The 54,267-nt window shown below is 71.7% G+C and carries 61 protein-coding genes, 1 tRNA gene and 1 pseudogene (2 of these 63 running past the window's edge); 31 read left to right on the top strand and 32 right to left on the bottom strand.

Features of this window, described 5'->3' with window-relative positions; all coding sequences use genetic code 11:
• A protein-coding gene (locus tag BFV98_RS15950) for an SDR family NAD(P)-dependent oxidoreductase (protein WP_013283883.1) crosses the window boundary here: on the bottom strand, nucleotides 1-759 show its 5' portion. 132 nt of this gene lie to the left of the window's left edge; only the first 759 of its 891 coding nucleotides appear in the window; its start codon is at nucleotides 757-759; the stop codon falls past the left edge of the window.
• Between the two features lie 116 nt (nucleotides 760-875).
• Here BFV98_RS15950 and BFV98_RS15955 point away from each other — a divergent pair, with 116 nt between their 5' ends.
• Entirely contained in the window at nucleotides 876-1,430 is a 555-nt protein-coding gene (locus BFV98_RS15955) for a DUF4190 domain-containing protein (protein WP_013283882.1), read from the top strand.
• A 42-nt stretch (nucleotides 1,431-1,472) separates the two neighbouring features.
• Here BFV98_RS15955 and BFV98_RS15960 read toward each other — a convergent pair whose 3' ends face one another.
• Nucleotides 1,473-2,429, bottom strand: coding sequence for a CoA ester lyase (locus tag BFV98_RS15960; protein ID WP_013283881.1), 957 nt, complete (start codon nucleotides 2,427-2,429; stop codon nucleotides 1,473-1,475).
• Between the two features lie 124 nt (nucleotides 2,430-2,553).
• On the opposite strand from BFV98_RS15960, the gene BFV98_RS15965 reads away from it, so the two are divergent.
• From BFV98_RS15965 to BFV98_RS32705, 3 genes are all read left to right on the top strand, one after another.
• Nucleotides 2,554-3,378, top strand: a complete 825-nt coding sequence (locus BFV98_RS15965; protein ID WP_176921704.1) for an SDR family NAD(P)-dependent oxidoreductase — start codon at nucleotides 2,554-2,556, stop codon at nucleotides 3,376-3,378.
• An 18-nt stretch (nucleotides 3,379-3,396) separates the two neighbouring features.
• The gene (locus BFV98_RS15970) at nucleotides 3,397-3,684 is read left to right on the top strand and encodes a hypothetical protein (protein ID WP_071096908.1); all 288 of its coding nucleotides are present in this window, start codon (nucleotides 3,397-3,399) and stop codon (nucleotides 3,682-3,684) included.
• Between the two features lie 84 nt (nucleotides 3,685-3,768).
• On the top strand, nucleotides 3,769-4,413 hold the full coding sequence (locus tag BFV98_RS32705; RefSeq protein WP_071096910.1) for a hypothetical protein: 645 nt from the start codon (nucleotides 3,769-3,771) through the stop codon (nucleotides 4,411-4,413).
• Nucleotides 4,414-4,416: 3 nt separating this feature from the next.
• Here BFV98_RS32705 and BFV98_RS15980 read toward each other — a convergent pair whose 3' ends face one another.
• Both BFV98_RS15980 and BFV98_RS15985 read right to left on the bottom strand, forming a co-directional pair.
• Nucleotides 4,417-6,552 (bottom strand): APC family permease, encoded by a 2,136-nt coding sequence (locus BFV98_RS15980; RefSeq protein ID WP_255368132.1) that lies wholly within the window; start codon nucleotides 6,550-6,552, stop codon nucleotides 4,417-4,419.
• Nucleotides 6,553-6,618: 66 nt separating this feature from the next.
• Nucleotides 6,619-7,575, bottom strand: a complete 957-nt coding sequence (locus BFV98_RS15985; RefSeq protein ID WP_071096914.1) for a DMT family transporter — start codon at nucleotides 7,573-7,575, stop codon at nucleotides 6,619-6,621.
• Nucleotides 7,576-7,681: 106 nt separating this feature from the next.
• Here BFV98_RS15985 and BFV98_RS15990 point away from each other — a divergent pair, with 106 nt between their 5' ends.
• Complete coding sequence (locus BFV98_RS15990; protein ID WP_071096916.1) at nucleotides 7,682-8,377, top strand: HAD family hydrolase; 696 nt, start codon at nucleotides 7,682-7,684, stop codon at nucleotides 8,375-8,377.
• Nucleotides 8,378-8,402: 25 nt separating this feature from the next.
• On the opposite strand, the gene BFV98_RS15995 is transcribed toward BFV98_RS15990, so the two are convergent.
• Together BFV98_RS15995 and BFV98_RS16000 are read right to left on the bottom strand one after the other, a co-directional pair.
• Nucleotides 8,403-8,936, bottom strand: coding sequence for a hypothetical protein (locus tag BFV98_RS15995; protein WP_176921705.1), 534 nt, complete (start codon nucleotides 8,934-8,936; stop codon nucleotides 8,403-8,405).
• Nucleotides 8,937-8,978: 42 nt separating this feature from the next.
• Nucleotides 8,979-9,848, bottom strand: a complete 870-nt coding sequence (locus BFV98_RS16000; protein WP_013283874.1) for a PhzF family phenazine biosynthesis protein — start codon at nucleotides 9,846-9,848, stop codon at nucleotides 8,979-8,981.
• A gap of 33 nt (nucleotides 9,849-9,881) precedes the next feature.
• On the opposite strand from BFV98_RS16000, the gene BFV98_RS16005 reads away from it, so the two are divergent.
• From BFV98_RS16005 to BFV98_RS16015, 3 genes are all read left to right on the top strand, one after another.
• A complete protein-coding gene (locus BFV98_RS16005; protein ID WP_013283873.1) occupies nucleotides 9,882-11,168 on the top strand; it encodes a magnesium transporter MgtE N-terminal domain-containing protein in 1,287 nt (428 codons plus the stop codon).
• The gene (locus BFV98_RS16010; RefSeq protein ID WP_013283872.1) at nucleotides 11,161-11,769 is read left to right on the top strand and encodes a DUF1003 domain-containing protein; all 609 of its coding nucleotides are present in this window, start codon (nucleotides 11,161-11,163) and stop codon (nucleotides 11,767-11,769) included. Before BFV98_RS16005 ends, BFV98_RS16010 begins: the two co-directional genes overlap by 8 nt.
• Nucleotides 11,770-11,841: 72 nt before the next feature.
• A complete protein-coding gene (locus BFV98_RS16015; protein ID WP_071096918.1) occupies nucleotides 11,842-12,990 on the top strand; it encodes an Mrp/NBP35 family ATP-binding protein in 1,149 nt (382 codons plus the stop codon).
• A gap of 59 nt (nucleotides 12,991-13,049) precedes the next feature.
• Here BFV98_RS16015 and BFV98_RS16020 read toward each other — a convergent pair whose 3' ends face one another.
• Nucleotides 13,050-13,466 (bottom strand): Sec-independent protein translocase TatB, encoded by a 417-nt coding sequence (locus tag BFV98_RS16020; protein WP_013283870.1) that lies wholly within the window; start codon nucleotides 13,464-13,466, stop codon nucleotides 13,050-13,052.
• Between the two features lie 72 nt (nucleotides 13,467-13,538).
• Nucleotides 13,539-14,843: a S1C family serine protease gene (locus tag BFV98_RS16025; protein ID WP_176739741.1), complete on the bottom strand. Its 1,305-nt coding sequence runs from the start codon at nucleotides 14,841-14,843 to the stop codon at nucleotides 13,539-13,541.
• Between the two features lie 212 nt (nucleotides 14,844-15,055).
• Between BFV98_RS16025 and BFV98_RS16030 the strand changes: the two genes are divergently transcribed.
• Nucleotides 15,056-15,706, top strand: coding sequence for an O-methyltransferase (locus tag BFV98_RS16030; protein ID WP_083395284.1), 651 nt, complete (start codon nucleotides 15,056-15,058; stop codon nucleotides 15,704-15,706).
• Nucleotides 15,707-15,738: 32 nt separating this feature from the next.
• On the opposite strand, the gene BFV98_RS16035 is transcribed toward BFV98_RS16030, so the two are convergent.
• Entirely contained in the window at nucleotides 15,739-17,244 is a 1,506-nt protein-coding gene (locus BFV98_RS16035) for a M17 family metallopeptidase (protein ID WP_013473891.1), read from the bottom strand.
• Nucleotides 17,245-17,389: 145 nt separating this feature from the next.
• Nucleotides 17,390-17,557, bottom strand: coding sequence for a DUF3117 domain-containing protein (locus tag BFV98_RS16040; protein WP_013283866.1), 168 nt, complete (start codon nucleotides 17,555-17,557; stop codon nucleotides 17,390-17,392).
• A gap of 190 nt (nucleotides 17,558-17,747) precedes the next feature.
• Here BFV98_RS16040 and BFV98_RS16045 point away from each other — a divergent pair, with 190 nt between their 5' ends.
• Both BFV98_RS16045 and BFV98_RS16050 read left to right on the top strand, forming a co-directional pair.
• Nucleotides 17,748-18,566 carry a PaaX family transcriptional regulator C-terminal domain-containing protein gene (locus BFV98_RS16045; RefSeq protein WP_013283865.1) on the top strand — a complete coding sequence of 273 codons (819 nt, stop codon included), beginning with the start codon at nucleotides 17,748-17,750 and terminating at the stop codon, nucleotides 18,564-18,566.
• 3 nt (nucleotides 18,567-18,569) lie between these two features.
• Nucleotides 18,570-19,361 (top strand): enoyl-CoA hydratase/isomerase family protein, encoded by a 792-nt coding sequence (locus BFV98_RS16050; protein WP_013283864.1) that lies wholly within the window; start codon nucleotides 18,570-18,572, stop codon nucleotides 19,359-19,361.
• A gap of 22 nt (nucleotides 19,362-19,383) precedes the next feature.
• Here BFV98_RS16050 and BFV98_RS16055 read toward each other — a convergent pair whose 3' ends face one another.
• The 5 genes and pseudogenes from BFV98_RS16055 to BFV98_RS32715 all read right to left on the bottom strand — a co-directional run.
• Complete coding sequence (locus tag BFV98_RS16055; protein ID WP_013283863.1) at nucleotides 19,384-20,007, bottom strand: hypothetical protein; 624 nt, start codon at nucleotides 20,005-20,007, stop codon at nucleotides 19,384-19,386.
• Nucleotides 20,008-20,043: 36 nt separating this feature from the next.
• On the bottom strand, nucleotides 20,044-20,628 hold the full coding sequence (locus tag BFV98_RS16060; protein ID WP_041784439.1) for a DNA-3-methyladenine glycosylase I: 585 nt from the start codon (nucleotides 20,626-20,628) through the stop codon (nucleotides 20,044-20,046).
• A gap of 54 nt (nucleotides 20,629-20,682) precedes the next feature.
• Nucleotides 20,683-21,183: an SRPBCC family protein gene (locus BFV98_RS16065; protein WP_030273661.1), complete on the bottom strand. Its 501-nt coding sequence runs from the start codon at nucleotides 21,181-21,183 to the stop codon at nucleotides 20,683-20,685.
• The gene (locus BFV98_RS32710) at nucleotides 21,180-21,413 is read right to left on the bottom strand and encodes a hypothetical protein (protein WP_255368133.1); all 234 of its coding nucleotides are present in this window, start codon (nucleotides 21,411-21,413) and stop codon (nucleotides 21,180-21,182) included. The genes BFV98_RS16065 and BFV98_RS32710 overlap by 4 nt, the downstream gene beginning before the upstream one ends.
• A 38-nt stretch (nucleotides 21,414-21,451) precedes the next feature.
• A pseudogene (locus tag BFV98_RS32715) lies at nucleotides 21,452-21,820 on the bottom strand (DivIVA domain-containing protein); the annotation flags it as partial.
• 152 nt (nucleotides 21,821-21,972) lie between these two features.
• Here BFV98_RS32715 and folP point away from each other — a divergent pair.
• On the top strand, nucleotides 21,973-22,842 hold the full coding sequence (gene folP / locus BFV98_RS16075; protein ID WP_013283859.1) for a dihydropteroate synthase: 870 nt from the start codon (nucleotides 21,973-21,975) through the stop codon (nucleotides 22,840-22,842).
• Between the two features lie 18 nt (nucleotides 22,843-22,860).
• On the opposite strand, the gene BFV98_RS16080 is transcribed toward folP, so the two are convergent.
• Nucleotides 22,861-23,238 (bottom strand): NADH-quinone oxidoreductase subunit A, encoded by a 378-nt coding sequence (locus tag BFV98_RS16080; protein WP_030273665.1) that lies wholly within the window; start codon nucleotides 23,236-23,238, stop codon nucleotides 22,861-22,863.
• A 125-nt stretch (nucleotides 23,239-23,363) separates the two neighbouring features.
• Here BFV98_RS16080 and BFV98_RS16085 point away from each other — a divergent pair, with 125 nt between their 5' ends.
• From BFV98_RS16085 to BFV98_RS16095, 3 genes are all read left to right on the top strand, one after another.
• A complete protein-coding gene (locus BFV98_RS16085) occupies nucleotides 23,364-24,788 on the top strand; it encodes a hypothetical protein (protein ID WP_071096919.1) in 1,425 nt (474 codons plus the stop codon).
• 196 nt (nucleotides 24,789-24,984) lie between these two features.
• Nucleotides 24,985-26,832, top strand: coding sequence for a 2-oxoacid:acceptor oxidoreductase subunit alpha (locus BFV98_RS16090; RefSeq protein WP_013283856.1), 1,848 nt, complete (start codon nucleotides 24,985-24,987; stop codon nucleotides 26,830-26,832).
• Entirely contained in the window at nucleotides 26,825-27,859 is a 1,035-nt protein-coding gene (locus BFV98_RS16095; RefSeq protein ID WP_013473885.1) for a 2-oxoacid:ferredoxin oxidoreductase subunit beta, read from the top strand. Before BFV98_RS16090 ends, BFV98_RS16095 begins: the two co-directional genes overlap by 8 nt.
• A 79-nt stretch (nucleotides 27,860-27,938) precedes the next feature.
• On the opposite strand, the gene BFV98_RS16100 is transcribed toward BFV98_RS16095, so the two are convergent.
• A complete protein-coding gene (locus BFV98_RS16100) occupies nucleotides 27,939-28,586 on the bottom strand; it encodes an FMN-dependent NADH-azoreductase (protein ID WP_071096921.1) in 648 nt (215 codons plus the stop codon).
• 83 nt (nucleotides 28,587-28,669) lie between these two features.
• Here BFV98_RS16100 and BFV98_RS16105 point away from each other — a divergent pair, with 83 nt between their 5' ends.
• Entirely contained in the window at nucleotides 28,670-29,152 is a 483-nt protein-coding gene (locus BFV98_RS16105; protein ID WP_174361689.1) for a MarR family winged helix-turn-helix transcriptional regulator, read from the top strand.
• A gap of 24 nt (nucleotides 29,153-29,176) precedes the next feature.
• Here BFV98_RS16105 and BFV98_RS16110 read toward each other — a convergent pair whose 3' ends face one another.
• Entirely contained in the window at nucleotides 29,177-30,190 is a 1,014-nt protein-coding gene (locus BFV98_RS16110; protein ID WP_013473883.1) for a TrkA family potassium uptake protein, read from the bottom strand.
• Nucleotides 30,191-30,349: 159 nt separating this feature from the next.
• On the opposite strand from BFV98_RS16110, the gene BFV98_RS16115 reads away from it, so the two are divergent.
• Nucleotides 30,350-30,991, top strand: a complete 642-nt coding sequence (locus tag BFV98_RS16115) for a helix-turn-helix domain-containing protein (RefSeq protein ID WP_030273673.1) — start codon at nucleotides 30,350-30,352, stop codon at nucleotides 30,989-30,991.
• Between the two features lie 125 nt (nucleotides 30,992-31,116).
• Complete coding sequence (locus tag BFV98_RS16120) at nucleotides 31,117-31,707, top strand: ATP-dependent Clp protease proteolytic subunit (protein WP_013283850.1); 591 nt, start codon at nucleotides 31,117-31,119, stop codon at nucleotides 31,705-31,707.
• A gap of 47 nt (nucleotides 31,708-31,754) precedes the next feature.
• On the opposite strand, the gene BFV98_RS16125 is transcribed toward BFV98_RS16120, so the two are convergent.
• Nucleotides 31,755-33,554 (bottom strand): adenylyl cyclase, encoded by a 1,800-nt coding sequence (locus tag BFV98_RS16125; protein ID WP_071096923.1) that lies wholly within the window; start codon nucleotides 33,552-33,554, stop codon nucleotides 31,755-31,757.
• Between the two features lie 120 nt (nucleotides 33,555-33,674).
• Nucleotides 33,675-34,451, bottom strand: a complete 777-nt coding sequence (locus BFV98_RS16130) for an HAD-IIB family hydrolase (RefSeq protein ID WP_013283848.1) — start codon at nucleotides 34,449-34,451, stop codon at nucleotides 33,675-33,677.
• A 163-nt stretch (nucleotides 34,452-34,614) separates the two neighbouring features.
• Between BFV98_RS16130 and BFV98_RS16135 the strand changes: the two genes are divergently transcribed.
• From BFV98_RS16135 to BFV98_RS16145, 5 genes are all read left to right on the top strand, one after another.
• The gene (locus BFV98_RS16135; protein WP_218128564.1) at nucleotides 34,615-35,019 is read left to right on the top strand and encodes a hypothetical protein; all 405 of its coding nucleotides are present in this window, start codon (nucleotides 34,615-34,617) and stop codon (nucleotides 35,017-35,019) included.
• A 316-nt stretch (nucleotides 35,020-35,335) separates the two neighbouring features.
• Entirely contained in the window at nucleotides 35,336-35,509 is a 174-nt protein-coding gene (locus tag BFV98_RS32290; protein ID WP_013283846.1) for a hypothetical protein, read from the top strand.
• A 74-nt stretch (nucleotides 35,510-35,583) separates the two neighbouring features.
• On the top strand, nucleotides 35,584-36,246 hold the full coding sequence (locus BFV98_RS16140) for a DUF6882 domain-containing protein (protein ID WP_071096927.1): 663 nt from the start codon (nucleotides 35,584-35,586) through the stop codon (nucleotides 36,244-36,246).
• A 212-nt stretch (nucleotides 36,247-36,458) separates the two neighbouring features.
• The gene (locus BFV98_RS31505; RefSeq protein ID WP_236619359.1) at nucleotides 36,459-36,869 is read left to right on the top strand and encodes a hypothetical protein; all 411 of its coding nucleotides are present in this window, start codon (nucleotides 36,459-36,461) and stop codon (nucleotides 36,867-36,869) included.
• Between the two features lie 378 nt (nucleotides 36,870-37,247).
• A complete protein-coding gene (locus BFV98_RS16145; protein WP_071096929.1) occupies nucleotides 37,248-37,571 on the top strand; it encodes a hypothetical protein in 324 nt (107 codons plus the stop codon).
• A gap of 169 nt (nucleotides 37,572-37,740) precedes the next feature.
• Here the strand turns inward: BFV98_RS16145 and BFV98_RS16150 are convergent, their stop codons facing one another.
• The 3 genes from BFV98_RS16150 to BFV98_RS16155 all read right to left on the bottom strand — a co-directional run bounded on the left by BFV98_RS16150 (nucleotide 37,741) and on the right by BFV98_RS16155 (nucleotide 39,271).
• A complete protein-coding gene (locus BFV98_RS16150) occupies nucleotides 37,741-38,232 on the bottom strand; it encodes a hypothetical protein (protein WP_071096931.1) in 492 nt (163 codons plus the stop codon).
• On the bottom strand, nucleotides 38,174-38,881 hold the full coding sequence (locus BFV98_RS33085; RefSeq protein ID WP_083395285.1) for a 2'-5' RNA ligase family protein: 708 nt from the start codon (nucleotides 38,879-38,881) through the stop codon (nucleotides 38,174-38,176). Before BFV98_RS33085 ends, BFV98_RS16150 begins: the two co-directional genes overlap by 59 nt.
• A 314-nt stretch (nucleotides 38,882-39,195) precedes the next feature.
• Nucleotides 39,196-39,271: transfer RNA gene (locus BFV98_RS16155), tRNA-Arg, on the bottom strand.
• Between the two features lie 294 nt (nucleotides 39,272-39,565).
• On the opposite strand from BFV98_RS16155, the gene BFV98_RS16160 reads away from it, so the two are divergent.
• The gene (locus BFV98_RS16160) at nucleotides 39,566-39,850 is read left to right on the top strand and encodes a hypothetical protein (protein ID WP_013283842.1); all 285 of its coding nucleotides are present in this window, start codon (nucleotides 39,566-39,568) and stop codon (nucleotides 39,848-39,850) included.
• A 253-nt stretch (nucleotides 39,851-40,103) separates the two neighbouring features.
• Here the strand turns inward: BFV98_RS16160 and BFV98_RS16165 are convergent, their stop codons facing one another.
• Nucleotides 40,104-40,712, bottom strand: a complete 609-nt coding sequence (locus tag BFV98_RS16165) for a TetR/AcrR family transcriptional regulator (protein WP_071096932.1) — start codon at nucleotides 40,710-40,712, stop codon at nucleotides 40,104-40,106.
• Between the two features lie 98 nt (nucleotides 40,713-40,810).
• Here BFV98_RS16165 and BFV98_RS16170 point away from each other — a divergent pair, with 98 nt between their 5' ends.
• The 3 genes from BFV98_RS16170 to BFV98_RS16180 are packed head-to-tail and all read left to right on the top strand — an operon-like array spanning nucleotide 40,811 to nucleotide 42,851.
• On the top strand, nucleotides 40,811-41,461 hold the full coding sequence (locus tag BFV98_RS16170) for a hypothetical protein (RefSeq protein WP_013473824.1): 651 nt from the start codon (nucleotides 40,811-40,813) through the stop codon (nucleotides 41,459-41,461).
• A gap of 21 nt (nucleotides 41,462-41,482) precedes the next feature.
• Nucleotides 41,483-42,460 (top strand): CPBP family intramembrane glutamic endopeptidase, encoded by a 978-nt coding sequence (locus BFV98_RS16175; RefSeq protein ID WP_071096934.1) that lies wholly within the window; start codon nucleotides 41,483-41,485, stop codon nucleotides 42,458-42,460.
• A gap of 19 nt (nucleotides 42,461-42,479) precedes the next feature.
• Nucleotides 42,480-42,851 (top strand): hypothetical protein, encoded by a 372-nt coding sequence (locus BFV98_RS16180; protein WP_071096936.1) that lies wholly within the window; start codon nucleotides 42,480-42,482, stop codon nucleotides 42,849-42,851.
• 164 nt (nucleotides 42,852-43,015) lie between these two features.
• Here BFV98_RS16180 and BFV98_RS32720 read toward each other — a convergent pair whose 3' ends face one another.
• Both BFV98_RS32720 and BFV98_RS32725 read right to left on the bottom strand, forming a co-directional pair.
• Nucleotides 43,016-43,324: a hypothetical protein gene (locus tag BFV98_RS32720; RefSeq protein ID WP_071096938.1), complete on the bottom strand. Its 309-nt coding sequence runs from the start codon at nucleotides 43,322-43,324 to the stop codon at nucleotides 43,016-43,018.
• Between the two features lie 9 nt (nucleotides 43,325-43,333).
• The gene (locus tag BFV98_RS32725) at nucleotides 43,334-43,582 is read right to left on the bottom strand and encodes a hypothetical protein (protein WP_071096939.1); all 249 of its coding nucleotides are present in this window, start codon (nucleotides 43,580-43,582) and stop codon (nucleotides 43,334-43,336) included.
• 258 nt (nucleotides 43,583-43,840) lie between these two features.
• On the opposite strand from BFV98_RS32725, the gene BFV98_RS16195 reads away from it, so the two are divergent.
• Together BFV98_RS16195 and BFV98_RS16200 are read left to right on the top strand one after the other, a co-directional pair.
• The gene (locus BFV98_RS16195; RefSeq protein WP_071096941.1) at nucleotides 43,841-45,340 is read left to right on the top strand and encodes a SulP family inorganic anion transporter; all 1,500 of its coding nucleotides are present in this window, start codon (nucleotides 43,841-43,843) and stop codon (nucleotides 45,338-45,340) included.
• Entirely contained in the window at nucleotides 45,340-45,792 is a 453-nt protein-coding gene (locus BFV98_RS16200; protein ID WP_013473821.1) for a MerR family transcriptional regulator, read from the top strand. Before BFV98_RS16195 ends, BFV98_RS16200 begins: the two co-directional genes overlap by 1 nt.
• A gap of 218 nt (nucleotides 45,793-46,010) precedes the next feature.
• On the opposite strand, the gene BFV98_RS16205 is transcribed toward BFV98_RS16200, so the two are convergent.
• Nucleotides 46,011-46,214, bottom strand: a complete 204-nt coding sequence (locus tag BFV98_RS16205; RefSeq protein ID WP_013283833.1) for a cold-shock protein — start codon at nucleotides 46,212-46,214, stop codon at nucleotides 46,011-46,013.
• 435 nt (nucleotides 46,215-46,649) lie between these two features.
• On the opposite strand from BFV98_RS16205, the gene BFV98_RS16210 reads away from it, so the two are divergent.
• On the top strand, nucleotides 46,650-47,843 hold the full coding sequence (locus BFV98_RS16210; protein WP_071096943.1) for a PP2C family protein-serine/threonine phosphatase: 1,194 nt from the start codon (nucleotides 46,650-46,652) through the stop codon (nucleotides 47,841-47,843).
• A gap of 71 nt (nucleotides 47,844-47,914) precedes the next feature.
• Here BFV98_RS16210 and BFV98_RS16215 read toward each other — a convergent pair whose 3' ends face one another.
• The 5 genes from BFV98_RS16215 to BFV98_RS16235 all read right to left on the bottom strand — a co-directional run bounded on the left by BFV98_RS16215 (nucleotide 47,915) and on the right by BFV98_RS16235 (nucleotide 53,359).
• Nucleotides 47,915-48,262, bottom strand: a complete 348-nt coding sequence (locus BFV98_RS16215) for an STAS domain-containing protein (RefSeq protein WP_255368135.1) — start codon at nucleotides 48,260-48,262, stop codon at nucleotides 47,915-47,917.
• Nucleotides 48,259-48,723, bottom strand: a complete 465-nt coding sequence (locus BFV98_RS16220) for an ATP-binding protein (protein WP_013283830.1) — start codon at nucleotides 48,721-48,723, stop codon at nucleotides 48,259-48,261. Before BFV98_RS16220 ends, BFV98_RS16215 begins: the two co-directional genes overlap by 4 nt.
• A gap of 248 nt (nucleotides 48,724-48,971) precedes the next feature.
• The gene (locus tag BFV98_RS16225) at nucleotides 48,972-49,268 is read right to left on the bottom strand and encodes a helix-turn-helix domain-containing protein (protein ID WP_013283829.1); all 297 of its coding nucleotides are present in this window, start codon (nucleotides 49,266-49,268) and stop codon (nucleotides 48,972-48,974) included.
• A 1,272-nt stretch (nucleotides 49,269-50,540) separates the two neighbouring features.
• Nucleotides 50,541-51,572, bottom strand: a complete 1,032-nt coding sequence (locus BFV98_RS16230) for a sporulation protein (RefSeq protein WP_071096947.1) — start codon at nucleotides 51,570-51,572, stop codon at nucleotides 50,541-50,543.
• 401 nt (nucleotides 51,573-51,973) lie between these two features.
• Nucleotides 51,974-53,359: a glycoside hydrolase family 6 protein gene (locus tag BFV98_RS16235; protein WP_013283826.1), complete on the bottom strand. Its 1,386-nt coding sequence runs from the start codon at nucleotides 53,357-53,359 to the stop codon at nucleotides 51,974-51,976.
• Between the two features lie 156 nt (nucleotides 53,360-53,515).
• On the opposite strand from BFV98_RS16235, the gene BFV98_RS16240 reads away from it, so the two are divergent.
• Nucleotides 53,516-54,267: the 5' portion of a GAF domain-containing protein gene (locus BFV98_RS16240; protein WP_071096949.1), read on the top strand. Its footprint extends 541 nt past the window's final position; only the first 752 of its 1,293 coding nucleotides appear in the window; it begins with the start codon at nucleotides 53,516-53,518; its stop codon lies beyond the right edge, outside the window.

Raw genomic sequence — 54,267 nt, forward strand, 5'->3', positions numbered from 1 at the left:
GACCGGCGTACCCAGGCCCTGCTTGATCTCGGCCATGGTGGACGCCGCGGTGTGGATGATTCCGGGCGCCACCGCGTTCACCGTCACCCCGTCGGCGATCATCTCCATCGCCAGCGCCCGGGTCAGCCCGACCACACCGGCCTTGGCCGCCGCGTAGGCCGCCTCGGTGGGCAGCGCGTTGACCGGCCCGGCGGTGGCGGCCAGGTTGACGATCCGGCCCCAGCCCCGCTCGGCCATGCCGCCGATGAACGCGCGGCTGCACAGGAACGCGGTGGTCAGGTTGCGGTCGATCTCGCCGCGCCACTCGTCGTACGTCAGCTGGGCCACCGGCCGCAGCACCTCCGGGCTGGCCCGGCTCGCCAGGCCCGCGTTGTTCACCAGCACCTCGACGTCGCCGAGCTGCTCGGCCACCGCGTCGGCGAGCGCGCCCACCTCCGACTCGTCGGTGAGGTCGGCGACGAAACCGGTGACGCCCAGCTCGCCCGCGCGTTCGTGGATGCGCCTCGTGGTGGACACGATCGCCACCCGGGCGCCCAGGTCGGACAGCCGGCGCGCGGTCGCGTACCCGATGCCGTCCGGGCTGCCCGCGCCGGTCACCAGCGCGACCCGGCCGTCCAGGCGCATGGTGGCCGGTTCCGGCAGCGGCGCCGGCCGTTCGGAGTCCGCGGCGCCGGCCGGCTCGCCGGCGCGCGGGCGCCGCACCGACCCCGGCCGGCTCATGTCCCGTCGCGACCGACCCCCACGCGCGTCAAGTGCCATGCCGAGGATCCTGCCCCGTGCCGACCCCACGGGCAACGCGGTGGCCGGAAAGGGGACGTCCGTGTCGCGCGCAAGGTGGCTACCCTGAGCGCGACCACGTACCTGGAGATGATCAGATGACCTATCCCCCACCGTCCGGTGGCTGGCAGGACCCCTCGGCGGCCGGGCCGCAGTCGAGCCCACCGGCCGATCCGATGGCCGGCAATCCCATCCCGGCCCAGCCCACCTCGGCGGACCCGTACGCGTCCGCCGACCCGTACGCCGGCATGAAGTCCGCCGACCCGTACGCGGCGGCCGGTTACCCGCCGGGCGCCTATCCGCAGCCGGGCGCTTACCCGCCCCCGGGTGGTTATCCCGGATACGGGTACCCCTCCGGACCGAAGCAGAACGGCCTGGCCATCGCCGCGATGGTCATTTCGATCGTCGGCGCGCTCGGCCTCTGCGGTTACGGCCTCGGCGGCTACATCGGCGTGGTGGGCGCGATCCTCGGCCACGTGTCCCGTAAGCAGATCAGGGAGCGCGGCGAGGGCGGCGAGGGCTTCGCCACCGCAGGCATCATCGTCGGCTGGATCGCCACCGTGCTGGCCGTGCTGGCCACCGCCGCCATCGTGATCTTCATTGTCTGGGCGGCGAACCAGGACTCGTCCGGCTACGACAGCACGACCTACTGAACTCGGCGGGCCGCCCCGCGAACTCGGGGCGGCCCGGGCCGGTCACTCCGAGGGCGGGGTGAACGAGGAGGTACGGGACATGCCGGCGGCGCGTCCCTTGGCGGCGATCACCAGCGCCATCTTGCGGGACGCCTCGTCGATCATCTCGTCGCCGAGCATCACCGCGCCGAGCTTCCCGCCCGCCTCCGAGGTGTAGTAGTCGTACGCGTCGAGGATCAGCTCGGCGTGGTCGTAGTCGGCCTGCGCCGGGGAGTAGACCTCGTTCGCGGCGTCGATCTGGCCGGGGTGCAGCACCCACTTGCCGTCGAAGCCCAGCGCCGCCGAGCGCTTCGCCACCTCACGGAACGCGTCCACGTCCCGGATCTGCAGGAACGGGCCGTCGATGGCCTGCTTGTCGTGCATCCGCGCGGCCATCAGGATGCGCATGAGGATGTAGTGGTACGGGTCGCCCGGGTAGTCCGGGATCAGCGCGCCGACCACCAGCGACTTCATGTTGATCGAGGCCATGAAGTCGGCCGGGCCGAAGATGATCGTCTCGACCCGGGGCGAGGCGCCGGCGATGGCGTCCACGTTCACCAGCCCGGCCGCGTTCTCGATCTGCGCCTCGATGCCGATCCGGCCCACCTCCAGGCCGAGCGTCTTCTCGATCTGGGTGAGCAGCAGGTCCAGCCAGTGCACCTGCTCGGCGTTCTGCACCTTCGGCAGCATGATGCAGTCCAGGTTCGCCCCGGCGCCCTCGACCACCTCGATGACGTCCCGGTAGGTCCACGGCGTGGTCAAGTCGTTGACCCGGACCACGCGGGTCTTGCCCGCCCAGTCGCCCTCGTTCAGCGCGGCCACGATGTTCTTGCGCGCGTCCGGCTTGGCCAGCGGGGCGACCGCGTCCTCCAGGTCCAGGAAGACCTGGTCGGCGGGGAGGCCCTGGGCCTTGCCGAGCATTTTGACGCTGGAGCCGGGTACCGCCAGGCAGGATCGGCGGGGACGACCGACAGCGGTCATGGATGCGCTCCTTCCAGCGTCCGGCGCGAGTGCCGGCGCAGCGGTGGATTTCGAGAACTTAACGATCCCAAAGGGCGTGGTGACGCCACGGTAACCTCGTGCCGTGACCGGGGTGAATGGACCTGTGGAAGATCTCACTGAGCGTCGGATCGTGGTGCTGACCGGGGCCAGCTCCGGCATCGGGCTGGCCGCCGCGGAGGAACTGGCGCGCCGCGGTGACCAGGTGGTGCTGGTCGGCCGCGACCCGGCCCGGCTGCGCGCCGCGGGCGAACGGGTCCGCGAGTGCTGCGGCGAGCAGCCGGAGCTGTTCCGCGCCGACTTCGCGGTGCTCGACGACGTACGCGGGCTCGCCGAGCGGTTACGCGAGCGGTACGACCGGATCGACGTGCTCGCCAACAACGCCGGCGCGATCGTGCTGGAACCGATCACCACGGTCGACGGGTTCGAGCTGAGCATGCAGGCCAACCACCTCGCCCCGTTCCTGCTCAGCAACCTGCTGCGGGACCGGATCGGGCGGATGGTGGTCACCGGATCGGACGCGCACCGCAGCGGTGTGCTGGACCCGGACGACCTCAACTCCGCGTTGCGCTCCTACCGGCCGTTCCGCGCGTACGGCACCAGCAAGCAGGCGAACATCCTGTTCACCGCCGAGGCGGCGCGACGCTGGCCGGAGGTGCCGGCGCACGTGTTCCACCCCGGCGTGGTACGTACCCGCTTCGGCAACGAGAGCCGGATCGTGGCGCTCGGCATGCGGCTGCTGCCGTTCCGCAGCCCGGAGAAGGGCGCGGAGACGCTCGTCTGGCTCGCCTGCCAGGATCCCGCCCGGCTGATCGACGGCGGCTACTACGCCGACCGCAAGCCGCACCGGCCCCGGCCCAAGGCCGCCGACCCGGCGCTGGCCGCCCGGCTCTGGGCGGCCAGCGCGAAGGCGCTCGGGCTGGACGCCTGACGGAACCGAGAGGAACACATGACCACGGAGCAAGCGGTCCTGCTGGTCGCGCTCGTCGACCTGAGCGCCGACGTGGACGCCGGGCGGCGCTACGAGGACGCGGTGCTGGCGCTGCTCGGCCGGCACGGCGGCGAGTTGGAACGTCGGCTGCGCACCGGGGGCGGGGAGACCGAGGTGCACGTCATCCGGTTCGCCGCCCGCGCCGGGCTCGACGCGTTCCTGGTCGACCCGGAGCGCGTCGCGCTGCGCGCCGAGCTGGGCGACGCGGCCCCCGCCACCCGGGTGCTGGAGGTCCACGACGTCTGATCTGCGCCTTCTCCCTCACTTCATCACGCGGGGACGCCGAGAACAAGACTTGATCTTGGGGCTGGCGAGGCGCAGTGTCGGGGCATGGACTTCGATCCCCTGGCCACCGCCCGCCGCGCGCTCTGGATCGGCGGCGCGCAGTGGGCCGGCAAGACGACACTCGCGGTCACGTTGGCACTGCGGTACGGGCTGACCGCGTACCTCTACGACCGCCACGACGCGCGAGGGCACGACGACCGGCGGATCGCCGACCGGATCCGACGGGGTGAGCCGCCGGACGGCCCGGACGCGGAGGCGACCTGGGTGACGACGGACCCGGAGCGGATGGCGGCCGAGACCCTCGCCGGGTTTCCGCGCCGCTTCGAGTGGGTGCTGGACGACCTGAGCGCTCTGGTGAGCGGCCGCCGGGTGGTCGCCGAGGGCTGGGGGCTGCGGCCCGAACTGGTCGCCCCGGTCGTCGAGTCGACCCGGCAGATGGTGGTGCTGGTGCCGACGCCGGAGTTCCGCGCGTACCAGGTGGAACGGCTGCCGCGGGCGATGGCCCGGCATCCCGGTGTGAGCGACCCGGAGCGGGCGTGGCGTCATCGGATCGCGCGCGACGAGCTGGTCGCCGCCGACGCGGTCGCCGGCGCCCGGGCGCTCGGGGTACGCGTGATCGAGGTGGACCGCGGCCGGGACGCCGAGGCAGTCGCCGCGCTGGTCGCCGACCACTTCGCCGGATACCTCTGAGCGTCACCGCGACACGTGCACCGGGACGCTCGTGACCACCACGCCGGGCAGCGCGCGCAACGCGACCCGTAGCCGCTGCTCGGCGCGGCTGTGCAGCAGCCGGTACCGCCGCCGGCGCAGCACCACCTCCGGCACGATCACGGTGAGCGTCAGGTCCGGGCTCGCCGCGTGCAGCGCCTCCAGGTAGTGCGCCAGCGGCCCGATCACCGACCGGTACGGCGACACGATCGTCTCCAGCCGCAGGTGGTCGCCCCAGGCCCGCCACTGCTCCCGGAACCGGTCCGCCTCGGCCTCCTCGGGAGCGAGGTGCACGGCGAGCGTCGGCCGCCCGAGTGACGTCGCGTACGCCAGCGCGCGCAGCGACGCCCGGTTCAGCCGGGCCACCGGCACGACCACCAGGTGGCGTACCTGCTGGGGCAGTTCGTCGCCCTCGGCGGGCGGCGCGGACGGCGGCGGATGCAGAGCCAGCGCGTGGTGCAGCCGGGCGTAGTGCCTGTGGATCCGGCGGAACAGCAGCACGAGCAGCGGCACGGCGAGCACCACCACCCAGGCGCCCTCGGTGAACTTGGCGACCGCCGCGGTCAGCAGCACCAGCCCGGACAGCGCCGCCCCGGCCGCGTTGACGGCGAGCCGGCGACGCCATCCCGGCCCCCGGCGGCGCCGCCAGTGCACCACCATCCCGGTCTGGGACAGCGTGAAGGCGAGGAACACACCCACCGCGTACAGCGGGATCAGCCGCTCGGTGTGCCCGCCGAACGCGACGAACACCGCCGCTGCGGTCAGCGCCAGCGCCACCAGCCCGTTGCTGAACGCCAGCCGGTCACCCATGTGCAGGAACCGGCGCGGCGCGTGCCCGTCGCGGGCCATGAAGAACAGCAGCCGGGGGAAGTCGTTGAACGCCGTGTTCGCGGCGAGCAGCAGGATCAGCGCGGTGGTGGCCTGGAGGATCGCGTACCCGGGCCCGCTCGGGAACGTCACCCGGCCGAGTTGGGACAGCAGCGTCTCGTCCGCCCGGGGCACCAGGCCGTCGAGGTGGATCAGCCCGACCAGGCCGGCGAACAGCGTGACGAGCATGGCGACCATCCAGCCGAGCGTGGTGCGGGCGTTGCGCCACTCGGTCGGGCGGAACGCGGGCACCGCGTTGGAGACCGCCTCGATGCCGGTCATCGACACCGCGCCGGAGGAGAACGCCCGCAGCACCAGCAGTAGGCCCAGGCCCTCGGCGGCGGGCACCGACGGCGGCGGCACCGGTGCGAAACCCCGCGCCGCGGCCTTCGCGTAACCCACAGCCAGCACCGCGAGCAGCACCACCACGAACGCGTACGTGGGCAGCACGAAGATGTTCCCCGCGGTGCGTACGCCGCGCAGGTTGCCGGCGAGCAGCACCGCGATCACCAGCACCCCGAGCGGCACCGCCCACGAGCTGAGCCCGGGTAGCGCCGAGGTGACCGCGTGCACCCCGGCCGCCACCGACACGGACACGGTCAGCACGTAGTCGAGCATCAGCCCGGCCGCGGCGGCGAGTCCCGGCGTACGCCCGAGGTTGTCCCCCGCGACGATGTAGGAGCCGGCGCCGTGCGGATAGGCCGGGATGGTCTGGCGGTAGGAGAGGCCGACGGCGACCATCAGCACCACGAGCACGGCGGCGAGCGGCAGGGCCAGTCCGAGCGCGGCGCTCCCGGCCAGCACCAGCACGGCGAGCATCGCCTCCGGCCCGTACGCCACGGAACTGAGCAGGTCGGAGGAGAGCACCGGCAGCGCGACGAGTTTGCGCATCCGCTCGTACAGCACCGACGCGCTGGACAGCGGCGGCCCGAGCAGGGCCCGGCGCACCCGGGCGGCGGTCCGGCCGGCCCGGTCGCCAGGCAGGTCGGCCGCACCGGTGGCGACCAGTTCGTCCGGCTGCGCCACCGTGAACATGTCGATCGGCGCCAGCCGGCCGAACCGGGTGGGCGCCGGGTGCCGGTCGTGCCGCCCGAGCGTCGGGTCGACCGGCAGGTCGTCGGCGCGGCGCGGGCCGCGCCAGCGCTCGCCGATCCGGCCGAGCGCCGCCCGTTCCTCGTCGCCGAGCGGCGGGAACTCGGCCGAGGGCGTGACGACGGTGCCCGCCTCCGCCGCGTCGTCCCGGTCCGCCCCCACCCTGAGCACTTTCGTGCAAACCGGATGGCCCGGTGGCCGGAACGGCGTGACTTCGCCCCGACCGGCTCAGTCGCCGAGCGGCGTCGGGTCGGCGGGGGCCGCGACCGGCGCGGCGCGACGGCCGGCGCGCGCGCCGCCGAGCACCACCACCGCCACGCCGGCCAGCAGCAGCGCCAGGCCCGGCAGCGCCAGCGGCCGGGGCAACTGCCCCAGCCACACCCAGCCGATCAGCGCCGCGCCGGGCGCCTCCAGCAGGATCAGCACGCTGACTGTGGTCGCGGAGACCCGGTGCAGGGCGTAGTTGAACATCGAGTGGCCGAGCAGCTGGGCGCCCGCCACCAGGCCGAGGATCGCCAGCCAGGTCGGGCCGTCGAAGCCGTGCAGGCGTACGCCGCCGACCAGGCACACCACGAGCAGGATCGCCGCGCAGACGCCGTAGCAGACGGTGGTGTAGGTGGTGGTGCTGATGCTGGCCCGGGCCCGCTCGCCGAACGCGGTGTAGACGGCCGCAAACAGTCCGCCGACCACCGCGAGCAGGTCGCCGGCGAACGCCCGGCCGGAGACGCCGAAGTCGGCGCCGGTGGCGAGCACCGCGCCGAGCACCGCCACCGCGATTCCGGCCCACACCGCCGTCGGCAGCCGCCGCCCCTGCCCGCGGGCGATCAGCCCCTGCCACACCGGCTGCGTCGCCCCGAGCGCGGTCGCGGCCGCCACCGAGGTGAGCTGCGCGCTCGGCATCCAGGTGGCGAAGTGGGCGGCCAGGGCGACCCCGGAGAGTACGCAGTAGAGCCCCTCGCGCCGGCCCGGCCCGACTGTCAGCGCCCGGAGTTCGGCGCGCCTCCTGGTCAACGCGACAGGGCCCAGGACCGCCACCGACAACGCGGTACGCCAGAACGCCACTGCCAGCGCCGACGCGGCGGCGAACGCCACGAGCGGCGCCGAGGACGAGACCGAGGCGACGGCCAGGGCGAGCGCGCCCACCGTCAGCGCGTCGAGCGGCGGGCGATGCGGAACGGTCGGCACGAACGGTAATCCTCACACGGACACCCGACCGACACGGAAAGTCAGCACTCCGTTACGATCATGCGCGTCCCGGCGATCCCCCCTCGACGTCCGGAGGCGTTCCCTCATGCCCGGATTCCAGGCGGTGCTGTTCGACTTCTTCGGCACCCTGACCCATGGTGTGCGGCGCGGAGCCGCCCACCGCGCCACCGCCGACATGCTCGGCTGCTCCACCGAGGCCCTGGTGGAGGTGCTGGACAGCAGCTTCTACGAACGGGCCAGCGGCTCCTTCGGGAACGCCGAGTCGACGATGCGCTGGGTGTGCGCCCGGCTCGGCGTCCGCCCGTCCGACGCGACCGTGCGCGCCGCCGTCGCCACCCGGCACCGGGCAGTACGCGCGGACACCCGGCTACGCGCCGAGGCGGTGCCGGTGCTGGCCGCGTTGCGCCACCGGGGCGTCCGTACCGGGCTGGTCAGCGACTGCACGCACGAACTACCGGCGTTCCTGCCGCAGCTCGCCGTCGCGCCGCTGCTCGACGCCCAGGTCTTCTCGGTACGCCTCGGACGCTGCAAGCCGGACCCGGCGCTCTACCTGGCCGCGTGTTACCGGCTCGGCCAGGCCCCGGCCGACTGCCTCTACGTCGGGGACGGCGACAGCCAGGAACTGACCGGCGCGGAGCGGGCGGGGCTGAGCGCCGCCCGGTTGGCGGCACCGGATCTCGCCGACCACGTGGTCCTCAACGCCGACCACGGTTTCGACGGGCCGTCGCTGACCTCACTGAGGGGCGTGCTCGACCTGCTCGACCCGGTCCCCGTCGCCTGACCCGGCCCGCCGACGGTTCGCACGGTCAGCGGCGGCGGACGCGGTGCAGGCGGAACGGCTTGCGGACGGCCCGTACCACAGGGGTCGGTCGGGGCTGCTCGCTCAGCGAGCCGTCCGGCAGGTCGGCGCCGGACACCGCGGTGCCGGCGGGCGCGAGCCGGTTCAGCGCGCACCCCTGTGCCGCCCACCGCTCCACCAGCTCGGCGGCGGAGCCGGAGGCGTTGAGCCGCTTCGCCGCGACCAGCGGCGCGACGGTGTCCCACTCCTCGGTGCCCGGTTGCAGCCGGGTCACCCGCGCCGGCCAGCTGACGATCCGCCCGCCGTGGTCGCCGCGCAGCGTCACGTCGGCCGTGTCGCTGTCGGCCAGCCCGGGTGCGGCCTGCTCGCCGGGACCGGTGACCACGAGCAGGGTGCCCTCCAGCGGCAGGCACCACAGCGCGTACGCCGGGCCGCCGGCGGTGCTCACCCAGCAGACCGCGGCCTTCTTCACCGCCTCGTCCACGAGCGGCGGCGTCACCCGCTCGTCCACCTCGTCACTCACCCCGCCATCCTGCCCCATCCCCCGCCCACCCCACCCCGGAGAGGGCCACGGGCGGGGCGGTCAGCCGATGAACGGGGGGACGGTGATCTCGCCTCGGGCCACCGGCATCACCTGGCCGGAGACGGTGGCGCCCACCGCCAGCCCGCCGGACGCGGTCACCGTGCAGGCGAGCGTCGACGGACGGTTGATCTCGATGCCCTGCCGGACGGTGTACTCCGCGCGGCCCTCGCCGGGCAGCAGGCCGCTGGCGACCAGCCACACGCCCAGTCCCAGGGCGGCCGAGCCGGTCGCCGGGTCCTCCGGTACGCCGAGCCCCGGCACGAAGACCCGGGCGTGTGCGGTTTGCGAACCGGGCTCCCAGGAGAAGAGGCTGACGTGCTCCACTCCGTACCGCTGCGCCGCCGTCGTGTTCAACCGTGCCCGGGCCACCGCGTCCGGGCGTACCGGAAGATAGGGGAATTCGAGGCCGCACCCGGCGACCCGCGGTGGCGGGCCGACATGGTCGGGGCCGGTGAGGCCGACCATCTCCAGCAGCGGCTCCGGGTCGAGTTCCGGGCCGAGCGTGGGCGTGCCGCCGGTGAGCGTCGCGCCGGTGGCTGTCACCTCGATCGGCAGGACGCCGGCGCCGCACTCCTGGGTGACCCGGCCCGCGCCGATGACGCCACGCCGGCTCGCGGTCACCGCGGCGCCGACGCTCGGGTGCCCGGCGAAGGGCAGCTCGTCGGCCGGGGTGAAGATCCGGGCCCGGTAGGTGGCGCCCACCTGCGTCGGCGGCAGCACGAAGACCGTCTCGGACAGGTTGAACTCCAGCGCGAGCGCCTGCATCTGCTCGGTGGCCAGCCCTTCCGCGCCGAACACCACGGCCAGCGGGTTGCCGGCGAACGGGCGGTCGGTGAAGACGTCCACGATCTCGTAGCCCAAGGTCGACATGTTGTTAGAGAGTAGGCCCTTAGGCTGGTGCCCGTGAGCACGCCGAACCGGGTCTACCTCGCTCGACTCGCCGGAGTCGCCGTTTTCGACCCGAACGGCGACCAGGTCGGCCGCGTCCGCGACGCGGTGGCCCGGATGCGGGCGACCCAGCGACCGCCGGAGGTGGTCGGTCTGGTCGCCGAGATGCCGATGCGGCGGCGCATCTTCCTGTCCATCAACCGGATCACCTCCATCGACACGGACGCGGTGGTGCTCGGCAGCGGCACGCTCAACCTGCGCCGGTTCGAGAAGCGCCCGAACGAACTGCTGGTGCTCCAGGAGCTGCTGGACCGCCGGGTCCAGCTCGACAGCGGGCAGGCCGGCTCGGTGGTGGACGTGGCGATGGAGTCCAGCCGCGGCGGCGAGTGGGCGCTGAGCCGCGTCGCCGTGCGCGAGCACACCGGCCGGCTCACCCGCCGCGGCCACCTCCACCAGGTCGACTGGGACCGGGTCCGCGGGCTGGGCGCGGTCGGCGACAACCGGGGTACGGCGAACCTGCTCGCCGTCCTGGAGGACATGCGCCCGGCCGACCTGGCGAACGCCCTCCAGGATCTGCCCGACGCCCGGCGCAACGAGGTGGCCGCCGCGCTCGACGACGAACGCCTGGCCGACGTGCTGAGCGAGCTGCCCGAGCGCGACCAGGTGGAGATCCTGGCCGCGCTCGACCGCCAGCGCGCCGCCGACGTGCTGGAGGAGATGGAGCCGGACGACGCGGCCGACCTGCTCAACGAGCTGCCTCCGCCGGAGCAGGACGTGCTGCTGGACCTCATGGAGCCGGACGAGGCCGACCCGGTACGCCAGCTGCTGCGCTACGCCTCCGGCACCGCCGGCAGCGTGATGACCTCGGAGCCGGTGATCCTGCCGCCGGACGCCACGGTGGCCGAGGCGCTGGCCCGGATCCGGGAGGCGCAGCTGTCCCCCGCGGTGGCGGCCCAGGTCTTCGTGGCCCGTGCCCCGCTGACCACGCCGACCGGCCGCTACCTGGGTATGGTGCACTTCCAGCGGTTGCTCCGCGAACCGCCGGCCGACCTGCTCGGCGGCATCGTGGTGAACGACATCGACCCGCTGCGCACGTCGACCCCGCTGCCCGAGATCACCCGGCGGATGGCCACGTACGACATGGTCGGGATGCCGGTGGTGGACCGGAACAACCGGCTGGTCGGCGCGGTGACAGTGGACGACGTGCTGGACCACTCCCTGCCGCGGGACTGGCGGGACCGGGACGCGGCCCCCACCTCGTCCGCCACCGACGACGGCACCCTGGACGGCGACGATGAGTGACCAGCGACGCGGCGACCGGCTCGACCAGCCGCGCGCCCCGCGGAGCCTGCACCTGCCGCGGATCGACGCGGAGACGTTCGGCCGCTGGGCCGAGGGCATCGCCCGGGGCATGGGTACGGCGAACTTCCTCGTCTACATGACGCTGATCCTGGTGGCCTGGTTCCTGTGGAACACGCTGGCGCCGGCGAGTCTGCGCTTCGACCCGTACACCTTCACGTTCTTGACCTTGATCCTCTCCCTGCAGGCGTCGTACGCGGCGCCGTTGATCCTGCTCGCGCAGAACCGGCAGGCGGACCGGGACCGGATCGCGATGGACGAGGACCGGCGGCGGGCCACGCTCCAGAAGGCCGACACGGAGTACCTGGCCCGGGAGATCGCCGCGCTGCGAATCGCGATGGGTGACGTGGCGACCCGGGACTTCCTGCGCTCGGAGCTGACCCGGCTGGGTGAGGAGCTGGACGAGGCGGCCGAGCGGCGGCGCAGGCGGGAGCGGCGGCAGCAGGAGCGGGAGGGCCGGCGGACGGGCGGCGGCGAGCCGCTGGACGAGCCCCGGGACGAGCTGGACAGCGACTACGCGCGGGACGGCCGGCGCGACGGCTGAGCGGTCATCGAATCGCTCACACCGCCCCCGCCAGCGGCGGGGGCCGATGACCCGCGACGTAGCATTGCGGGCATGTCAGCACCCGTCAGCACCGTCTCCGACGCGATCCAGGCCGCCCTGGCCACCGTCAACGACCCGGAGATCCGCCGGCCGATCACCGAACTCGGCATGGTCCAGTCCGCCGAGCGTGGTGAGGACGGCGTGGTCCGGGTGGAGCTGCTGCTCACCGTGGCCGGCTGCCCGCTGAAGGACAAGCTGCGCAGTGACATCACCGCCGCCGTCGGCGCGGTACCGGGCGTGAGCGGTGTCGAGATCATCTTCGGTGTGATGAGCCCGGAGCAGCGTCAGGAGCTCCAGTCGAAGCTGCGCGGTGGCGGTGCCACCGCCGAGCCGGTGATCCCGTTCGCCCAGCCGGGCTCGCGGACCCGCGTCTACGCGGTCGCCAGCGGCAAGGGCGGTGTCGGCAAGTCCAGCGTCACAGTCAACCTGGCCGCCGCGCTGGCCTCGCGGGGCCTGTCGGTGGGCGTGGTGGACGCGGACATCTACGGCCACTCGGTGCCCCGGATGCTCGGCGCCGACGGCGCGCCGACCCGCGTCGAGGACATGATCATGCCGCCGCAGTCGCACGGCGTGAAGGTCATCTCGATCGGCATGTTCACCCCCGGCAACGCCGCTGTGGTCTGGCGCGGGCCGATGCTGCACCGGGCGCTTCAGCAGTTCCTCGCCGACGTCTACTGGGGTGACCTGGACGTCCTCCTGCTCGACCTGCCGCCGGGCACCGGCGACATCGCGATCTCGGTGGCCCAGTTGCTGCCGAACGCGGAGATCCTCGTGGTCACCACCCCGCAGGCGGCAGCCGCCGAGGTGGCCGAGCGGGCCGGTGCGATCTCGCTGCAGACCCACCAGCGGGTGGTCGGCGTGATCGAGAACATGTCCTGGCTGGAGATGCCGGACGGCTCCCGGATGGAGGTCTTCGGGTCCGGTGGTGGCGCGGCGGTGGCCGAGTCGCTGACCCGCACGATCGGCGCGCAGGTGCCGGTGCTGGGGCAGATCCCGCTGGACACGCGGGTACGCGAGGGCGGCGACGCCGGTCAGCCGATCGTGCTGGCGCAGCCGGACGCCCCTGCCGCGAAGGCGCTGTTCCAGGTCGCCGACCGCCTGGCCGTCCGCCGCGAGTCCCTGCTCGGCAAGCCCCTGGGCCTCAAGCCGGCCGGCCGCTGACCCTCACCCACCGCTCCCTTCCCACCGCCCCTTCCCGCCGCACGCGGGAGGGGGCGCGGTCAGGTGGCGTCGTCGTAGGACGGGCGGGGGGCCGGGGGCGCGGGGGTGGGGGTGCTGGTCGCGACCCTCGGGGTACGCAGATCGGCGGCCTTTGCCACGTCCTTCAGCTCGTCGTGCACGCCTGTGACGTCCGAGCGCAGGTTGTCGTACATGCTCTGGAGCGGCTTGCGGATCGCCTGCTCGTCGTCCTCGCTGAGCAGGTGCTTGCGGATGAACGCCTTGGGGTGCAGATCCTCCAGCTGGATGTCCGTACCCAGCTCGCGGCTCAGGTCACCGGTCGCGTTGCGCGCCATGTTGCGCAGGTTGCGGACCATCCGGAGGCCGTCGTTGATCACGTTGGGCAGCCGATCGCCGAAGATCAACAGCGCCAGGAGCAGCAGGACGCCGATCTCCCACCAGTTCAGGTTCTCGAACACCGCGGCCTCCTCGTCCGTGTGAGGGCAAGACTACGCACGTCAGGTGACCATCGGGGAGGGGGTGACGGGTCCTCACTTCGCATCCGCGGCGAGCGTCACCGACGCGTTCTGCCGCGACGACCCGCGCCGGTACTCGACTGTCACCACGGAACCGGGCGCGTACTTGCGCACGAGGGCCACCAGGTCGGTCGGATCGGTCATCGGATGGCCGTCCAGCCGGAGCACCACGTCCCCGGTACGCAGTCCGGCCGCCGCCGCCGGGCCGGCCGGCTCGACCGCGTTGAGGCGTACGCCGCCGCCGGTGGCGCCGGTGCCGCCGACCTGGGCGCCGATCACCGTACGCCGGGCCTTGCCGGTGCCGATGATGTCCTCGGTGATCCGCTTCGCCTGGTTGATCGGGATGGCGAAGGCGAGGCCGATGTTGCCGGCCTCCTGCCCGTCGGCCACCAGCGACTTGATCGTCGAGTTCACCCCGACCACCCGCCCGGCGCCGTCCACCAGCGGACCGCCGGAGTTGCCGTGGTTGACGGCGGCGTCGGTCTGGATCGCCGCGTAGTAGCGGGTCGGCCCGCCCGGCTCGCCGGCCTGCATCGTCCGGTCCAGCGCGCTCACGATGCCGGCGGTGACGGTGTTGGCGAGCGACAACGGCGACCCGATGGCGAGCACCGGGTCACCGACGGCGAGCGCGTCGGAGTCGCCGAACTGCACCGGGGTCAGCCCGCTGCGCGAGACCTTGATCACGGCGAGGTCCGACTCCGGATCCTGCCCGACCACGGTGCCTGCGGCGGTGCTGCCGTCGTTGAACACGACAGTGGCCTTGCCGGGGCCGTCGGCGACCACGTGGTCGTTGGTGACGATGTGACCCTCGCTGGTCACCACGAAGCCGGAGCCCTCGCTGGTGCCGCCGAGGCTGACCACCCGGATGGTGACCACGCTGGGCAGGACCCGCTCGGCCACCCCGGCCAGCGACTCGGGCTTGCGCTGGGCCAGCGCCGGGGCCTGCCCGGTCTGCGCACCGATCGTCGGCACGTCACCGCCGCGCAGGAAGGCGTACGTCAGGGCGCTGCCGAGAGAACCGGCCAGCAGCGCCGTGACCAGGGAGATCAGCACCACCTGGCGCAGCCCCGGCCGGGTCGGCAGGTCCGGGTCGGTGACCGGTTCCGGCTCCCCCGCACCGGACGCCGGGGCCGCCGGGATCACCACGGCGGCGGGCGCGTACGGATCCCGCCACGGGTCGGCCAGCGCGTCGGACCACCACGGCGACGTCGCCTGACCCGGGGCGTCCTGCGGCGGTCGTCCGGACGCCGGCCCACCCGGTGCCGGCGATCCGCCGGGCCGCCGCCAGTCCCAGCCGTCGGTCACGTCGGTGCCTCCCACTCCGTCCCGCTGGCCCCGCGCCGACGGCCGGCGGAGCCGGACGACAGTGACGCGCGGGACGCATCCAGGATTACACGGATGACGCGAACGGAGTCAGGGGTTGCCGTCCGTCAGCACTCCGCGGCGGACTCGCGGCTGCGCCGGTACCGGCCCGCCTCTACGCTCACAGTGCATACCGCCCCTCGCACCAGTCCGCCCCTCGGAGGTGTCCCATCGCCACGGTCGCCGGTCACGGCAGTTCGACGGCCCAGGCGCTCCACTTCGCCGAGTCTTTCGTCACCGAGGATCTCGTGCTGCGCACGGCCCGCGCCCTCGCCCACGAGGTGGGGGTGGAGGCGGTCACGCCCGGGTCGGGTGCCGCCCTGCGGCTGCTCGCCGCCGCCGGCAACGCCCGGGCCGTGGTGGAGATCGGCACCGGCACCGGGGTGAGCGGCGTGTGGCTGCTGCGCGGCATGCGCCCCGACGGCGTGCTCACCACGATCGACGTCGAGGTCGAATACCAGCGCATCGCCCGGCGGCTGTTCCAGGAGGCGGGCTTCCCGTCGGGGCGTACCCGGATCATCACCGGCCGGGCGCTCGACGTGCTGCCGCGGCTCGCGGACGGTGCCTACGACCTGGTCTTCGTGGACGCGGTGGCGACCGGCTTCGCCGCGTACGTGGACGCGGCGCTGCGGCTGCTGCGCCCCGGCGGCGTGCTCGCGCTCAACGGCGCGCTGGCGGCCGGCCGGATCGGCGACCCGGCCGCGCGGGACGTCGAGACGGTCACCGTACGGGAGACGATCAAGGCGATCCGCGAGTCGGAGAACTGGGTGCCCGCGCTGCTGCCGGTCGGCCACGGTCTGCTCGCCGCCGTCAAGGCCTGACCAGGCTGATCAGGCGTGCCCTGCACGCCTGATCAGCCCAGCGTCGCCAGCCAGCGCAGCAGCCCGCGCACACCCCAGCCGGTGGCGCCCTTGACCAGTTCGCCGTGCGTGTCGTCGGACCACGACGGCGCGGACATGTCCAGGTGCGCCCACCGGTCCCGCAGGTCGCCGGTGAACTCCCGCAGGAACAGCGCGGCGACCACCGAACCGGCGCCCTGCGCCGGGGAGCTGTGCAGGTCGGCGATCTCGCTGGCCAGATACTCCACGTAGTCGTCGGCCAGCGGCATCCGCCAGGCCCGCTCGCCGGCCGCGGTGATCGCGTCGAGCAGGCCGGCCGCGAGCGCGTCGTTCTCGCTGTAGAGCGCGGCGTGCCGCTTGCCCAGGGCGACGGCGTTCGCGCCGGTCAGCGTCGCCAGGTCGATCAGCAGGTCGGGCTTCAGCTCGCGGACCGCGTACGCCAGCGCGTCGGCGAGCACCAGCCGGCCCTCGGCGTCGGAGTTGGTGCTCTCGCTCGTCAGCCCGCCGTAGTGCCGGATCACGTCGCCGGGGCGGAACGCCGAGCCGCTGACCATGTTCTCGGCGAGCGGGGCGAGCGTGGTGACCCGGACCGGCAGGCGCAGTTCGGCGGCGCCGAGCGTCGCGGCGATCACGGCGGCGGCACCGGCCATGTCCTTGCGCATGAGCTTCATGGCCGGCACCGGCTTGATCGAGATGCCGCCGGTGTCGAACGTGATGCCCTTGCCGACGAGCACCACGTGGGTACGCGCGCCGTCGGGCCGCCAGTCCAGCTCCACCAGGCGCGGGCCGCTCGCGGAGCCGCCGCCGACGGCGAGGAGACCGCCGAAGCCCTCGGCCGCCAGTTCCTCCGGGCCGCGTACCCGCAGGTGCAGGCCGGGGCGCCCGGACGCGGCCTCGGCCACCTGCGCGGCGAACCACTCCGGGTTCTTGGTGGACGAGGGCATGTTGGTCAGGTCCCGGGCGAGCCGGGTCGTCTCGGCGGTGGCCCGGGCGGCGTCGAGCGTGCCGGCAAGAGCGTCCGGGTCGTCGACGAGCACCGACACCTCGGCCAGGACCGGACGCTTGCCGGCCTCGGTGAGACGGAATCGGTACGAGCCGAGCAGCAGCCCTTCGGCGAGGCCACGCAGCGCCGCCGTCGCCTCGCCGGGAAGTGCGATGGTGATCTGCGTCTCATCCTTCGCCGCGCGGGCCAGCGCCGCTCCGGCGGTGCGCCAGTCGCGCTCGTCGCCCTCGCCGACGCCCAGAAGCCACAGCCGCGCCGGGGAGCCACCGGGACGCAGGTGCTCGCGTACCTCGCCGGCCGCGCCGGTGAGCCGGGTGGCGGGCAGGACGGCTGCGGCCTCGGCAGGGACGTCGTCGCCGAGCGGCACGGCGGTCGGGACCAGGCGGGCCGTGGAGGCCGGCGAGACCGTGGGGTCCGGCGAGGCCAGGGAGTCCGGGGAGTCCGGCCCTCCGGGACGGACGGGCAGGACGAGAGCGTCGGGCCCTGCGGGCCCACTCACCAGACGAATGACCAGCACGCTGGACCGTACCTCCGAAATGGGTTGAACGGGCACATTCCCCCACGCAGCCGTCGAGGAAAGACCCTGAGCCACCGGGCATGCCGGTGGCTCAGGGTAGGACGAACCGCCCGCACGGCGGACGCCGTGCGGGACACTCCTCGAATCAGCCCGCGGCCGCCTTCAGCGCGTCACCGAGCGCGGTGGCCTCGTCGGGAGTCATCTCGACGACGAGCCGGCCACCACCCTCCAGCGGGACTCGCATGACGATGCCCCGGCCCTCCTTGGTGACTTCCAGCGGACCGTCGCCCGTCCGCGGCTTCATCGCCGCCATGTTGTCTCCCCTCAGACCTACACCAGGGTCGGTGAGTTGCCCCACAGCCACTTCGCCATCGCCATCCGCAACCATCGCGGAAGGCTCGACCAACGATTTTCCCTGATGAACACCGCCGGACCCAAACCGAAGCAGCATTGATGTAACAGCATCTAGCTTATCTTGGATAGGCCTGTCACAATGTGCGGTCATGCAGGCACGGTCGGCACTCTTCGACCTGTACGGCGACCACCTCCGGGCCCGGGGTGGCCGCGCACCGGTTGCCGCCCTGGTCAAGCTGCTCGCCCCGCTCGGGATCGCCCCACCGGCGGTACGCACCGCGGTCTCCCGGATGGTCCGTCAGGGCTGGCTGGAACCGCTCCGGCTCGCGTCCGGACCGGGATATTCGATCACCCCGAAGGCGGCACGTCGACTCGACGAGGCGGCGTCCCGGATCTACCGGACCGGACGGCACAGCTGGGACGGACGGTTCGATCTCCTGGTGCTCACCGCGCCCTCGTCCCGCCGGGACCGGCAGCGGCTCGCCGCGAACCTCGCCTTCCTCGGCTACGGCACGCTCGACGACTGCACCTGGGTGGCCACCCGCCCGGGTGAGGACGTCGACCTGCTGCTCGACGAGGCGGGCGTGCGCTACGAGCGGTTCACCGCAGCGCACGCGGCCGGCACCCCCGGCGCGATGGGCGTGGTCCGCCGCGCCTGGGACCTGGCCGAGATCGGGCGGGCGTACGAGCGGTTCGTCGCCGAGCAGAAGCCGCTGCTCTCCGGCGTCACTGTGCGCAGCAGCGACGAGGACGCGTACGCGGCCCGATTCCGGCTCGTGCACGCATGGCGTACGTTCCTGTTCCGGGATCCGCAACTGCCCCCGGCACTGCTGCCCGAGCGCTGGCCGGGCACCAGCGCGGCCAGCTTCTTCGACCGGCACGCGGCCCGGCTCCGGCCGGCCGCCGACCGGTACGTCGAGCAGTGCCTCGACACCGGCAACCGCCTCGCCCGACAGAAGGGTCGTTAGAACGTGACCGAGCCGCTGCTCGTCGACCGCACCGACGCCGTCGTCACCCTGACGCTGAACCGCCCGACGGCGATGAACTCGCTCGACGTGGCGCTCAAGGAGGCGCTCCGGGACACGCTGGCCGAGCTGGAGACCGACCGGTCCTGCCGGGCGGTCGTGCTCGCCGGCGCGGGCGGCTCGTTCAGCGCCGGGCAGGACCTGCGCGAGCACGTGCGGACGCTGGAGACCTCGGACGCCGACCCGCTGGCCACGGTCCGGGCGCACTACAACCCGATCGCCGCCCGGCTGGCCAACCTGCCCAAGCCGGTGGTCGCCGCGGTGCGCGGGATGGCCGCCGGGGCCGGCGCCTCGCTGGCGTTCCTGGCCGACTTCCGCATCGGCGGCCCGAAGACCCGGTTCCTGATGGCGTTCGCCGGGGTGGGCCTCGCCGCCGACACCGGCGCCTCCTGGACGCTGCCCCGCCTGGTCGGTCACGCCAAGGCCGTCGAGCTGCTGATGCTCGCCGAGCCGGTCGGCGCCGAGGAGGCCTGCCGGCTGGGCCTGCTGACCAAGCTGGTGGACGACGACGAGCAGGTGCTCCCGACCGCGCAGGAACTGGCCGCCCGGCTCGCCGCCGGCCCGACCGTCGCGTACGGGGCGATCAAGCGTCAGCTCTCCATCGCCGACGCGGGCACGCTCGCCGACGCGCTGGCCGCCGAGGCGCAGGCCCAGGCGATCTGCGGCGCCACCGCCGACCACCGGGCCGCCACGACGGCGTTCGTCGCCAAGCAGAAGCCGGTCTTCGAGGGACGCTGACCGCCCCGGTCGGCCCCGGAGGTCAGTCGTCCTCTTCCGGATCCTGGTTGGCCTCGACGCCGAGCACGAACGCCTGCATGGCCAGCTCGTCGCCGTACGGCGAGACGAACGCCGGCAGCTCCCGCGGGCCCAGCTCCTGCACGTAGGACCAGAAGATCCGCACCGCCTCGGCGCGCGACGCGGCCTCGATCGGCAGGTCCAGGCTGACCAGCCAGGTGCTGCGGGCGGGCGGCGGGCCGAGCCGGTCGGCCAACGACCGCCAGCGGGCCGGGTCGAGCGCCACGACCGGTCCGTCCGGCGCCGGGCCGTCGACCGGCACCGGCTCGTCGAGCACCCGCCGGGTGTACGTGACCACGAGCGACCCGGCCACCGCGTCGGACTGCGGATCGTCCGGGTCCTCCCGGGTCTCGGACGATGCGAGCGCGACCCGGCCGAGCGCGACCAGGCGCAGCGGCTCGTCGACGAGCACTGCCACCCGGTCACCGGGCCGGGGGCGGGCCGCCTCGGACAGCCCGGTCAGCTCCAGCGCGTCGTGGTGCACCAGCCGCTCGGCCTCGAAGCGCTCGGCGGGCAGCAGCACCGCCCAGGCTCCGGTCGTGGTCGCACCGTCTGTCGTCCCGCTCGTACGCGGCTCGGTGTCGGTCATGCCCCAATCCCATCACGCCGGAGGTGGCGCGCTCCGTCACACCCCGGCCCGGTCACCGCTCACGTGGCAGTCGGCCAGGTGGTCGTCGACCATGCCGGTGGCCTGCATCAGCGCGTAGGCGGTCGTGGGGCCGACGAACCGGAAGCCCCGCTTCTTGAGCGCCTTGGCCATCGCCACGGACTCCGGGCTGGTGGCCGGCACCTCGGCGAAGGACCGGGGACGCGCGGCCCGGGGCGGGGGCGCGAAGGACCAGAGCAGCGCGGAGAGGCCCTCGGGCAGCTCCGACGCGGCCCGGGCGTTTGCGATCGCCGCCTCGATCTTGGCCCGGTTGCGGACGATCCCCGCATCGGCCATCAGCCGGGTCACGTCGGCCTCGCCGTAGCGGGCCACCGACTCGATCCGGAAGCCGGCGAAGGCGTCCCGGAACGCCTGCCGTTTGCGCAGGATGGTCAGCCAGGACAGGCCGGACTGGAACGCCTCCAGCGTCAGCCGCTCGTAGAGCGCGTCGTCGCCGCGCAGCGGCCGGCCCCACTCCTCGTCGTGGTAGACGGCGTAGTCGGGGGTGCTCGCCCCCCACGCGCAGCGCGGCAGCCCGTCGGCGCCGGTCACCAGGTCAGTCACGGCGTCCACGATAGGCCGGGCCACCGACAGCCCCGCCGCGCCAACGACCGCCCGTCAGGGCAGGCGGCCCTGCTCGACCAGCCGGGCGAACTTCTTCAGCGCCTGGGTGAGGCTGAACTTCGAGCCGGGCCAGAGCACCGGCCACGCCACCCGGCCGGCCGCCCCGCCCGGCAGGTGGAACCACTCGTGCCAGACCACCTGCGTGCGGTCGCGGTCCATCGGGGTGCAGCGCAGCACGCCGGGGCCGCGCAGCAGTTTGCCGCAGTGCACCACGCCGACCTCGTAGGGCGCGTCGACCCGGACCACACGCATCTCGTCGCGGAGCACGGCCGGGCCGAGCGCGGTGACCGCCTCGACCAGGCTCCCCTCGCCGCCGTCGCCCTCGACCACCCGCACCCGGGTCAGCGGGATCCAGTCCGACTGCCGCTCCCATGCGGTGAGCGCGGCGAACACCCGGTCGGCCGGGGCCTCGACGATCACCGTGGCGGTGACCTCGGCGGCGCCTCGGCGGGACGCCTCGGTGAAGTCGTCGGCCGGCCGGCCGGCGCCGGTCACGCCGACTCCGAGCGGACCACCGAACCGCGCTCCCGGTCGTCGTCGGCCGGACCGGCCGCGATCCCGTTCGCCGGGGAGACGGTGTCCTCGGTCGCCGCCGCGGCGGGGGCCTCCGCCACGCCCGCCTCGGCCGGGGCGCGTCCGGCCCGGCCGTCGGCGTCGGTGCGGCCAGGCTGCCCGTCGGTGTCGGTCCGGGCCGGCGGCTCGGGCGCGGACAGGTCGATCACCACCGGCTCGGGGTGGACGGGTCGGGTGCCTGCTCGGTCTCGGGACGGGTCGCGGCGGCCTCCTCGCGCGCCCGGCGCAGCGCGTCGGCGTCCTCGGTACGCCCGTCCCGCAGGGCCGCGTTCTCCGCCTCCAGGACGCCGATCAGCTCGGTCTTGTAGCCGATGTCGTACGCCGCCCGGCGCAGCGCCGCGTCGACCTGGCTCATCCGGTAGCCGCGCAGCGCCGTGTCGAACCGGACGTCGGACACGTCCGACTCGTCGAGCGGACGGCTGCCGGGCAGGGGCACGGCCCGCCCGTCCGGCTCGGCCGGCGTGAGGCCCGGATCCTTGCCGGAGACGAGCACCGTCACCCCGAACACCACAGCCGCGACGGTCAGCGCGACGACCAAGAGGAGCAGAACCTCACCCATGCACAGATCGTGGCATGCGGGCCGGGATCGGGCGAGCCCTCCGGGACGTCCGGTCGGTAAATGCGTCCGGCGCACGGGACCGGCACGGGTGGCGCGGGCGGGACCGGATAGCGTCGGACCGGCCGGTGCGGTCCGGCGGCGAGGAGGCGGGCATGACCGGGGCGTTGCGGCTGGGCGGACGGGCGTTCGGCCCCGGTGAGCTGGTGGTGATGGCGATCGTCAACCGCACCCCGGACTCGTTCTTCGACCGCGGCGCCACCTTCGCCCAGGACAGCGCGCTTCGCGCGGTGGAACGCGCGGTGGACGAGGGCGCCGAGATCATCGACATCGGCGGGGTGAAGGCCGGGCCGGGCGACGAGGTGGACGTGGCCGAGGAGATCCGCCGGACGGTGGACACCATCGCGGCGGTCCGGTCCGCCTTCCCGGACGTGGTCGTCTCCATCGACACCTGGCGTGCCGAGGTGGCCGTGGAGGCGGTCGCGGCCGGTGCGGACCTGCTCAACGACACCTGGTCGGGGGCGGACCCGGCGCTGGCCCGGGTCGCCGCGGCGACCGGCGCCGGGCTGGTCTGCTCGCACGCGGGAGGGCTCGCCCCGCGTACCCGGCCGCACCGGGCCGCCTTCGACGACGTGGTGGCCGACGTGGTCGGCACCGTGACCGGGCTGGCCGAGCGCGCGGTCGGGCTGGGTGTGCGCCGGGACGGCATCCTGATCGACCCGGCGCACGACTTCGGCAAGAACACCCGGCACTCGCTGGAGATCACCAGGCGGCTGGCGGAGCTGACCGACACCGGCTGGCCGCTGCTGGTGGCCCTGTCGAACAAGGACTTCATCGGCGAGACGCTCGACCTGCCGGTGCCCGAGCGGCTGGAGGGGACGCTCGCCGCCACGGCGGTCTCGGCCTGGCTCGGCGCCCGGGTGTTCCGCGCCCACCAGGTCCGCGAGACCCGCCGGGTGCTGGACATGGTGGCGTCGATCCGGGGCGACCGGCCGCCGGCGGTGACCCGCCGCGGGCTGGCCTGACGGGCCGGTCCGGGCGCGTCAGGTCCAGCGCAGGACGCCGCGCCGCCACGCGTAGAGGATGCCGAGCGCGACGATCGCCACGAAGACGCCCATCTCCACGACTGTGGTGGCGCCGAAGCCGGGCCGGTCGAAGACCAGCGCCCACGGGAACAGGAACACCGCCTCGACCGCGAAGAGCACGTAGAGATACGCGTAGACGTAGTACCGGATCTGCATCTGGGCCCAGTCGCCGCCGACCGGGTCGAGACCGCACTCGTACGAGGCCCGCTTGCCCCACGGCTCGGCCGGACGGCTCGGACGTAACACCCGGTTCGCCGAGAACGCCGTCACGAAGAAGAGCACGGCGGCGAGCAGCAGCAGACCGAGCGTGGCGTACGAGCCGAGATATCCGGTCACGACCGGAGCGTACCGGTCCCGTCCAGATGTCCCGGACACGTTACGAATTCGTTTCCTCGCAGGACTAGTGCTTGATGGCAAGTATCACCGAATAATGGGATCTCATTGATCGTCCCGGAGGACAGATGGCCCGCCCCCGCGTTGCGCCCGTTCGGCGGGTCGCGCTCCGCCGTACCCTCGCGCTGCTGGCGCCCGCGCTCGTCGCGGCGCTGGTGGCGGTGGCGCCGGCCGGGGCCGACGCTCACCCGGGGCCGACCGCCGCGCTCCGGCTGATCGAGCCGGTGGAGCCGGGCGGCGAGCCCGGCGGTGAGCCCGGCGGCGAGCCGACCGAGCCCGCGCCCACCGGCGAGCCCACGACCACCGCGACGGCCCCACCGCCCACCGAGCCACCGCCGCCGGCCACCACGCCCCCGGCGCCGGTCACCACCTCGCCGGCCCCGCCGACGAGCGCGCCCGCCGAACCGGCGCCGACCACCGCCGCGCCGGCCACCACGGCACCGGCACCCCCGCCGGTCGTGCCGCCGGTCAAGACCCCGCCGCCACCGCCGGCGCAGCCGGCCGGCGGGCCCCTGGGGGTACGCGTGAACACCGACGACGTGGTCCTCCCGCCGGCCTACTGGAACGCCGACGCCACGGTGGCCACGCTGCGGGTGACGGTGACCAACACCGGCGGGCGGGCGGAGCGGATCAGCCTGGGCTACACGCTGCCGCCCGGCCTGACCGACGCGGGCACCCCGGGCTGCGAACCCTCCGGCGGCGGCAACCACAGCTGCATCGGGTGGGACGCGGAGCCGGGCGCCCGGTTCAGCGCGACCATCCGGGTCCGGGTCGACGGCGACGCCTGGCGGACCATGCCGCTGGCCGGATCGGTCCAGGTCACCGCCGTCGCGCCCGGTGTGACCGGCGCGGCGTACGACGACGAGGGCTTCGCGGTGCTGTTCCCGCCCGGGCCGCCGGTGCCCGGCATCTCGCTGCGCGCCGACGAGGTGCTGTTCGACATCAGCGGCGCCCCCAGCACGCTCACCGTCCGGCTGGGCAACACCGGCAAGGTCGACGCGGCGGGCCGGATCGAGGTGCTCCTGCCCGAAGGGGTGACGGTGGCCGGCACCGAGAGCGGCTGCGCCCCGGTGTCGGCCGACCGGACCCGCTGCGAACTGGGCACGCTGGCGGCCGGGCGGACCGCGACCGTACGGCTGACGCTGGCGGCCTCGGCGGAGGCGCAGCGACGGGCGCCCCTGTCCGGCGCGGTGATCGGCCGGCTCGACCCGCGTAGCGGGCGCGACCGGCAGGTGCAGATGAGCTTCCGGATCAGCGCGGCGGCGGCGGCGGACGCCGTCCCGCCCGGCGGGGCGCCGGCCCCGACCGGCTCGCAGGGCGTGCTCGTCGCCGCCGGCGAACGGGACGGCGACGACACCTCGGTCCGGGGGACCGCCGTCGCGTTGATCGCCGTGTCCGGTCTCCTGGTCGTGCTCGCACTGACTCTGGCGACCCGTTCGCTGCGCCGCCGCAGTGACATCACCGTGCCGGAGCGTCCGATCACCGACCGGTGATCATGGATATGTGGTGATCTGGGTTACGGGCCCAGGTACTAAACGCTGCAAAGCAGGGCATACAGCGGCCCGATCCAGTCCCATACGTCGGACCTCGACCAAGGTGGCCCTAACGTGGCGACGTAGGCTCTGACGTGAGAATCGGAGCGGGCCGGGCCGGCGAGGGCGACGGCGCTCAGTTAAGCGAGGTGCGGGTGTGACCAAGCAGATCCGTCAGCTGGACCGGGTGGTCATCCGGTTCGCCGGTGACTCCGGCGACGGCATGCAGCTCACCGGCGACCGGTTCACCTCGGAGACGGCGCAACTGGGCAACGACATCTCCACGTTGCCCAACTTCCCCGCCGAGATCCGCGCTCCCGCCGGGACTCTGCCCGGCGTGTCGAGCTTCCAGGTGCACTTCGCCGACTACGACATCCTGACCCCGGGTGACGCGCCGAACGTGCTGGTGGCGATGAACCCGGCCGCGCTGAAGGCCAACCTGGCCGACCTGCCGCGCGGGGCCGACATCATCGTCAACACCGACGAGTTCACCCGGCGCAACCTGGCGAAGGTCGGCTACGCGGCCAGCCCGCTCGACGACGACTCGCTCGCCGGGTACGCGGTGCACCCGGTGGCGCTCACCTCGATGACGATCGGCGCGCTGGCCGAGCACGACGTGTCCAAGAAGGACGCCGAGCGGGCCAAGAACATGTTCGCGCTCGGGCTGCTGAGCTGGATGTACTCCCGTCCGTACGAGTCCACGCTGCGCTTCCTGGAGCGCAAGTTCGCGGCCCGCCCCGAGCTGGTGGCGGCGAACGTGGCCGCGTTCCGGGCCGGCTGGAACTTCGGCGAGACCACCGAGGACTTCTCCGTCCGGTACGAGGTCAAGCCCGCCAAGATGCTGCCGGGCACCTACCGGAACATCACCGGCAACGCGGCGCTGTCGCTGGGCCTGGTCGCCGCCGGGGTGCGCTCCGGGCTGCCGGTGTTCCTCGGCGCGTACCCGATCACGCCGGCCTCGGACATCCTGCACGAGCTGAGCAAGCACAAGAAGTTCGGCGTGGTCACCATGCAGGCCGAGGACGAGATCGCCGCGGTCGGTGCGGCGCTCGGCGCGTCGTACGGCGGCTCACTCGGCGTGACCACCACGAGCGGTCCGGGTGTGGCGCTCAAGAGCGAGACGATCTCCCTGGCGGTGGCGCTGGAACTGCCGCTGGTCATCGTCGACGTGCAGCGGGCCGGGCCGTCCACCGGCATGCCCACCAAGACCGAGCAGGCCGACCTGAACATGGCCCTGTACGGCCGGCACGGCGAGGCGCCGGTCGCGGTGATCGCGCCGAAGTCGCCGTCGGACTGCTTCCACGCGGCGCTGGAGGCGGCCCGGATCGCGCTGACCTACCGCACCCCGGTGATCCTGCTGTCGGACAACTACGTCGCCAACGGCTCCGAGCCGTGGCTGCTGCCCGACGTGGAGTCGCTGCCCGACCTGCGGGTCGAGTTCGCCACCGAGCCCAACGGCGAGGACGGCACCACGTTCCTGCCGTACCTGCGGGATCCGCAGACGCTGGCCCGCCCGTGGGCGGTGCCCGGCACAGCCGGTCTGGAGCACCGGATCGGCGGCCTGGAGAAGGCCGACAAGACCGGCGACATCTCGTACGACCCGGCGAACCACGACTTCATGGTGCGGACCCGGGCGGCCCGCATCGAGACCATCCCGGTGCCGGACGTCGAGGTGGAGGACCCGGACGGCGACGCCCGGGTGCTGGTGCTGGGCTGGGGCTCGACGTACGGGCCGATCGGCGCCGCCTGCCGTGGCCTGCGCCAGCGCGGGCTCTCGGTGGCCCAGGCCCACCTGCGGCACCTGGCCCCGATGCCGGCGAACCTCGGCGAGGTGCTGGGCCGCTACGACAAGGTGGTCGTACCGGAGATGAACCTCGGCCAGCTCGCCCACGTGATCCGGGCGAAGTACCTGGTCGACGCGATCGGCTACAACCAGGTCCGCGGCCTGCCGTTCACGGCCGCCGAGCTGGAGACGATGCTGGAAGAGGTCCTGAAGAATGCCTGAGCCCGTCGCCCTCAAGCTCACCGCCAAGGACTTCAAGTCCGACCAGGAGGTGCGCTGGTGCCCCGGTTGCGGTGACTACGCCATCCTGGCGGCCGTACAGGGCTTCATGCCGGAGCTGAACATCCCCCGGGAGAACATCGTCTTCGTCTCGGGCATCGGCTGCTCGTCGCGCTTCCCGTACTACATGAACACGTACGGGATGCACTCGATCCACGGCCGCGCCCCGGCGATCGCCACCGGCCTGTCGGTGTCCCGGCCGGACCTGTCGGTCTGGGTGGTCACCGGTGACGGCGACGCGCTCTCCATCGGCGGCAACCACCTGATCCACGCGCTGCGCCGCAACGTGAACCTCAAGATCCTGCTGTTCAACAACCGGATCTACGGGCTGACCAAGGGCCAGTACTCGCCCACCTCCGAGGTCGGCAAGATCACCAAGTCGACGCCGGTCGGCTCGGCGGACGCCCCGTTCAACCCGCTGTCGCTGGCGCTCGGCGCCGAGGCGACGTTCGTGGCCCGGACGATCGACTCGGACCGCAAGCACCTCCAGTCGGTGCTGCGGGCCGCCGCCCAGCACGAGGGTTCGGCGTTCGTGGAGATCTACCAGAACTGCAACATCTTCAACGACGGCGCGTTCGACCCGCTGAAGGAGCCGGCCACCCGGGACGACTTCCTGATCCGGCTGGAGCACGGGCAGCCGATCACGTTCGGCAAGGACGGGCAGTTCTGCGTCGTCCACCCGCCCGGTGGCTTCGGGCTGGAGGTCCGGGAGACCGCGAACACGCCGGCCGAGGAGATCGTCGTGCACGACGCGGGCGTGGCCGACCCCGCGTACGCGTTCGCGCTGTCCCGCCTGCCCGGCCTGGACCTGAGCAACACCCCGATCGGGGTGTTCCGGTCGGTGGACCGTCCCTCCTACGACAGCGTGGTGCAGGAGCAGGTCGCGGCCGCCAAGGCCACCGTCGACCAGACCCCGGAGCAGCAGCTCTCCGCGCTGCTCGGCAGCGGCGACACCTGGACGATCCTCTGATCCGCCGCTGACCCGTCATGCGAGAGGGCGGGCCGTTCCCCCGCGGAACGGCCCGCCCTTCGCGTGTGTGCCGGCTCGGTCAGGCGGCCGCCGAGGCGGGCACCCACAGCTCGTTGACGGCCCGCTCGGCCGCGGCGAGGCTCTGCTCGAACAGCGGGATCAGCTCGGCCATCGCCGGGTTGACCGGGGCCAGGGTCAGCTCGGCGCAGATGAACCGCGGCTCCAGGCCGGTCAGGGACAGGCCGTGCGGCAGCCACGGCTCGGCGTGGTCCCAGCCCTCCCGCGGGGTGCCCGCGCCGTACCCGCCGCCGCGGCTGACCAGGACGACGAACTGGCGGTCGCCGAGCAGCCCGGCGTTCGTGACCGGGTCGTACGCGATGCCGGGGGCGATCAGGTGGTCGACCCAGGACTTCACGCTGCTGGGCGGGCCGTAGTTGTAGAGCGGGAGCCCGAGCAGGACCGTGTCGGCCCGCTTCACCTCGGCCACGACCTCCTCGGTCAGCCGCCAGGACGCCTGCTGCTCGGGCGTGTGCTGATCCGGCGGGACCATGCGCGCGAGGCCGCTCGCCGTGTCGAGGTGCGGAAGCGGGTTCTGACCCAGGTCGCGGTAGGTGACGGTGCCGTCCGGATGGGCGGCGCGCCACGCGGCGGCGGCGCGGGCGGTGAGCCGCCGGCTGACCGAACGCTCCCCGGTGATGCTCGAGTCGATGTGCAACAGGTGAGCCATTTCTTCCTCCTCCATCGATCGTTCGTGTAGGACCAACTATTTATAGCAGGTCGATGTTCCCCGGGCCGCGTAAACTGGGTCACATGTCCGCCGCACCGGTCGAGGAGTCCGAGCGCCGCTCCGGGCCTTTGCTCGACCACCTGGCCCGGCGGATGCGGCTGCGCTCGGAGTCGGTGCTCGCCCCGCTGGGCCTGCGCCCCCGCCACCTGGTGGCGCTCACCGTGCTGCGCGACGCCGGCGGAATCAGCCAGCAGGCGCTCGCCGGCACGCTCCAGATCGACAGCACGAACGTGGTCGGCCTGCTCAACGACCTGGAGGCGGACGGCCTGGCCGAGCGCCGCCGCTCCCCGGAGGATCGCCGCCGGCACGAGGTACGCCTCACCGAGGCGGGCACGAAGCGACTGCGCGAGGCGGAGTGCGCGCTCGCCGGGGCGGAGGAGGAGGTCCTCGGCGCGCTGGCTCCGGGCGAGCGGGACCTGCTCTACGACCTGCTGCGACGGGCCACCCAGGGCCGGTCGTCGACCTGCGGCGAAGTGATCGCGGAGGGCGGCCCGGGCGCCTGCTGACCGCTGGCGCTCAGCGGGGCCGGGTCAGATCGCGGTGGTGGCCTGCGGCCGGTCGTCCCGGACGTGGACGAGCATGTCGCCGGTCTCGATCACCGCGCCCGCGCGGTCGTTGAGCGTGACCACCTTGCCCCGGCGGACCAGCGCGATGACCAGCGACTCCAGCTCACGCGGGGAGCGCCCCACCTCGTCGCGCTCGGCCGACCGCATGGCCAGCGCCATGCCCTGACCCGGGGTGAGCAGGTCCTCCACCACGTCGATCAGGGGCGGGGCCGAGGTGGACAGGCCGAGCAGCCGCCCGGCCGTGGCCGACGAGACGATCACGTGGTGCGCGCCGCTCTGCTTGAGCAGCGGCGCGTTCTCCGCCTCCCGGACCGCCGCGATGATGCGTACCTGACCGGCGGTGAGCTGCCGGACCGTGAGCGCCACCAGCACCGACGCGTCGTCGCTGTCCGTCGCGATGATGACCGACTTCGCGGTACGCACGTGCGCCTGCTCCAGCACCGACGAGCGGGTCGCCGAACCCTCGATCGTCACCAGCCCGTTGGAGGTGGCCTGCCGCAGCGCCGGCCCGCTCCGCTCGACCACCACGATCTTGGACTTGTCCGTGCCGTTCTCCAGCAGGGCGGAGACCGCGCTGCGGCCCTTGGTGCCGTAGCCGCAGATGATGACGTGGTCCTTCACGGTTCTCCTCCACCGCGACAGGCGACGGCCGGTGCGGTACTGCTCGGTCAGGACTTCCAGGGTGGTGCCGACCAGGATGATCAGGAACAGCACCCGGGCGGGGGTGATGAACAGGACGTTCGCCAGCCGCGCCGACGAACTGACCGGGGTGATGTCGCCGTACCCGGTGGTGGAGAGCGAGACCACCACGTAGTAGAAGCAGTCGAGCAGGCTCAGGCCGCTCTCGTCCACGTCGCGGTAGCCGTCGCGGTCGAGCCAGACCACCGCCACCGTGGCGAAGACCAGGCCGAGGGCGGCGAGCAGGCGCAGACTCAGCGCGCTCAGCGGCCCCCGCCGTTGCGCGGGAAAATGGATCACCGTCGGCCCTGCTCCGCCACCGTCGCCTGCACGCCCACAAGATAACGGGTACGTGGGGATTCGGCCCGCCGGGTGCCGAACGGAACGGCCGGGGCGCTTCCGGGGGCGTGGACGGGGCATGATGGGGACGTCCGGGACGGCGACCGCGAGGAGGCCGGCATGTCGTTGCTGCGACGCGTGATCGGCGGGGTGCTCCGGCGCATCCGCCTGCGCCAGGGCCGCACGCTGCGCGAGGTGGCCCTGGCCGCCGGCGTCTCCCTGCCCTACCTCTCCGAGGTCGAACGCGGCCGCAAGGAGGCCTCCTCCGAGGTGCTGGCCGCGATCTGCCGCGCGCTCGGCATCCACCTCGCCGACCTGCTCGAAGAGGCCCGCGACGAGCTGCGCCGGGAGCGTCCGGCCCCGGTCGGCCCCGGGGTCTCGGCGGCCCGCTTCGACCGGGTGCCGACCGCCCGCACCGGGCCACAGCTGCGGGTCGGCCCGCCGCGGCTGTCCGTCACGCGCCGCCCGGCCGTGTCGCCCCGCCCACCAGTGACCCGGCGACCTGCCGTCTCGCTCCGGCCGCACGTCGCCCGCCGCCCGGTCACCGCCACGCCGCTGCTGGGCGGCGCGCTGCGGCCCTTCGGCCTGGTGCCGGCGCCGCTCGGTGCGCCCCTCGACGCCGCCACGCCGATCGGGTTCGCCGGCGGCATCCGGATCTGGCCGGCTCCCTCCGCCCCGGCCGTCCGCCCCCGTCCGCGTACCTCCGTCACTGTCGCCCGGCGGCGAGCCCGCGCGGGCCGGCGGCGGCCGGTCGCCGCGTAGCTTCTGCCCAGGGCGAATCTGCCGCCGGCAGAAAGCCTGGGCCGCACGGGTGCGCCCGGCGGACGCTGGAGACCGCCGGGTTCCCGGGCGGTCCCCCGCCCACCGGCGTACGGAGGTGGGCGGCGATGGGTGGCATCTGGATGCTCGACGAGGGGCAGCCGGCGTTCGGCGACCGGGTCTTCGAGCGGCTGCTGAAGGAGCGGATCATCTTCCTCGGCACCGAGGTCACCGACGCGTCGGCCAACCAGATCTGCGCGCAGATCCTGCTCCTCGCGGCCGAGGACGCGGAGCGCGACATCTTCCTCTACATCAACTCGCCGGGTGGTTCGGTCAGCGCCGGCATGGCCGTCTACGACACCATGCGGTACGTCAAGAACGACGTGGCGACGCTGGCGCTCGGGATGGCCGGCTCGATGGGCCAGTTCCTGCTCTGCGCCGGGGCGGCGGGCAAGCGGTTCGCGCTGCCGCACTCGCGGATCATGATGCACCAGCCGTCCGGCGGGATGGGCGGCACCGCCGCGGACATCACCATCCAGGCCGAGAACATGCTGCACGTGAAGCGCACCATGCAGGAGCTGATCGCCCAGCACAGCGGGCGGACGCTGGAGGAGATCCAGCGCGACTGGGACCGCGACCGCTGGTTCACCGCCGAGCAGGCCCGCGAGTACGGCCTCGTCGACCAGGTGCTCACCCGCGTCGACCAGCTCGCGGCGTGAGCGGGCGCGGCCCGGCCGGTCCCGCACCGGCCGGGCCGCCCTCGCGGTCAGGGGTAGGTGACCACCGTGCTGGTGCCGTACGACCCGACGACCGGCGTGCCGATCTCGTTGATCGTGCGCTCGATGCCGCCGCTGCCGTCCAGGAACACGGTGATCGCGTCGTGGAACCGCACCCCGGCCCGGCGCGGCGCCTCGATCCCCCGGTCGCAGCGGATGTCCACGCCCTGGTTGAAGTACGAGTACACGCCCAGTCCCCACGCCTCGTGCGTGCGGACGTGGTCGGCCACCTTGTACGACGCCCAGCCGTTGCCGGTCGGGCTGCGCCAGGCCGCCTGGCTCGGCGGGTCGTAGGGCAGTTCGCTCTGGTAGAACACGGTCCGGCCGCGCTCGCCGTTCCAGATCGTCTGCCAGCGCTGGTAGTGCTCGACGAACAGCCCGTACGCGGTCACGTCGTCGCCGTTGACGATCACGCCGGTGGCAGCGGTGTTCACGGTCCAGCCGATCGTGCCGGCCCGGCCGTGGTCGCCGCGCCAGGCCCAGATGTTGTCGATGAGCGTGTGCCGGCTGTGCACCACCAGACTCGTCACCGCCCGCCCGGCGTACGGGCCGCCGATGCGGAAGAAGACGTCCTGCAGCGAGATCGGGTTCGTGGCGTGCGACCGGTGGCAGTGCCGCGTGCCGACCTCGACCAGCACCGGCGACTCGACCGGCCCGGCGTCCACGAGCACCCCGGCGATGCGGACCCCGTCCACGTCCTCGATCCGCAGCGCCGCGTCCCCGCGGTCCGGCACCAGGCTGGGCATGCCGAGGCCGAGCACGACGGTGTCCGGGCGGCGTACCCGCAGGGCCCGGTCCAGGTGGTAGACGCCGGGGGTGAGCAGCAGGTGCCGGCCCCGGGCCAGTTCGGCGTTGATGCGCTTGGCCGAGTCGGTGGGCCGGGCCAGGTAGAACGCGGACAGCGGCAGCGACGGCACCGGCGCGCCACCGGCGGCCCAGGTGGTGCCGGCGGTGTCGCGGCGCAGGCGCGGTACGGCGACCCGCCAGGCCCCGCGGGCGTCGACGAACAGGTACGGCTTCTCCCGGGTGACCGGGCTGGTCGGCAGCGTGGTGTACGGCGGGTCGGGGAAGCCCTGCGCGGGCGCGCCGATGACGCCGGAGAAGACCTGGTTCCACACGCCGTTCGTCCACTCGCCGCCGAGTTCGCTGTCCCGGGTGAGCCACTGCTGCTGGGAACCGTTGATGGTGATGCCGTCCACCTTGGAGTCGGCGATGTAGCCGCCGCTGGAGTAACCGCCGTTGCCGGGTTCCAGCCACAGCACGCCCTTGACGTGCACCCGGCGCATCGGTGACGCCTGCGAGACGGCCCATTGGTTCGACCAGTCGGTCGGGGTGACAGCGAGGTTCTCCGCCGAGCGCCAGAAGTTGGTGAGCGCGGAGATGCCGGCGGGCGAGTTCGGGTCCGGCTGCCCGACCACCCGGACCGCGCCGTGGATCTCCACGTCGTCCGGGTGGGCGCCGAGACCGGCCACAGTCGTGTAGTAGCCGAGCCGGGCGTCCACCTCGTAGCGGCCGGGCTTGAACAGCACGGCGTACCTGTCGAAGCCCATCTCGTTGCGTTCCTGGGCAGTGAACAGCCGGTCCAGCGTGGACTGGATCTCCTCGACCGGCGTGCTGGGGTCGTACACGAAGACGTTCGGGCCGAAGTCGGGCTCGCGACCGGGGCGCGCGGCCGGCGATGCGGCCGGGGACGCAGCCGCGGCGCCGGCCGGGAGGCCGAGGGCGGTGAGCGAGGCCGCGGAGGCGGTGAGCGTGAGGAAACGGCGGCGGGAGGGGTCGGGTGATCGCATCTGCCTGCCTGTTCGGTGATGGGACGGGAGAGCGCTCTCTCGGCTGTTCCTACCTCATCACCGTCGATACCGCCAGAGCCCGCCGGTTCCGGAACCGGCGGGCTCTGCTGCGGGCTGCGCTCAGGCGCGCTCGGCGCGCTGCTTCACCAGGTCGTCGACGAGCTTCTCGACGTAGTCGGCGGTCTCCTCCCAGCGGGTGACCGCGACGCAGCGGATGCCCATCGCCTTGACCGGGTAGTCGTTGCCACCCACGTCCAGGCGGTCACCCACGAAGAGCACGTTGTCGATCTTCAGGTCCAGGTGTTCCAGCAGCTTCCGCATGCCGTACGCCTTGTCGACGCCCTTGCGGGTGACGTCGATCGAGGTCGAGCCGCCGCCACGCACCTCCAGGTCGGGCAGCTTCGCCGCGACCGCGTCCCGCAGTCGGCGCTTCTTGTCGCCGTCCGGATCCCAGCCGTACTTCTCGGCCGGCGGGGCGGACTGCCCCAGCGCGGAGAACGTGATCTGGCTGCCCCGGTCCTCGATGATGTCGCCCCAGGTCTTCGCCTCCCACAGGCCCAGCGCCTGCGCCGACTCGGTGAGCGCGGCGACGACACGGGCCTTGTCGGCCTCGGTCAGATCCTCCGCGTAGACCTGCCGCCAGTCCCCGTCGGACCAGCGGTAGTAGCGGGTGCCGCAGGTCGGCATCAGGTGCAGCCGGTCGCGCTGCTCCTCGGTGAGGTCGAGGTGGGCGAGCACCTGCGACTGGAACTGCTCGAACCGGCCACCGGAGATGACCAGCACGTCCACCTCGGTGAGCAGGTGGCCGAGCAACTCCGCCATCCGACGATCGATCTGGGACTTGGAAATCGCCAGGGTGTCGTCGAGATCGAACGCCACCACTCGAAGATCGTTCACGAATACCTCATGTCGTCGCGGACAGGCCAGGACCTGCCAGGGTACCGACGGGTCCTGGCACCGGCCTGAGGGCCCGGCGGGTGACACGTCCCCTCGACGGAGCGTAACCCGGCAGGTCTCCGGGACGGCCCCGCTTCCCGCTCCCGGCGTCAGCGCTCCCCCGTTGACGGGATCGTCGGCCGTCGACAGCGTTCGGCTGATACTTACCTTCATCGATGGGGGAGTGCCGGCCGCCGCCGCGCCCGCCGACGACATGTCCACGCCGGCGGGTTCGTCCACCTTCCCGCCGGCCGACCCGGACACCCTGCCGGCGAAGGACGGCTCCTACGTCACCTCAACTGTCGGCGCCGGGACCGGCGCGCGCTGCGGCGCGACCGGCAGGCTGTACGTGCCGGTCCTGGTCCACGGCTCCGGCAACAGCGTCGGCATGGCCGACTGCGCCTCGCACGACGCGCTGCCGTCCGGCCAGGGCGCCTGGGCCGTGGCGTGGCACTGGTGGAACGGCTCCGCCCGCTTCCCGATGACCGGCGTCCTGACCCGCTCCTCCACCGGCTTCCTCGTCTCGTAGCCGGCGTGCCGCGGCTCGGTCCCGCGGCCTGGCGCGCCTGACGACACTACTGCTCACCATGTGCTTTGGCGTGGTCACGCTGAGTTGAACTGCTTCACGGAAAATTGCATTTGGCAAGAGATGGCACCGAAATTTTCTCGATGCGATGCATCTGCTTGTCAGGTACCCGACAGTGAATTGCCCACTCTTGTGCTAGCTGTCCGCCGGGAGGATGCTCGAACGGTCGAACGGCACTGCGTCGCCTCACACAGAGGGCGGCGCCCGGCTGCCACCGGACGCCGCATTCGACTCCACCGCTGCAACGGAAGGAGTCACGTTGACTGTAATCCCTCACGGGTCAGACTTCGAGACACCAGAGGACGAGGACGAAACCGTTGCCGAGCCGACCGACCGGCACCGGCTCATCCTGGCGTACATCAAGACGCTCAGTCCGATCATCGCCGCCGTCGTCGCCTGCATCGGGACGCTGGTGGCAGCGCTGGTCCGCTGACCCGCCGGCCCCGCGCTCCGGCTCCGGCCGGACGCGGGGCCGTCCCGCGCTGAAAGGTCTGGCACACTGCGGCGATGCCGACGTTTGATCGACTCTTCGCCGAACATGTCGGCACCGGCCTGGCCCGCCAGATGGCGCTGGCCGACCTGCTCGGCGAGCGTGACTGGCAGCTCGACGTGCCCGACGGCATCGCGACGTTCGGGACCGACCTGCGGTACCGCGTCCAGCTCCTCGGCACCGAGAGCCACGACAACGGCACCTGGCTGTGGGCCTGGGCCAACGACGCCAGCAACCTCCCGCCGGCGTTGCTGCATCTGGCCGGCTGGCTTCGCGAGTACGGGCACCGCCAACGGGTCGCCGAACTCACCGAACCCACGTTCCCGCTTCAGCGCGCCGACGGACACCGCCTCGCCCTGCTGGCGTCCGGCCTGACCGGCCGCTGCTACTACCGCGGGCCGTACGACGGCGGCGCCGTCTTCTTCCACCTCGACGACGCCCCACCGCAGATCACCGCGCCGGTCCGGCCCGAGCGGGCGCTGACCGTCCTGACGCAGGTCCTTCAGTCCTTCCCGGTGGAGCACCGCGTCGCCGTCGAGTCGTTCCTGCACCAGCAGGGGTGGCGGCTGGATCGGGCGCCGATGTCGGTGACGGCGCAGGATCGGGGCGGGTCGGTCCTGCGTATCGACTTCGACGCGATGGGTCGGGTCAGCAACCTGTCGGGAACGGTCAACCCGTAGGCGGGTGCCCCCGGCAGGATTCGAACCTGCAACACACGGTGTAGGAACGATTTAGCGGCTACCGGGCCACCTGCCGCCCCACCAGAGGATTCGCGTGAAGGCTCTGCCGTGGTGTGCTTGATCGTTCCGCGTATGTTCCGGACGACTTCCTACCTCGCCCGCCGCCGCGCTCGCCCTTGAAGTTGGCAACCGACGCGGTTACCGTCCCGCGGGTGCTAGATGATCCACTTGATGCAGGCAGGCCGCGCGACGGGCTAGCCCTGGGCCTGCGTGCGGTGCTCATCTGGACCGTCCTCGGGCTGCCAGCGATTGGGGTCAGCTACCTCGTCTGGGATGTGACTGGCGGCTACTGGCTCGGGTATCTGGCGGGCTCCGCCATGCCGGTGGCGGTGACCCTATGGCTCGCCCCTCGGGTTTCCTACCGACGTCGGGATGCACTGATCGCTGTGATCGCGTGGCCGTATATGGCGGGCGTGATCGCATCTCGAATGGCGCTGCTGCCATACCGGGACTGGGCGCCCCGGACAGACGAGGTGCGGCGCTCGCGTTGGCACCACAACCCGCGATACGCCGGCTACTGGTGGATCTCCCAAAACCCGTCACCGTGGCCACCGAAGAAGTGAGACACCCGCGCCCGGTGCGCCGTCAAGTGCGTGTCCACCCTGCGGACAAAGAGCAGCCGCCGGACTCAGACGTTGAAGCGGAACTTAGACGGGCGTACGCGAGCCGAAGCCCTCCGCCGGAGGCGCCCTAACCGCAACCCGCGACCGCCGCCAGCTCGCCGATGTGGCCGGCGTCCGCCCCCCCTACGCCGCGCGGGCTCGTGGCCGCGCGGCCCGGCCGGCTGCCGGCCCAACCCTCACCCGTCAACCGGTCTGTCGTTCTGCGGCGGCCCCCGGGCTCCCCGCTCTCCGCGCGTCCCACCAGATGCTTGACATGATCGCGGCGCTCTCAGTGGAGCCGGCCCTTGGCGATCCGTTGAGGTCGGGAACGATGAGGCCGTGGGCATGAGTGTGCAGGTTCATGAGTACAGCGGTGTCGTTGTCGAGCGGCTTACGGACGAAGCGGACGTCGGGCTTCTCTGCTCCTTCGCCGCATCGGAGCCGTCACGTTACCCGTTGCTCTCCGGGGTCGATCCCTACGACGACATCTGCTTCAACCCTCGCCAAAGCGTCAGCCTGGCGGCCGAACTTCGGTCGATCATTGAGCAATCCGAGGATGGCCGGGTGCGAGCGGCTGCCCAGGCGGTGGTTCAGCTCGCATCGCTCCTAGAGGTCGCGCCCCGACGCCCTCATCACAGACGGCTCCTGTTCATCGGCGACTGACTGAGAGAGTTCGCCAAGGCGCACCAGGTCATCTGTCAGCCATGTGCTGGGACGGATTAGTCAAACATGTGGTGGGATAGACACATGTCGTGTCCCGGCTGATGCTTTACACCTGCGTCCCACCAGATGCTTGACATGATCGCCGTGGGCAGCGTTGGCGGCGGGTGAGCTAAGCAGCCAGCGGCTTCCAGCGCTTGATGACAACCGGGTCAGCATGCGGGGCAGGCCATACCTGCAGTCGAAGCCGCTCCATGGTCGCCGGATCGTCGTCGGAATCAATGCCGAGAAGTTCTGCCTGGGCCAAGTTGCTTCTCGCGGCTCGTACGCGAACCGGTCCCGCCGCTACGCGGAACCGTGCGGCCTCCGGCTCGTAGTCGGTGCAGCCCATGACGACGAGTCGGCCCGAGGAAACTTGCAGGCTTGCCTCCACGACGTGGTCGAACTCCGCGCTGTCGTCCTCCGGCGCTGCCTTCAACACCTCCACGGTCACGGCCACGTTGACGTTGACGGTGGTGCCGACCGCCATGGCGTCCGTGTCGGCGGCAAGGTTGTCGAGCACCGCCTCTTCGGTCCAGGCGTCGCCAAGATCGGTTACGGACCCGTCATCGAGCAGGTGAACCTGGTAGTAGTCCGCGAAGAGTTCCAGCTCCGTCGAGATCAAGGCACCCTCCCAGTCTTCGTGCCTTGCGAAGTCTCGTCGCAGACCAAGGTCGACTGTCAAGCATCTGGTGGGACGGATTCGTCAAGCATGTGGTGGGACTAGACAAAGATCGCCAAGGGCTAGCCGAGCGGCATCCGAGCGACGACTTGCCATTCGTACATGCGCCGGTCTCGATCTCGATCAGATCGACGTGGCTGATCGACACGGTGGCGGGGTCAGGAGCTACGGACTGCACCGCCTGAACGTAAGGCTCGGATGGGCCGTCGGCGGTCAGGTAGGCAACGCTGACGTGAGGTCGATATCGGCTGGGGTCCTCGGAGACCTGGTCCTCACCGACGACGCGCCGGATGGCGGTCCGGGTAGCGGCTCGTAGCCGTTGGACGGGCAGGGCGGGCATGACGATGGCCTCGTCAGCCACAACGATCGCGCCGAACTCGACAGCGACCGCGGGCAGTTGCGCGAGTTGCTTGCCCGCCTCCTCGATGACTGCGCCCAGTGTCGCGTCGCTTGTTTCGTCGGTGAAGCCGATGCCCTGCACGGTGAGGTGTAGCCACTGGTCCGGGATCAGCGTTGCGGTGGGAGCTGCGGCCACTGCGGACCGGTACGAGTCCGCTAGGCGGTACAGCTCGGGTTGGTCCTCGAAGGTCACATGGAAGGGCGTAAAAGCGGCGCCGCTTCAACCTCGCGGTACGGTCGGCTGGGCTGGGCTGGTCGACGTGACGCCTCACGACCTACGGGCCACGCACGGGAGCTGGGTCGCGGACTCGCATGGCGTCCTGGTGGCCGCTCGTCGGCTCGGGCACGCCAACGCCAGCGTGACGACCCGCCACTACGCCCGTGCCGTTGACGGCCGCGACGCGGAAGTCGCTCAGCACCTGCACGCGAGCAGGGCGAAGATGGCGAGGCGATCGGGCACGCACGCCCCGAAAGACGGAACAGTGATCGGTGATCAAGGGCCTGACCTGGTGCCCCCGGCAGGATTCGAACCTGCGACACACGGTTTAGGAAACCGATGCTCTATCCCCTGAGCTACGAGGGCGCGAGCGCCTAGTCTAGCGACCTGGGGTTCACCTGGGCTGGCAGGGAGTGGCCCGCGTTCACCCATGATCCCCGGACCGCTGTTGTCGCAGCCCAGGAGCACACCCGGAATCTCCATGTGACGCCGGTTGATCTTGACGGGCAGGGCGGGGCGGCCGGCAGGACCGGGGTCGCGTCGGCGAGGAGCGTGCTGGTTCAGGCCGCGGCGCGGATTGCCGGTGCCGGTCGGGTGAAGGTCTTGCGGTCGCGGATGAGTGCCCAGAGGACGTCGACGCGTCGTCGGGACGCCCCGAGGGTGTCGCTCTACTGGAACTGGCCCTATGTGCTGGTCCAGGCCGGCCCCGAACAGGCCCTCGCCTGGCGCACCGGCGGTCACATTCGCCACCCGCACGGCGCGCTACCCGACCTGGTCTTCTCCGCCGACCGGTCATGGCTGGTCTCCGCGCGCTGGGACGACACCTGGACCTGCGTCGGCGGCCCCGCACCACTGATCCACACCCTGGAGCGCGACCCCGTGGCCAACGCCCGCCAGGTCCAACTCGGCGAGGACGCGCTGCCACCGGGGCTGGTCCGCGAGTGACGACCCACGTCCCGGGTCGGCGGTCAGCCTCCGATCGTGGCTATCGCCCCCACTTCTCTCGGCAGGACGGCAGTCGCTGGTCGGTTTGCCGTAGATCCGCTTCCCGTCGGGGCCCGTGTAGCAGTGCTCGAGTTGGTCTTCGGCCTGGAACAGCGGGCGCCTGTCGATCTCTGTCCCGTGGCCGTCGTAGCTGACCAGTTCGGGGGCGTTGCCGGGGGCGCTGTCGGGATGCGGAGGATCGGCACGGGATGCCTCATGTGTTCGGGGCGTTGAGGACGCAGTCCACGGCCGTGTAGAGGGTTTCGGTTTCGGACTTCAGGATCGAGTCCTCGGCGGGCAGGGCTCGTTCGATGGAGAGCCCTTGGAGCACGGTGAGCAGGAATCTCACTCGGCGTGCGTGGTCTTCCCTGGGGAGCGCGCCTTCGTCAGCGAGAACCGTCAGCCAGTACTCGACACGGCGCCACCCTTCCCGCTCCAGGGCGAGATAGGCCGCGCGCACCTCCTCGGTCGGTTCGGGTGCGATGAACATCTGGTACGCCCTGCTCCACGCCTCACGTGCCTGCTCCCCGACGCCGGTGGGGGAGAGCACCTGCCGGAGACAGTTGACCAGTCGGTCCCGGGCGGACAGTGATCGGTCGTGGATCGGGTCATCAGGGAAGACGTGGTCGTAGATCCTGGCGAGCACCGCGTCCTGCAGCGCCCGCTGGGTCGGGAAGTGGAACCTGAGCGAGCCTGTGCTCACCCCGGCCCGTGCCGCGACCGCACGCACGCTCAACCGCGCAGCTAGGTCCTCGGCGAGCATCGCCGCCGCAGCCGCGAGGATCCGTTCCCGTGAGCTGGTGCTCCCGTCGTCCTGTGCCACCTGCCACCTCCTGGCACATCGTACTAGCACGCCGTGCTAGCGTTGCCACTAGTACGGCGTGTTAGTGGGCCCGGGCGATCGACGGTGAGTGAGGAAACGTGATCGAGGACTGGCGGCAACAGCGGGCGGCCAAGCGCATCAAGAGCGGAGACGGCCGGGCGTTGAAACGTCTCCGCTGGTGGCAGCTACCCTTCCGCACACTGTTCTACCTCGCGCTGCCCAACGGGAACGGCCGGCAGACGGTGTACGCCGTCGACATCCCACGCCGGACCGACCCGGAGGGCGGCAAGGCGAGAGCGCACCTGTATCTCGACGGCAGACACCACGCCGAGTCCAAGCTCCCGGCGGCCTTCCCCGTGGAGGGCGGCACCATCGAGGTGGCGAACAGCGCATTCGGGCTCAAACGCTGCCACTACGTCATCACTGCGGGCGCCGAGTACCCCCTCTTTCCCGATCCGAGGTCCGCCGAAGGACGCCGTGCCCGCGTCGAACGCGAGCACCCGACGCTGAGCCGCTCGATCAGCCTCCTCTCGGTGCTGATGCTCGTCATCGGCGTGGGCCTGAACCTGCTGCAACTCGCCGGACCGGTTTCGCAGATCCCCCCGATCGCGGAGAACGTCGGAACGTTCGAATCGCCCGTCCGCCTACCGATCTGGCTCAACTTCGCCCTCGCCGTCGGGGCCGCACTGGGGAGCGCCGAGCGGGCACTCCGCCTGCGTTACAGCGTGCTCGACCACGCAGGGAAGTAACCCCATCCACAGGAGGACAGCATGACCGCGGCAACCAAGCCGAACTCACTACTCACTCCGGGCGAGCCCCGCAACGGGCCGTCAGCTCCCGCCGGGGTCGAATACCACCGGGTACTCGCTGGCGACGAACGCCGGATCGGCCGCGGCATTCTTGCGATCATCCTCCTGCTGGCCGGGTTCGTCATCTTCCCGACGGTCCTCGGCAGGGCGGCCGCGGCCATCGACGTACAGCAGGGCAACACCCCGCCGATCCTGGGCGGCACCGACTACACGCCGCTTTACCACGCCAGCACGATGCTCTCCCTCGGCCTGCTCATTCCGTGGAGCATGCTCATCCAGCGGTGGCTCTACGGCGTACCCGGTGCGTCCCTGCACTCCGTGACGTCACGGTTCCGCTTCGACCTGCTCGGCAGATCGCTGCTCGTCTTCGGTCCCGCCTGGCTGGTGGTCGTCGCCCTCGGATCTCTCGCGCCCGTCGACGAGGCCCCCTGGTCGCAGACCGACCTCGTCGCCATCTTCATCGCCACGATGCTCCTCACCCCGCTCCAGTCGGCGGGCGAGGAATACGGCGTACGTGGGTTGATCTTCCGCGTGATCGGAAGCTGGACCCGCAGCCGACGGGCGGGACTGGTCGCCGGGGTGCTGGTTTCGAGCGTGCTGTTCACGGCCGCACACGGAGCGACGGATCCGTACATCATCGTCTGGTACTTCGTGCTCTGGACCGGACTGGCCATCATCACCTGGCGCACCGGCGGGCTGGAGATCGCGGTTATGCTGCACGCCGTCCTCAACACGTTCTCCTTCATCCTGGCCACGTCCCTGCGGGTGGACCTCGGTAGTGCACTGCAGGACCGCTCAGCCGGAGTCGGCACGCCGTACCAGCTCGTCCCCGCCTTTGCGGTCGTCGTCATCACCGCAATCATCTGGTGGCGCACCCGAAAGACAGGCCCAGCACTTACCACGGGCCGTCATCAAACATCACGTCACACCCGATCGTGACCTCGGCGAGGCAACGGCCGTGTTGCGCTCCCCGACGCCGCTGCGGCTCGGCGGGCAGCTCGAACCCTCGGTGGCCGGTGCCAAGTCCACTGTGGCCAAGGGCCGCGGCCGAGCCGACCGGCGACTCCTCGCCCGACTCGTCGTCAACCACCACCCCGCCGCACCCCGCGACGAGTACGACCTGCTCCGCGTCATCCTCCACAACGCCACCCGCACCGGCCTCGCCGCGCAGAACCGGACCGACCACCCCGACTTCGCTCAATACCTCGTCGGCGGAGTTCCCTGGGGCGGTCATCACCACCCGGCACGCGCAGCCGAACTCGCCACGCTGCTGGCCCACGCTGTCGCAGCACCGGAGACTGATGCGGCGCGGCAACTTCGCCGGATCTGATAAGGACGCGTCGAACCGACCGAAGCACGGCCTGAGCAGGACTTACGCCCGTTCTGCTGATCTTCGGCAAGCGAGCACAGTAATGCGCGCGTGCGACCCACTAACACGAAAACAAAATAGGAACCCGCAGGTAGTCAGCCTCCGGGTACAGATAGAGCGTCGTCTTAGGAGTCTCCATACGACTCCGGTTGATCTTGGCGGGTAGGGTGGAGTCTCTCGATGATCGGCGCCAGCGGGTGCTGGCCGAGTTGCTCGGCGATGAGGTCGCCGACAGCGGCGATGCGCTGTTCCAGGGCGGGGATCTCGGTAGCCATCTGCCCGACGACCACGGCGGCGGCGCGTTGCCCGGGCAGGTTTGCGGTCTGCTGCCGCGCGGCTGCCACCATCGCCTCGGCGACGTGGACGGCGTTCTTGACGTGGTCGCGTCGGAGCAAGGCGGTGATCGGGTCGACGCCGGCGTGCCGGATCGCCACCGGCGCCTGTCAGCACGTCAGGACCATCATCGGTCCCTTCCGGTTGAGTTCCACAGCCCGATCAAACGCCGGACCGATGCCGGTGAGTAGTTCCTGCAGCCGGAACAGGGTCGCGACGCGCTGCCCGACGAGGTCCGCCTCGAAGCTCAGCCACGATCCCGGCGAACACACGTCAGCCATCCCCGCTCCCGGCCCCGCGGGCACGGCAAGCCCGAGCCTGCCGCCGTCGCCGGCCGGCACCCCGATCAGGATGTGCAAGAAACTGGATCAAGGGCCTGGCGGCTGCGACGTCGTGATGATCAACACGTCCGGCCGACTCTTCTCTTACGTAAGGGTAGGTTCGGTACCGGTGAACCCGGGTGTGGCCGGGTGACTCCTGTGGCGGTCCTGACGAGTCCGGGCGATGAGGCCCGCAGACCGTCCAGACCGACTGTTGCTGATCTGTGAGTAGCTGCGTCCCGTGGTTCGGGGCGGGAACTGTGCGCGTCCGTCAGGCGCCCGAGTGGAAATGGCTTTATGTCTTCTGTGCTGTCCGCGGGCTCCCGGCCGCGTCTGTCCCGTCCGTCCTGGCTGTCGCCGAAGGTGTTCCGCACCGAGGTCCTCGCCGGTCTGGTCGTCGCCCTGGCGCTGATCCCAGAGGCGATCTCCTTCTCGATCCTGGCGGGGGTCGACCCGCGGGTGGGGCTGTTCGCCTCGTTCACGATGGCCGTCACGATCGCGATCTGCGGTGGGCGACCAGCGATGATCTCCGCCGCGACCGGCGCGATCGCGCTGGTGGTGGCGCCGCTGGCCAAGGAGCACGGACTGGACTATCTGATCGCGGCGGTGATTCTCGGCGGGGCGATCCAGGTCCTGCTGGCGGTGCTCGGGGTGGCGAAGTTGATGCGGTTCATCCCGCGCAGCGTGATGGTCGGTTTCGTCAACGCCCTCGCGATCCTGATCTTCGCCGCGCAGGTTCCGCACCTGCTCGGGGTGCCGTGGCTGGTCTACCCGCTGGTCGCCGTCGCCCTCGCGATCATGGTTGGACTGCCCCGCCTCACCCGCGCAGTTCCGGCGCCACTGGTCGCGATCGTGGTGCTGACCCTGGTCACCGTCGTCGCCAGCGTGGCGGTGCCGACCGTCGGTGACGAAGGCGCCCTCCCGGACAGCCTGCCCACCCTCGGCCTGCCGCAGATCCCCTGGACCATGGACACCCTCACCCTGATCGCCCCCTACGCCCTGGGGATCGCGTTGGTCGGGCTGATGGAGTCGCTGATGACCGCCAAGCTCGTCGATGACATCACCGACACCCCGTCCAGCAAGACTCGCGAGTCCTGGGGCCAGGGGGTCGCCAACATCGTCACCGGGTTCTTCGGCGGCATGGGCGGCTGCGCGATGATCGGCCAGACGATGATCAACGTGAAGGCGTCCGGTGCCCGCACCCGGCTGTCGACGTTCCTGGCCGGCGTCTTCCTGCTGATCCTGGTCGTCGCGCTCGGCGACGTGGTCGCGGTCATTCCGATGGCCGCCCTGGTCGCCGTGATGATCATCGTGGCGGTGTCGACGTTCGACTGGCACTCCGTCGCCCCGGCCACCCTCAAGCGGATGCCGTACGGGGAGACGATCGTCATGCTCGCCACCGTGGTCACCACCCTGGCCACCCACAACCTGGCCATCGGTGTGGTGGTCGGCGTGCTCACCGCCATGGTGATCTTCGCGCGCCGGGTCGCCCACCTGGTCGAGGTCACCAGCGTCCTCGACCCCGACGGCGGCACCCGCATCTACTCGGTGCACGGTGAGCTGTTCTTCGCCTCCAGCAACGACCTCGTCGGCCAGTTCGACTACACGAACGACCCCGACACCGTGGTCATCGACATGACCCACGCCCACGTCTGGGACGCCTCCTCCGTCGCCGCCCTCGACGCCATCACCACCAAGTACGCCGCACGCGGCAAGACCGTCGAGATCATCGAGCTGAACCAGCCCAGCGCCCGCATCCACGACACCCTCGCCGGCCGACTCGGTGTCGGCCACTGATGGCCTCCACCAGCCGCGACACCGGGCCGGAGCAGCGCGCCTCCGGCCCGGCCACCGGTCGCCTCATGCAGATCGGCGAAGCCGCCGAACGGGTCGGGCTCAGCATCCGCACCATCCGCCACTACGAGGAAGCCGGCCTGATCGTCCCCTCCGCCCGCAGTGACGGCGGCTTCCGCCTCTACACAGAACCCGACCTCGACCGCCTCGCCGTCGTCAAACGCATGAAACCGCTCGGGTTCACACTCGACGAGATGCGCGACCTCCTCGCCGTCCTCGACGCCCTCGACACCGCCACCGGCGTCGACCGCGCCGCTCTGCTCGACCGGCTCGACATGTTCCACACCGCCGCTACGACGCGGGTCATCGCACTGCGCGACCAACTCGCCATGGCCGAAGGCTTCGCTCGCGCGCTCCGCGACGAACTCGACCACCACGGCGGCCCAACCGCCTGAGGCGCCGCCGCTGCCGATTGCCCATCAACCGGGACGGTGTGTTTTGGGCTGACCGTCAAGCGTCGTCCTTGCTGCAAGAGAACGGGGGCAATGCTGGCTCCGGACCGAGATGGCCGGCCTTCTGCCGATCAGATGATTTTCGCGATGGCGTGATGAACGCATGAAACGCCGAACGGCGGCCCGCTGAACCAGTCGGGCCGCCGTTCAGAGAATGTGGATCAGAGCGGGCGGATGTTCTCCGCCTGCGGGCCCTTCTGGCCCTGGGTGATGTCGAACTCCACCTTCTGATTCTCGTCGAGGCTGCGGAAGCCGCTCGCCGAGATCGCGGAGAAGTGGGCGAAGACGTCGGCGCCGCCGTCGTCCGGGCTGATGAAGCCGAAGCCCTTGTCGGCGTTGAACCACTTCACGGTACCTGTAGTCATGTCTGCTCCTTCGCAGGCTGTTAGAGACCGCACTGTGCGGACCCTTACGCCGCCGCGTTGATCACCCGCGTCGAAACGACACGAAAAACGAAAAGCGCCTGGATGGGTTTCAGATGCCCCATCAGGCGCCGGAAAACGTCTACGGAAATCAAAACTGCAACTCCGCTACCGTAGCACATGATCCGTCGTCGATCCGATGGCGGTGAGTGGACCTGGCCACTGGGCTTGCTCCCCTGCGGAGGCGCGCCCGGATCCAGTCCACCGCAACCGGCACCGACCGCGCCGACCTGCTGACAGGCTTGCCACGTTCCACACCCGCCGCCACTGCCCTATCGGGCGAGGCCACCGTCGCGCACCAGAGCGTGATGGGTGGAGCGCCCGCGTACTCTGATCGCTCGGGCAGCCCCGTGTGGGCGGGGGCGAAGGTCGGTGGGCATGAGCGAGCGGGACGCACTGCGAGGTCTGCTGCGGCAGTCGCACCACGCCCGGCCCGAGGACCTGCCGGGGATGGCACGGCGGGCCGCCCGGCAGCTCGGCGCCGACGACATGATCCTCTATGTGGTCGACCACGAGCAGCGTCAGCTGCTCGCGCTGCCCGGTCCGGACGCACCGCGTCGAGTCTCGCTGGCCATCGAGGGAACCCTGGCCGGCCGGGCGTTCAGCATGTTGCGCCCGTTCGGCGGCCCGGTGGACGACGGTGCGCGGTTGTGGTTGCCGCTGCTCAACGGTCTGGAGCGCGTGGGCGTCGCGGAGGTGGTCGCCGCGGCTGCCGTGCCTGACTCCGCGGTGGCCGCGTTCGAGGCGGTGGCCTCCCTGCTCGCCGAGCTGGTGATCACCCGATCGCAGCACAGCGACACGATCGAGTCGGTCCGCCGCCGCGAGCCGATGCGCCTGCCCGCCGAGATGCTGCGCGCCCAACTTCCGCCGCTCACCTTCTCCACCGGCGGCGTGATCATCAGTGGGATCCTGGAGCCCTGCTACGACGTGGGTGGCGACGCCTTCGACTATGCGGTCAACGGCGACATCGCCCACCTCGCCCTGTTCGACGCCGTCGGGCACGGCTCCGGTGGCGGGATGCGCGCCGTGATGCTCGCCAGCCTGGCCCTGGCCGCGTACCGCAATGCCCGTCGGGGCGGGTTCGACCTGGTCGAGACCTACCATCACATCGACACTGCGGCGCGTGACCACGACCGGCGCGGACTGATCACGGGGGTGCTGGCCGAACTCGACCAGCGCACCGGCCGGCTGCGGGTCATCTCCGCCGGACACCCGGGCGGGCTGGTGCTCCGTCGCGGCAGGGTCGCCGCCGTCCTGCCCACGCCCACCGCCCTGCCGGTGGCCCTGGGCGACCGGCGTCCTCCGATGGTGGTCGAGGAAGCCCTCGAACCCGGCGACGACGTGCTCTTCTACACCGACGGCATCATCGAGGCCCGCTCGGCCGACGGGGAACGGTTCGGCACCGAGCGGCTGGTCGACTTCACCGTCCGGGCACTGGCCGACGGGCTGCCGCTACCAGAGACCGCGCGGCGTCTCGTTCACGCGATCCTCGCCTACCAGGATGACCGGCTGCAGGACGACGCCACCGTACTCATGGTCCGCTTCCGTGAGCCCACGGCAGGCAGGGCCTGACCGCCCCGCAGTCCCAGCGTCGCAACGGCTGTTCCGCCGCCCGCCGCGACGAGATTCCCCGCCTCGCGCACTCAGACCGCGGTGGGTGGCGGATCTGCCACCCGGCCGAACAGCTGCATGATGCCGGTCAGGTCGAGGATCCGGCGGACCTGCCCGGTGGCGTTGAGCAGGGTGAGATCCACTCCCCGGTCGACCGCGTGGTGGTGCGCTCCGACCAGGATGCTGAGTACGGTCGAATCGATGAAGGTCAACCCTGCCAGGTCGATCTCCACCGCCCCGGCCTCGGCGACGGTCTCGTGCAGCAGGTCATCGAGCCGATCGGCGCCCGACATGTCGATCTCACCGGACAGCGCCAGGACACGACGATCAGCACCGACGTCGACATGCCAGTGCCAGGTCTGCTCCGTGGCCACTGTCACCCTTCCTCGTACACGGTCGATCGGGGGCGCAGCTGCGCTGTCACCGAGGCGGTCGTTCCCTGTCCGGAGTTGTCGATCATCAGCCCTTCGGTGAGCTGCTGTGCCAGCCACAGTCCCCGGTGGCCGACCTCCCCGGGCGACGGCAGGGCGACGGCAATCTCACCCAGCCCGGGCCCGTTGTCGCTGACCTGGCAGGTCAGCAGGTCGTGGTGCTGCCACAGACGCACCTCGCCGCTGCCCCCGCCGTGGCGCACCACGTTGGTGACCAACTCGTGCACCGCCAATACGAAGTCCTCCAGCCCGTCGCCGACCAGACCCGCCGAACGGGCTGCCGCGGCGACCGCGTGACGCAGCGCCGTAACCCGCGCAGCGGTGATCTCTTCCGACAACAACGCCACGTCGCCGGCGCCGCGAGCGGTGCTCCACCCGGCACCCACGTCGTCCGTTCCGCCGCTGCCCATGATCGGACGCTACACGCAGCTGATCCGCCGCGCCCGGGCACGCCGGCCAGGCGTAGGACGGCGACCCCTCGGACCGCCGGTCACGCACAGCATCCCGGTCGCCGGCCGGATGTGAAGAGGTGCGACAAGCGGGGCTGCCCGGTCCGAGGCGGGAACCCAGGCGTTCGCCTGGTGGGCCGGCCGGCTCATCGCCCGCCGACGACCTCGCACGAAGGGTGGGCTGGTCAGTCCTGTCGCCGCGGCCCCCGCTACTGCTTCTCGTTCTGCCGGAGGGCTTCCTCGAGTTGGTCTTCCAAAATGATGATCCGGCAGGCGGCCTCCAGGGCGGTGCCGTCGTCGACCATTTCGCGGGCCCGGGCGGCCAGGCGCAGTTGGTAGCGGGAGTAGCGGCGGTGCCCGCCGCTGGAGCGCTGCGGATTGATCAATTTTGTCTCGTCCAGGCGACGCAGGAAGTCCTGCGTGGTGCCGAGCATCTCCGCGGCCTGCCCGATGGTGTAGGCCGGGTAGTTCTCATCGCCGAACATGTCTTCGGGGTTTTGCCCCATGTCATCTCCACGTCGAGGGCCCCGGCGCACAAGCGCCGGGGCCCAGGGTTACGGGTCAGAACACCATCTACCGACCGGAACGTCGGCTTGTCGTATCCGCACCAGCCGTCATTGACGGCTTCGGGTGCGAGGATCGCATATGCGTGACCGGAGACCACCTCTCGTTCGATGGAAACTGCGGTGTCCGCCCGGCCTGACATGACGGCCAACGGCGGGCGATCCAACGGTGTAAGGCCCTCCCTTTCCTCTGCGTACACGTTTCCCTTGCTGTCGTACGGTCCGCCGGCGCCGGAGCCCACGCGACTTCACAGCCCCGACACGTGCAGCGAACATCAGCCGGAGCCCTGAAAGAACCTTGGCCCCACCTGCACCCCGGCGTGTGTCACGCCGGAACTGACGTGCTCTTACTGCCTCTCAAGAGGAACGGTGAAGCATGTTCCTCTCCTATCCGCCCGTCGTGTCCTCACGGCCGGACGGCCCGTCTGCGTCTTGACGGATCTTTCCTCTCGACTCGAAGAAGAGTATGCCGTACCGCAGAAGATGTCTAGCCTTTCCAACCTAGATTTCCTGGTCGACGGTCATCAGGATGACTGGCCCGCCGAGCAAGCAGGGCGCGCGCCATGGCGACACGACCCGACGCCGATGCCACCTACCGGCGATGAAGACCGCCGCGCGGTCGACGACGTACCAGAGTCGGCCGCGTTGGTCGCGTTCACCGCCCAAGACGCAGCCCTCCGGAGGCCCTCGCCGGCGGGTACGCGCTCGTCGCGGACCTGCGCGCGGCAGGCGGCCGGCATCCGGCCGACGAACGGCTCCGCGGCTGGTCGCGGAACCGCAGGCGACCAGTGACCGCTTCGCCGAGCTGTAGGAGTCCGGCGCCGTCGGCCGGCACGAGGCCGCCCGCAAGACAATCGATCATCCGTACGTGGGTCCGCTGACCCTGGACTGCGACGCGCTCACCCGTGGCGGGCAGCGACCTGCGCATCATGATCTACACGGCCGAGCCGGCACCGAGGATGCCGACCGCCTGGCCCTGCTCACTGTCGTCGGCACCCAGGCGCTCGCCGGTGGAGACCAGCTCGGTGTGGATCGCGGTGACACCACACCAGCCGGAGCCGACGTCCGGCGGCCCGGAGAGGTCTCCGGGCCGCCGGACGGTGGGCTACTTGATGCCGGTCAGGGCGGCCAGGGCGTTGGCGGTCCGGAAGTACGGGTTACGGCCCAGGTCGCCGACGGCGGTGATGGTGGAAGGCATCCGTGAGGAGGAGTGGTTCACGCCTCCTCGTCGCCGCCCTCGTCGTCGCCGAAGGAGTCGAAGACCTCGTCGGCGACCATGCCGCCGGCGAAGCCGAGAGCGGCGCCGCCGACCACGCCCGCGGCGACCGCGCCCATGCCGGGACCACCGTGACGCTCCTGGTGGTGCTCCTCCTTGTAGTGCCCGCCGGGGTGGCCGTACGCGGCGTGCCCGTAGCCGGGCGCGCCGTAGCCCTGGGCGGGCGGGGCGTAGCCGTGGCCGGTGTGCAGGCTCTGGTAGCCGTCGAGGGCCTGGCGGACCCAGGTGTCGACCTGCGCGGCCCAGTCGACGCGGTCGGCGTCGGCGTGCGCGGCGTGGTAGCGGCCGTACGAGTCGTGGCCGCCGGTGAACAGGCCACCGCGCTTGTCGAACTCCAGCACCACGTCGACGCCGTGCTCGTTCGCGACGAAGGTCAGCTCGACCTCGTTGACGCCGTGGGCGTACTGCGCGGCGGCGTAGTACTCGATCTCCTGGTAGAACGGCAGGCTCTGGTGCAGCCCGGAGATGTGCCCGCGTTCCAGGTCGGCGCCCTTGAACCCGAAGCCGAGCCGGCCGAACGCCTCGAGGATGCGTTCCTGCACCGGCAGCGGGTGCACGTACACCGGGTCCAGGTCGCCCTTGTCGATCGCGCCGCGGATCGCCACCTCGGTGCGCAGGCCCATGGTCATACCGTGCAGATGCTGCCCGTACAGGTCGGTCACCGGGGTCTCCCACGGCATCGCCACCTGGAACGGCAGCGACAACTGCTGACCCTCGCGCAGGTGCAGACCACCCGCGACCTGTACGCGGTGGAACTCGACGAGGGCGTCGTACTCCTCCTCCGCGCCGTCGATCTCCACCCGGGTGACCAGCCCGACGGTGATGTGGTCGATCTCCACGTCGTGACTGCCGCCGGTCAGGTTCACCTGCCCGGCCAGCATCAGTCCCGGGCGGGTGCTCGGATTGGACAGGACCGTATCGACGCTGGGGCCGCCCACCCCGAACGCGCCCAGCATCTTCTTGAACACCACGAACCTCTCCCTCGACGACCGCCGTACGCGCGACACGAGGACCGTGAAACTTTCACGTGAAACCCTTGTGCCACAACGAGATCAACGGCGTCCATAATGGAAGCCGTCGAGCGGGGAAGCTACCAACGCCACCTGAGAAGTAGCTGAGTGAATCCAGGCGGTTACCCTCCGGCACCGGGGTGGAGCGTCGCGACGGCTCGCATGGCGACGTCGACGGAGGCCTGAAGGTCCTCGCGGCTCGCGCCGGCGTGGATCCGCCACGCGTACCAGAACCGCGACGAGCTGGCCCGCAACCTGAGGCGGGCACGGCGGTTCGTGAATCCGTTGCGGACAGCAGCGGCGAAGTGAGAGGCCCGGCGCGGAGAACGATCCTCCGCGCCGGGCCCGGGGGTCGGTTCCGGTCAGGCGGCGCAGGTGGCGGTGGCGCCCTGGCCGGTGCCGGTGCCCTGGAAGCCGAAGTTGGTGGTCTGGCCGGCGCCGACCTGCCCGTTGTAGCCCACGTTCGTGAACCGGACGGTGCCGCTGGTGCCGCTGGCCTGGGCGTTCCAGGTGCCGGTGATCGCGGCGCCGCCCGGCAGCGCGACGGTCACGGTCCAGCCGTTGATGGCCGCGGAGCCCGCGGTGACGTTCACGCTCGCGGTGAAGCCGCCGTTCCACTGGTTGATCGCGACCGCAGCGGAGCAGCCGTTACCGGCCGGCGGCGGGGTGGTCGGCGGCGCCGTGGTGGGCGGCGCGGTCGTCGGCGGAGCCGTGGTCGGCGGCGCGGTCGTCGGCGGGTTGGTCGTCGGCGGCGCGGTCGTGGGCGGGTTGGGCGCGCCGTTGGCCAGGCTGAAGGCCAGGTCCGGCTGGAACGAACCGGCCGTGTAGCGGCAGCCGTCCGCCTCACCCGGGGGCTTCACCCAGAGGTACGCGTCGATGTTGGCGTCGCCGGTGTTCGTCGTCGGGTACTGCCCGATGCGCCGGTCGGTGTTGTCGTCGGCGCACCAGTCCCCGGCGGCTCCCCCGTTGCGGCTGGTGTCGATGACCTGCCGCTTGCCGGAGATGCCCATGCCGTTGAGCGCGGAGATGACGGCCCGGCCGAAGTTCGCCTCGCTGGAGGTGGGGTTGAAGTTCGACACGTTGGTGAAGAAGCCGTCGGCGTACTGCACGCCGGCCGCGCGGAGCCGGTTGGCAGTGTCGTTGGCGCTGTTCCAGGTCGAGTGGCCGCCGTCGAGGTACACCTTGGCGTTGGGGTTGGCCGACTTGATGGTCTGGGTGGCCGTGGTGAGCGCCTGGTTGCGGGCGTTCAGCTCGCCGGTGCTCAGGCAGGTCTGGAGCGCGAGCGAGTCGGTCTCCAGGATGATCAGGACGGTCTGGTTGCCGAGTCCGCGGGCGAAGTTGGACACCCAGGTCTGGTACTGGTTGAGGTCCGGCGCCCCGCCGGCGCTGGCGCCGCCGCAGTCCCGGTTGGTGATCTCGTACACCGACAGCACCGGGATCTGCTGCGCCGCGTTGGCGGCGCCGATGAAGCTGGAAACCTCGGACTGGATGGTCGACGGGTTGAAGTTGGCGTACCAGCGCGCCTGCGGCTGGCTGGCGATCTTGTCGCGGATGACGGCGGCGCGCGAGTCGCCGGGGTTGGCGGCGACCCAGCGGACGACCGCCGAGGACGGGTCGCGGTAGAGCGATCCGGACACCGTGCCGGCGGATGCGCCACCGACGGCGAAACCGACGCCGGCCGCGGCGAGGCCCGCGACGGCGGCCACGCTGATGGCCGCTGATCTGCGGCGGGACGAGAGGATAGCCACGTCGTGTTTCCTCCTGATCACATAGACGTATCTAAGTTCATGGGAGCGTTCCCACGACGGTAACGGAGGCGGGCGTCGATGCCAAGATGTGAACGTCGGCCACTGCCCCGTAATCTGGCGACGGTCGACGAAGCCGGCGTGGGAGGAAGACCAGGCATGACGGCACTACCAGGCCAGCATCTGCCCACGGCGGGTCCGTCGGTCACCGGGCGGCCCGCGGACGAGGATCTGCGGACGCTGTTCGGCAAGTCCATCGCCGTCTTCGCGGCGCTCGCCGGGCCGACACACGTGGTGGAGGCGGCGAACCCGGCGTTCTTCACCGCCATCGGCGAGGAACGCGCACGCACCGGGGTCGCGCTCGCCGAGCTGATGCCGGAACTGGACGGCCAGGGCTTCATCGCCCTGCTGGACGAGGTCTACCGCACGGGCGAGTCCTACACCGGCCACGACGCCCGGATCATGCTCGGCACCGGGTCGCAGGCGCGGGAGGCGTTCTTCGACTTCACCTACGAGGCGCGCCGCGACGCCGACGGCACGGTGACCGGGATCCGCGTGATCGGGGTGGAGACCACGCAGGTCAAGCACGCGCAACGGCTGATGGCCGAACACCGCGCGATGCTGGAGCAGATCGCCCGGCAGGCGCCGCTGGCCGAGGTGCTCGACGGGATGGCCCGCTGCATCGAGAACCTCGCGCCGCAGGAGGTGCTCGTCTCCGTCCTGCTCGCCGACGCCGACGGCCTGCACCTGCGCCACGGCGCCGCGCCCAGCCTGCCCGACTTCTACAACCAGGCCATCGACGGGATCGCCACCGGCGAGGGTGTCGGCTCGTGCGGCACCGCCGCGCACCGGCGCGAGCCGGTCATCGTCACCGACATCGCCACCGACCCGTTCTGGGCCGACTTCCGCGA

The organism is Micromonospora sp. WMMB235 (assembly GCF_001855515.1).
Lineage (GTDB): Bacteria > Actinomycetota > Actinomycetes > Mycobacteriales > Micromonosporaceae > Micromonospora > Micromonospora aurantiaca.

Bases quoted from the DNA above. Each gene is read 5' to 3' on its own strand.
- BFV98_RS16220 (WP_013283830.1), bottom strand. From the start codon at position 48,723: ATGGGCAGCGGCGGAACGGACGACGTGGGTGCCGGGTGGAGCACCGCT.
- BFV98_RS15960 (WP_013283881.1), bottom strand. From the start codon at position 2,429: ATGACCGCTGTCGGTCGTCCCCGCCGATCCTGCCTGGCGGTACCCGGC.
- BFV98_RS16200 (WP_013473821.1), top strand. From the start codon at position 45,340: ATGGCCTCCACCAGCCGCGACACCGGGCCGGAGCAGCGCGCCTCCGGC.
- BFV98_RS16055 (WP_013283863.1), bottom strand. From the start codon at position 20,007: ATGACCGACACCGAGCCGCGTACGAGCGGGACGACAGACGGTGCGACC.
- BFV98_RS16100 (WP_071096921.1), bottom strand. From the start codon at position 28,586: ATGGCTCACCTGTTGCACATCGACTCGAGCATCACCGGGGAGCGTTCG.
- BFV98_RS15970 (WP_071096908.1), top strand. From the start codon at position 3,397: ATGACCACGGAGCAAGCGGTCCTGCTGGTCGCGCTCGTCGACCTGAGC.
- BFV98_RS16040 (WP_013283866.1), bottom strand. From the start codon at position 17,557: ATGGCGGCGATGAAGCCGCGGACGGGCGACGGTCCGCTGGAAGTCACC.
- BFV98_RS16095 (WP_013473885.1), top strand. From the start codon at position 26,825: ATGCCTGAGCCCGTCGCCCTCAAGCTCACCGCCAAGGACTTCAAGTCC.
- folP (WP_013283859.1), top strand. From the start codon at position 21,973: ATGACCGGGGCGTTGCGGCTGGGCGGACGGGCGTTCGGCCCCGGTGAG.
- BFV98_RS16015 (WP_071096918.1), top strand. From the start codon at position 11,842: ATGTCAGCACCCGTCAGCACCGTCTCCGACGCGATCCAGGCCGCCCTG.
- BFV98_RS16010 (WP_013283872.1), top strand. From the start codon at position 11,161: ATGAGTGACCAGCGACGCGGCGACCGGCTCGACCAGCCGCGCGCCCCG.
- BFV98_RS16120 (WP_013283850.1), top strand. From the start codon at position 31,117: ATGGGTGGCATCTGGATGCTCGACGAGGGGCAGCCGGCGTTCGGCGAC.
- BFV98_RS15990 (WP_071096916.1), top strand. From the start codon at position 7,682: ATGCCCGGATTCCAGGCGGTGCTGTTCGACTTCTTCGGCACCCTGACC.
- BFV98_RS15995 (WP_176921705.1), bottom strand. From the start codon at position 8,936: ATGGGGCAGGATGGCGGGGTGAGTGACGAGGTGGACGAGCGGGTGACG.
- BFV98_RS16140 (WP_071096927.1), top strand. From the start codon at position 35,584: ATGCCGACGTTTGATCGACTCTTCGCCGAACATGTCGGCACCGGCCTG.
- BFV98_RS16210 (WP_071096943.1), top strand. From the start codon at position 46,650: ATGAGCGAGCGGGACGCACTGCGAGGTCTGCTGCGGCAGTCGCACCAC.
- BFV98_RS16225 (WP_013283829.1), bottom strand. From the start codon at position 49,268: ATGGGGCAAAACCCCGAAGACATGTTCGGCGATGAGAACTACCCGGCC.
- BFV98_RS16105 (WP_174361689.1), top strand. From the start codon at position 28,670: ATGTCCGCCGCACCGGTCGAGGAGTCCGAGCGCCGCTCCGGGCCTTTG.
- BFV98_RS16085 (WP_071096919.1), top strand. From the start codon at position 23,364: ATGGCCCGCCCCCGCGTTGCGCCCGTTCGGCGGGTCGCGCTCCGCCGT.
- BFV98_RS32705 (WP_071096910.1), top strand. From the start codon at position 3,769: ATGGACTTCGATCCCCTGGCCACCGCCCGCCGCGCGCTCTGGATCGGC.
- BFV98_RS15955 (WP_013283882.1), top strand. From the start codon at position 876: ATGACCTATCCCCCACCGTCCGGTGGCTGGCAGGACCCCTCGGCGGCC.
- BFV98_RS16125 (WP_071096923.1), bottom strand. From the start codon at position 33,554: ATGCGATCACCCGACCCCTCCCGCCGCCGTTTCCTCACGCTCACCGCC.
- BFV98_RS16045 (WP_013283865.1), top strand. From the start codon at position 17,748: ATGCAGGCACGGTCGGCACTCTTCGACCTGTACGGCGACCACCTCCGG.
- BFV98_RS16000 (WP_013283874.1), bottom strand. From the start codon at position 9,848: ATGTCGACCTTGGGCTACGAGATCGTGGACGTCTTCACCGACCGCCCG.
- BFV98_RS16175 (WP_071096934.1), top strand. From the start codon at position 41,483: ATGACCGCGGCAACCAAGCCGAACTCACTACTCACTCCGGGCGAGCCC.
- BFV98_RS16115 (WP_030273673.1), top strand. From the start codon at position 30,350: ATGTCGTTGCTGCGACGCGTGATCGGCGGGGTGCTCCGGCGCATCCGC.
- BFV98_RS16195 (WP_071096941.1), top strand. From the start codon at position 43,841: ATGTCTTCTGTGCTGTCCGCGGGCTCCCGGCCGCGTCTGTCCCGTCCG.
- BFV98_RS16205 (WP_013283833.1), bottom strand. From the start codon at position 46,214: ATGACTACAGGTACCGTGAAGTGGTTCAACGCCGACAAGGGCTTCGGC.